Raw genomic sequence first — 45,329 nt, forward strand, 5'->3', positions numbered from 1 at the left:
AGACCTTGATGAAGCCATCCGTTTATTTTTATACATGGGTGATAGCGCGGCTAACCAAGTGGCCAAAGCCATTCACGCTCTGATCGATAAAGACGAAACACTGGCGCAAGAAGTCATCGATATGGACTTCGATATCAATCGAATGGAGGTCGAACTCGACGAGCACATTTTATTATTGGTCGCCAAACGCCAGCCAGCTGCCAGTGATTTGCGTTTAGTCATGTCGATTAGTAAAGGTGTGGTTGATTTGGAACGTATCGGTGATGAAGCGGTAAAAATTGCGCGAATGGCCAGTAAAATAGCGGCAGAAGGCAAATCAGCATACGGCTATGCTGAGGTTCAGCACTTGAGCAATCAAGTTCGTCTGATGCTAAACAACTCGCTAGAAGCTTTTAGTCAATCGAATGCGGAACAAGCGTTTGAAGTGATGCGTAATGATAGCGTGGTCAATACCGAATATCAGTCAGCCATTCGTGCCTTAATGACCTATATTATGGAAGACTCGCGCCATGTATCAAAAGTCATCAATATCATGTGGATATTACGATCGCTTGAGCGTATCGGTGACCATGCACAAAATGTCGCAGAGCTAGTCATTAACTATATCAGTGGACAAGACGTGCGTCATTCAGACTATGCCATGGTCGAAAAAGCGGTGCAAGAAGCCAATGACCGCTTAGCTGCTCGTCAAGTTAGTACATTGTCAGCCAATGAGCTCGAAACGTCAGATAGTGATGAAGGCTGATAAGAAAGACTGTGATTTTCACCTTATAATAAAAAACGCGCTATAGTAAGCGCGTTTTTTTATGATTATTAGATATTGCTACTAGGAGGCAAGTAAGTACTAGCTTTCAGGTGTCCAGCCTTGTGCGCGCTCATAGTCTTCATTGTCTAAGAACTTATCACGCTGCTCTGTTAAGAACTTTTTAGCAGCAGGATCCATCATGCTTAGATGATTCTCATTAATAAGCATAGTTTGATGCTCAAGCCATTCTTTCCACGCTTTTTCAGATACGGTCTCTTGCAGCTCTTGGCCTTTCTTATTAGGGAAGGGTGGATGCGGCATCTTTGGTAAATCTTGCTTATATTTACGGCAAAACACAGTATTTGCTTGAGGGTTAAAAGTCTCAGTCATAAGGCATTCCTTATTCATTATCTTAAGTGGTTAAATCAAATATCATATGATTCTATGATAACGGTCTTGGTAGATTTAGCAAAGGGTACTAATGTATATCGTCAAGCCTCTATCCATTTTTTATAAAGTCTTTGGTAGCTGGTGTATGACAAACACTAACTACGTTTGACTTTTTTATTGAAATTTCCAAAGCTATTGATATTTTGAAAATGACATTGGCCAAACCAGTAGAGGTCATAGGACAAATAAAAACACCCGCATAAGTAGCGGGTGTTAAGTTTAAATTAGCAAGTTGGCTATTATTTGCAAATTAATGATTAAGCAAAGGCTTTTAAGCGAGCACGGCCATTGACCACCGCTTGCTTGACTTGGTTTGGCGCAGTGCCACCTAAATGGTCACGAGCTGCTAATGAGCCTTCTAGCGTTAGATAGTCGAAGACATCTTCACCGATAGCATCGCTAAATTGCTGTAGCTGTGCCAATGACAAATCACTTAGATCAACACCCTCTTTGATGCCTAAAGCAACAGCGTTACCAACGACTTCGTGAGCGTCACGGAATGCCACACCTTGACGTACTAGGTAATCTGCCAAGTCAGTCGCAGTCGCATAGCCTTTCATCGTAGCGGCACGCATACTTTCTTTGTTTGGCGTGATATTTGGTAGCATATCAGCAAACGCTAATAGTGAACCTGTCAACGTATCAACGCAATCAAACAAAGGCTCTTTGTCTTCTTGATTGTCTTTGTTGTAGGCGAGTGGCTGGCTTTTCATCAAGCTAAGCAAAGTCATCAACTGACCAAAGACGCGTGCCGCTTTACCGCGTACCAACTCAGGTACGTCAGGATTTTTCTTTTGCGGCATGATCGATGAGCCCGTACAGAAGCGATCTGGTATCTGCACAAAATTAAATTGTGCTGACATCCAAAGAATAATCTCTTCGCTCATGCGTGACATGTGCATCATTAGAATAGAAGCTGCTGAGGTAAACTCAATGGCAAAGTCTCGGTCTGAAACCGCATCGAGTGAGTTTTGACAAATACCTTCAAAACCTAGCAGTTTGGCCGTAATCTTACGGTCGATGGGGAAGGTCGTACCCGCAAGGGCGGCGCTACCGAGCGGCATTTGATTGATACGGCGACGCGCGTCAACGAGGCGCTCGGTATCACGATACAACATCTCAAACCATGCCATCACGTGATGCCCAAAGCTAACAGGCTGTGCTGTTTGCAAATGAGTAAAGCCTGGCATGATAGTGTCAGTATGTTGCTCAGCCAAATCAAGTAAACCACTTTGTAAACGTACTAATAACTCAATAATATTATCAGTCTCTTCGCGCAACCATAGGCGAATGTCTGTGGCTACCTGATCGTTACGGCTACGACCAGTGTGTAGCTTTTTACCAACGGCACCTACAATGTCAGTCAGACGTGACTCTACGTTCATATGCACGTCTTCAAGGGCGATCGACCAGTTAAACTCACCTGCTTCAATCTCGCGCAATACTTGCTGCAAGCCGTCAATAATGGTGGCAACTTCATCGGCAGTTAAAATGTCACATTCTTTTAGCATCGTTGCATGCGCAATCGAGCCTTGAATATCGTGACGAGCAAAGCGCTGGTCAAAGCCCACAGAGGCAGTAAAGGCAGCAACGAAGCTATCTGTCGCTTCACTGAAGCGCCCGCCCCACATTTGTTGGCCTTGGCTACTAGCAGGCGTAGTCTGCGTTGTGGTACTTGTTATCGGAGCATCTGTGCTAAAATCAGAGTCAGATGAACTTTTACTTGATTCAGGATTACTAGGTTTTGAAGAATTGGCGTTCATATCGGTACAAGACAAGTCAAGAGAATAAGAACTCGAGTATAGCAAATGATGAGGTTGCCTTACTAGCTACACGCTTAGAGTTTTTTATTCCTAAACTCATGGAGATCATGAGGCCTTGGCAGTGGCTGACATATATCTTTTTTTGGTCATTGTTCCTAACGGTAATGGAGCGCCATAGTCTAGCCACTTGGTCAGACGTCATGATTCAGTTTGTACGTAGCTTCACTCAAAACACTCTGACAGTTATCCCATCACTTTATCTAGTTGACTACCTACGTCCTGCATTTAAAAATACCAGTATTCTTAACGTAAGTATGCGGATTGTACTGTTACTGATGTTTGCTGCTGCAGTTTCGATGGCGTTAGTCACATTATCTATGATTAATTTCGGTTGGCTAACATATGATAGTCGCACGTTTGTATTAAATATCGTGCTCAATACAGTATTGGCGGGTGGTTTTACGACTGTATTTTTATTATATTTTTTGCGTAGCTACCGTGAGCTTAATGCGCTTAAGTTGTCCTTTGAATATAAATTGACTGCGCAAAATGATCTAATAAAAGCCCGTACGGTCCCGCACTTTTTCTTTAATACTATCAATACACTTGTATCTCTGATTGAATCGAACCCGCCCAAAGCCGCTGACTTATTACAGCACGTCTCTGCATTGTTCCGTGCTAGTTTTAGTGGTACACGCGAGATTAGCTTTGAAGAAGAGGTTGATCTTTGTGAGCATTATTTGGCAATCGAATCTAGTCGTTTAGCAGACAAGCTCGAAGTCAATTGGAAGTTACCTGAAGAAGATATCATGTACGACATGGTAATCACTGCGCTAACGCTACAAAGCGTGCTAGAGAAAATACTGCTCAATGTGGTAGAGATGACCACAGAAACTATCTGCATTAATATCGAAGTCACGTGGGAACAACACAGAGTTAAAATCATGATTGATGTTGCGCTTCCCAAAAAGACACTAATTATCAATCATGATTTGCGCCAGCATATGAATTTCTATATTCAAGCTGATCGTTTGCGTACCCATTTTGGTCAAAGTGCTGACATTCAAAGCTCGGTAGCCAGCACTCAAATTATCACCATCATCGACTATCCTCTACAAGACGTCGGTTTATAACCTACTGTTCTTTATTAGCTTTCTCCATTTTTTCAACTCTTAAAAGACTATGTGGCATACTTATTGCATCGCCATGTATAGACGTCATAATTTATGTTTGATAAATAATGATTACGAATAAGTAATATCATAACTACCGTGAAACACAATTACACCATATAAAATCTACCGATAGCAGGAGTATATTGTCCGCTATAAAAACTGGTAGTTTTTGTCAGAATTTTATTAAATAATTTAGATTTTATACTCTAAGTGATTGATAATGAGTGCTAATATAGCCGTAATACTATTGAAAAAAATATTAAGTATGTCCTTGGATGGGAGTTTGCATGCGTATCGTAGTTTGTGATGATGAGCCCCTAGCGCGTGAGCGCTTGGTGAGAATTGTACAGGAGTCAGGCCATGAAGTCGTTGCTCAGGCCACAACAGGTGCAGAAGCCATCGTCGCTGTAAAAACCCAGCAGCCAGATATTATATTATTAGATATCCGAATGCCTGAAATGGACGGCGTACGCTGTGCCCAAGAGTTGGACAAACTTGAGCATCCACCAGCGATTATATTTGTGACGGCATACGACCATTATGCGATCGCAGCGTTAAAAGCCAATGCAATTGGCTATTTGTTGAAACCTGCGAACAAAGATGAGCTACTAGAGGCATTAAACAAAGCAAAGAACCTAAATGCTGCTCAACTGAACGAAATTCGCAAGCTTGAAGACCCGACAGCACGTCCGATACGTGAACATATCGCTGCTCGTACGCATCGCGGTGTTGAACTGATTAAACTAAAAGATATCTACTATTTTGCAGCAGATCAAAAATACGTCAAAGTGCGTCACAAAGATGGCATGGTATTGATTGATGAAACGCTAAAAGAGTTAGAGCAAGAATTTGATGATCGTCTGTTCCGAGTACATCGCAATGCCATTATCAATCTTAGTTATTTGGACTTTTTAGAAACTCTAGATGCAGGCCAGTATCAGATACGTTTTAAAGGTATTGATGAGACGCTAGCGGTCAGTCGTCGTCACTTACCTGCCTTACGTGATAAAATCCAAAGCATGTAATAGGCTGTCCTGATAGCGACCAATCATTCCATATCATCAAACCCTTATTTATGCTTAAATAGGGGTATTTTTTTGCGTCAGCATCTACTATTAATCATTTGAGTTGCCTATTCTTTGGCAAATTTACCCTATCGAGTAATATCGATATTATTCAGTATAAAGATGAACAGTACTGACATAGGGACTATAGCCATTATAGTATTAGTATCGAACTTATTGAGGCCCTTTATGAGCAATCCGCAGCAACCTGTTTTGACTACTTTAAATATCGCCACACGTCAAAGTCCTTTAGCCTTATGGCAGGCTGAGCATATTCGCGATCGTTTATTGGCGTTGTATCCTAATCTGACGATTAATTTACTGAAAATTGTCACTAAGGGTGACAAGATTTTGGACACACCTTTGGCCAAAATCGGTGGCAAAGGATTGTTTGTAAAAGAGCTTGAACAAGCGCTGTATGATAAACAAGCCGATATTGCAGTGCACTCGCTAAAAGATGTACCCATGCAGCTTCCCGAAGGCCTCACATTAGGCGTCTACTGTAAACGCGCCTCACCAACAGATGCCTTTGTCTCTAATACTTATAATAGTATTGATGAGCTACCACAAGGCGCAGTCGTTGGGACATCGAGTTTACGTCGTCAATGCCAGATCAAAGCCTATCGTCCTGACCTGCAAATCAAAACGTTGCGCGGCAATGTCGGCACTCGTTTGGGCAAGCTGGATGCAGGTGAATATGATGCCATTATTCTGGCAACGAGCGGCTTGCAACGTATTGAGTTGGACGAGAGAATACGCGGTGAGCTTGACATTGCAGCTTGCCTACCTGCAGTTGGGCAAGGTGCCTTAGCAATCGAATGCCGTGAAGGCGATGAGGAAGTCCTTAAATTGCTTGCACCACTCAATGATGATAAAGCTCGTATTCGACTTATCGCTGAGCGTGCTCTGAACCGTCATTTAGAGGGCGGCTGCCAAGTACCGATCGCCGCTTATGCAGTTCTGCAGACAGCTGAAGAAACCAGTGTTAATAATGATAACAATGGTGATAATGGCAATAACGACAGCGGGAATGTGCTGTGGCTACGCGGTCGAGTGGGTCAGGCTGATGGTAGTGAATTGTTGAAGGCGGACAAACGAGCTACGTTGGTTGGGACACAAGCCGAGCAAGAAGCCCAAGCCAACCAATTGGGTATCGATGTCGCAGAAATGCTACTTGCTGATGGCGCAGGAGATATTTTGTCAGCCATTTATAAGCCTGAGTAGTACAAGTACAGTTGCTATAGGTTTGATTAATCGCAGGATAGACTGATCTAAGCATCAGCCATTTTTGTATACTTAAGCCTTTTTCATTCGTTTTTTGTCATGGTATACCTATGTCATCAATGCCAAATCAATCTACATACACAACTTCTCATAAAAATTATGCTAATGAGAAGTTAAAAGTCGTGCCGCAAATTGTCATTAATACTCGCCCAGTAGAGCGAGCAGCACCGTTGACGCAGCATTTGCAAGCGGCAGGATTGACAGTGATTGAGATGCCAATGTTGACGCTACGACCACGTCCAACAACTGATCTAGATATTACATTAATGCGTCAGTGGATGGCGGGGGAGTACAAAGCGCTTGTTATCGTCAGTCCAACTGCGGCAGCTTCAGGGCTAGTCGCTTGGCAATCACTTGAACATGAATTTAAAGAGTGCGAATACAAAACGACAGACAGTTATGCGCAGAGATTGTCAGAAGGTTTATCATTACCTAGTCCTCTGGTTGCGGTTGGTGAAGCAACGGCGGCAGAGTTCAGTCAGGTGCGTATAAATACAACAGACTATCAAATACTTCAGCCTGAGACTGCCAATAACGAAGGCATGCTAGCAATGCCTGAAATTGATAACTTACAAGCAGGCGATAAATTGCTGATATGGCGCGGGCTTGGTGGACGACGATTATTGGTTGATACATTGCAGGCGCGCGGTGTACATATCGATAGTATTGCTTGGTACGAGCGTACAATGCCTATCGATGCAATGGCTGAATATCAGCAGTGGCAACAAGCATTTCTTACTCATAGTACTACGTCAGATATTGCCCTACCAAAGCAGCCAAAGCCAATTGTCGTAATCAGCAGTGCGGCGGCTTTTGAGCATTGGTCAAATATCGTAAATGATGGCCAATCAAAGATAATAAACAAAGAGCAAAATTCTGATGCAGTGACTGATACAACACAGCGTCTATCGCTTACTCTAAAAGATTTTTCTTACGTTGTCTTAGGGGAGCGTCTTGCCAATATGGTTGCCGCACAGCAGTTGAGCTACTGGCGAGTAGAGGATTTATCGCCAGCTACGATTCTCTCAGCCATTAATTCCAAAATATAATACCTTAAACTCCTCATTTGCTTTAAACATGTTTATCTATACCAATAACGGTACTGCCTTATGTCAATGAATTCTGAGTCCTTATCTAAGAATCCTTCTACTGTTCAGCAGCGCCGGCAAGCAAATATTTTGCTGCTACGGATGCAATGGCTGGTTATCTTATTACTGATCGCTGCATTATTGTGGCTATATATTAGTCAGCAGCGCTTTCAGCATAGTGTCAACGATCGTTTGCAGAGTAATGAGCAAGTAATCAGTCGATTAAACGAAATGGACGATCGTCTATTTGCCATGAGTCAGCAGACGCTGCCAGAGCCTAGAGTTAAGGCTAGTAGCCAAGCTCAGAATCAGTTGGACCTATTGCGTATCCAAATCAAAGCGGCTGATAGACTGTTGGCAGATAGTAATGACAGTGCGGCGATTGAGTTATTGCGAGGTCTACATTGGCAGTTGTCGCAAAGCAGTAATGAGATTGCGCCTGCGTTAACCATCGTTATTAAGCAAAGTTTGCTCAAAGATATTGAGCGTCTGCAGGCCCAAAGCTCGCAGCCAAGCCCGTGGCAAATACAAAATCTGGCGATTCAAAATATTCAGGAATTTTTGCACAGTCATGAGCGTCTTGGTAGCTACGAAGGTACGGATCTACAGCGTCGAGAGCTAGTAGATGCAGCTACTGAAAATAAACAGCAGCTCAAAGCAACTGATACTTCAGCGACTAGTGATACAAATTTAACGCGTCGTCAGCTCACTATCCATGAAGTCATCATGACACTGAATCTAGCAAGCCAAGCCAGCAATATGCGTAAGCAAGATCAACTTGTCAGCTATTTGACGCAAGCACGCAGACAGTTAAAAACGTTGGTGCCTCAGGCTTCAACTAGCGATAATAAAAAGTCAGCACAAGCTGGCGCGATTGGCATTGTACAAGCTGATAAAAAACCAATCGATGGTCAAAGTAATCTTGAGACAATGAAAGCACCGAGTGACATACCAGAAGTAATTGTATGGCTAAATCAGTTGATCGCTCATGCACCAAAACCAACGCCATTATTGACGACAGAAATCTTAGACAAGCCGCAACGTTAATGAGAGCTAGTCACAATAGTTAATACAGAAAATATAAAACGTAAGGTAAGCAATGACCCATTTTAATGAAAAGTCAGCATCTATGTCTGATGCAACAAACGAACACCGCCCTGAATTATTAGCTCATTATCCTGTTATTCATTATCAACCTATACAGTGGGGAGAGATGGATGCCTTTAATCACCTGAATAATGTGGTTTACTATCGTTACGCTGAGTCAGCACGCATTAGTTATTTGCATGCGCTAGGTATGTTTGATGGCAGTATGGTCACTGTTTTAGCCCAATCTAGCTGTCAGTATTTACGACCAGTTACCTATCCTGATACGTTATTATTAGGAGTTCGTTGTAAGCGTTTGGGCAATACAAGTATGGCGATGGAATATAGTTATTATAGTACCGCACAAGAAACAATCGTTGCTACGGCAGAGGCAGTGGTAGTGCGTCTGGATAGTGGTGGAAAAGGCAAATTGCCGTGGACGGCGGCAGAGCGTCAACAGCTGCTAGAACTGGAAGCCAAGTTTGGTCATACGCCTGAGCTTTAGATTGGTTTCTATATAAATCGATGATTCATTTCTTCAAAAAAACTATTCTATATTGAAAGTTGAAAACAAAAAAGGCACGCTAACATAATGTCAGCGTGCCTTTTTTATCACTCATTCTGCAACTATTTTCTTAAACAGTCGTTAGTCTTGCTGCGGTGCATGAACAAAATCAACCACGTTTAGATCAAAACCTGATAAAGCAAAAAACTTCATTGGCGATGATAATAAGCGCATATCACGGACACCTAAGTGACGTAATATCTGTGCACCAACACCGATACTACGATAAGGTTGCTGCGTGATGGTTGATTGCGACTCGTTGACCGCGGCTTTATCCAGCGCATCTCCCAAATCAACTGGCTGATTGCTACCAATCCATACCAGCACACCGCGATCTGAAGCACTGATTTCTTCTAGTGCTGACTGTACGCTCCAGCCACTACGGCCAGTCATATCATTTTTAGCTGCAAACAAATCGCGTAATGGGTGGAAACCGTGTACACGTACAGTGCTGACGCCTTCGCTGACATCACCTTTTACCAAGGCTAAATGTGTTTCTTCAGCGCCAAACTCACGGAAGCGATGTAGCGTAAAAGTACCGTGTTCAGTTTCAAACGGATGTGACTCAATCTCTTCTACCGTTTGCTCATTCGCGATACGATAATTGATAAGGTCAGCAATCGTGCCTATCTTGATGTCATGCTCTTTTGCAAATATTTCAAGGTCGTCACGGCGCGCCATCGTACCATCTGCATTGATAATCTCTACAATCACCGCTGCAGGCTCTAGACCTGCTAAACGTGCTAAATCACAACCCGCTTCTGTATGGCCTGCACGGTGAAGAACACCGCCGTTTTGTGCCATAATTGGAAAAATATGTCCAGGCTGAACGATGTCTTCAGGCTTTGCTGACGAAGATACCGCTGCCTGAATAGTACGTGCACGATCACCAGCAGAAATACCCGTAGTGACGCCTTCAGCCGCTTCAATCGAGACAGTAAAATTGGTGCTAAATTTAGCCTCGTTACGATCTGACATCAGTGGCAGTGCCAATTGCTGGCAACGCGCTTGTGATAAGGTCAAACAAACTAGACCACGCGCGTGAGTAATCATAAAGTTAATATCTTCAGGGCGCACATGGGTCGCTGCCATGATGATATCACCTTCGTTTTCGCGGTCTTCATCATCCATCAAGATGACCATTTTTCCAGCACGAATGTCTTCGATAATCTCAGGGATTGCATTTAAACTCATAGTAAATCTCAATATTTTATTATTTATAAATAGGTGTCATTTGGAATATAGGGCTCTATCTGCTTATTGTAGCAGTAGATAATACAAAGCGCTGTTACGGTCAAGCAAAGCGCTACTACGGTCAAGTAAATCGCGCTATAAGCAATATCATTTGATATAAAAGTAATTCGCTTCACTGCTTGTATATATCATTATGAGGTTATTTTAACGCTTTTCAGCGTCACGTGCTGCGTCATCTTCCCACTATATCGTTCAGTATGTCAAAAATAGCCATAAATATTATCAATGACCATTAAAACTGACTCATAAATCTTTGCGTTAACTTTTTTATTAATCTATATCACAGTTAGTCATTACTCGCTGCTTGGCTTTTTAGCCAATCCATAAATTGCTTACTGTGCTGCTCACGTTGATTATCTGCAAACTCATAGAAACTGGTACCAACCAAATTATCTGGTAAGTAGCTTTGAGGATAGTAATGGTTAGGATAATCGTGCGGATAAGCATAACCTTGACCATAGCCTTGACTACGCATTAGTTTGGTCACGCCATTGCGCAAATGTAGCGGTACAGGTGAGGCATCTTTTTCAGCCAACGCCATCGCAGCATTGATTGCTTTATAAGTGCTATTGCTTTTGGCACTGGTCGCTAGATACACCACAACTTGACCTAAAATAATACGCGCTTCTGGCATACCGATAGATTGCACACTACGCAATGCCGCATCAGCTAGGAGTAAAGCATTAGGATTGGCATTACCAATATCTTCACTGGCCAAAATCACTAAGCGCCGCGCAATAAAATCAGCAGGTTCGCCGCCTACGAGCATACGTGCCATCCAATACAATGCCGCATCCGGATCTGAGCCACGGACTGACTTTATCATCGCTGAGATAATATCGTAATGCTGCTCACCATCTTTGTCATATCTTACCAAAGCAGTCTGTGCCACTCGGCTGACCAACTCATCATCGATAATCACTGGCGACTGCTTGGCATCAGCTGTTTGAATGGCTAACTCTAATAAATTTAGCGCTTTTCTAGCATCACCGTGGGCCAATTGACTAATGGTATCTTTTGCTTGTAAATCGACGGTCAACCTTTTGAGTATATTATCTTCTGAAAGCGCTCGTTGTAGCACGGCACTTATCTGCTCAGGTGTTAACGGCTCTAAACGATATACTTGGCAACGTGATAGTAGAGCGTTGTTGACACTGAACGATGGGTTTTCAGTGGTAGCACCAATCAAAGTAATGTCACCAGACTCTACCGCTCCCAATAGCGCATCTTGCTGTGCTTTATTAAAGCGATGAATCTCGTCAATGAAGACCACAGGTGACTCAAATGCCAATGAATCTTTACTATCTAAGACTTCGCGTAACTGTTTGACCCCAGTATTTAACGCGGAGAGCGCATGAAAAGGTCGATTGATGGCATCGGCTAACAACATTGCAATGGTTGTTTTGCCAATACCTGCTTCACCGTGCAGGATAATAGATGGCAGATGCCCTTGCTCTACTAAACTTCGTAACGGTGCGCCAGCTGCCAGCAAATGCTCTTGACCAATGATATCAGTAAGAGAAGTAGGGCGCATACGCTGAGCAAGTGGGGTATCGGCATGGAAGTTAGGTGGCATAAGACTCTCTATCGGAAAATAAAAAAACTATCTACTATCTGCAATGGTAGTAACAGCAAAGCCTCTATAGTTAAATTCAAAAAACAGCATACTAGGCTACCTTTATGATTTTCATTGGGTTTCGACACTCATATACGTTTGGCACGATTTTCGCAGCAATTTTATAATAGTAATGAGTATTAGACATCAGCAGTAGAAGTAGGCTAGTTTATAAGGATAGTACTTGTTACAAGTCATACGCGCTAGGTTAACGCAAAAATATGTTAATGAAAGCTAACTAAGCGTATAGCTTGTGTCCGGAGTACTTTAGTTTTCGTCATTCATCTATATTAACGGCTCTACTATTAACAGTTCTACCGTATCGATGGGAAAAGCTGGCCAATCGCGACCATTAACTATTAGAAGTAGCTTACCAAAGATGTAGCTTATCAAATATAAGGTATTACATTAACGATGTCTGAACCGATTCTTAAACGCTTATTCAATCGTTACGTGCGTAGTGATACAGGCAAGCAGCAGTCACGTTATCTGACAGCTGGCGAGATAGCGTTGGCGTATTCAGTATTTGGTGACAGCATCAAACTTGATGAAGTGCAGTTGAAGACAGCGTGGTGGGTACTAAAACATTATGCAGTCAGTCCTAATGGCAATATTTACTTTAATTCAGTCGATTGGATTACGGATTTTAGCGAAGCTCCATTGAGTAAACAAAGCTGGCTTGTACATGAGCTAACGCACGTATGGCAGTTACAGCAAGGCTTAAAAGTTGTACGCGGAGCGATTATCAACCGAAAATACGACTACGTGTTAGAAACAGGCAAGTCATTTTTTAAGTATGGTATTGAACAGCAAGCACGCATGGTACAAGACTATTTTGTACGTCGTCAGCGTGGTCAGAACTGCCAAGAGTGGGAAGCTTGTATTCCATTCTTGACGGTGCAGTCTATTGTTAAGGCAGAAAGTACTGATGATGCATCAGTCATCTAGTTTTCAAGAATAAGATTAAGCTTGGCTGTGATAAGTCATAACCGAGCTATAGAACGATACATTAACTGAAATATAGGTCAGTTGGATAAATACTGGATAACTATATTGGACGATTTAACAGTTAGTTGTGTTGCTAAAAACCAAAGAATAATGAACCGTAATTGTAATTTACCCTTTAATAATTTTGCTTTACCAAAGGATATGCACTCTCATGTTTAAATTTTTGTCAGTAAAGCCTAATGTTGATAGCCGCTACCCACCGACTTTGCTTGTAGCCGCACTGTCAGGAGTATTGTTTTTGACAGGCTGTCAGCAGTCTGACACATCGCCTGTAACTGATGACAGTCAAACCAGTGAAAAAACAAGCGTAGAAGACAGTCAGCCTATGCCAAAAAGCGACTCAGCTGCGGCGCGCATAAAACAATTTCAGCCGATATATGTCGCACAGGCGCAAAGTTTACAGAGACGATTGCAAGCAGAATATGAGTCATTGCAAGCGGCAGATGCGTCAGACAGTGAGGAGCTTTTATTACTGAATACTAATAATAGTGAAAATACAGATAGTAATAACGAAGTAGCAATCGATAATATCGCTCCTAACACAAATACTACCGCTACCAGTTCTGAAGAAGTAGTGTCATCGAATAACGATATCGCCTCGATAGACAGCAATCCAAATGTAGATGCAGAGGTTGACGTCAATACTAGCACTGAAGTTGGTGAGCGCGATTTAACGGTTTTAAAACGCATCAGTCTTGAGCCGCGCAAACCTGTTATGTTGACCGAAGACCAAATCATAGAACGCTATCAGCAGACCATGGACGCTTTATATCAACCGGTGACAACACCGCTCAGTGCAGAGGATTCTGATACATTAATCAACGTGGCGACGTTGGTGCCGCAGTTATTTGAGCATGCAGAGATTGCTGGTAGAGTAAGCGCAAAAAGTCCGGCACTTGCTCGTTTAATTATTCAGCATCAGGTATGGGAACAAATAGAAGCTCAGCAAGTGGTTGATATGCAGCAAATGAAACAGAAGCAGCAACAAGAGTTTGAAGCGCTAATGGCTAAATTTAATGAAACCATCGAAGGATACGATGAGCAGATTGCCAAATATGAGCAAACGTTAAAAGAGTTTCAGTAACTGACTATAATTTTACAAACTCACGGTGTAATGGACAAAATTCATGCTAAAAAGTAGAAGGTAGTCGCTAATGGACATAATTCATGCTATTTGAGTGACTTTGACCCTAAAAAGTCTTTAATAAACCGCAACTTACGCTGCTCACTTAGACCGTGATGACTGTGTAATTGTCGCTTTAACTCACTGAATAAGCCTTCAAGAGAATTGGTGGTATTTGGTATATCTAAATGCCCATATTCTTGGTAAGTGAATAACCAATCACTATTGGTCCTGAGGCTGCGATAAGCACTTCTAAGACGTTTGTGAGTGTACCAACTTCTACCAGTATCTTCATTGGTACTACGCTCACTCAGATAGTCTTCATGGGTTAAATACCATTGATCTAAGCATTTTGTGAACGTGGCTTTATCAAGCTTAGTTAAGTCTAAAGTGAGCCGTCTAAGCTCGATACTGGCACTGTTCTTAGGTCGACGAGTGAGATAACGAGTTATTATTTGCACTTGATGAAACTGGCACATCTGGCAAGGGGTGTGGGTGAATAGCGTACGCAGTCCTCGTCTACCATCACAGGTGATGCTTTGTATATCAACGCCTAACGATACTAGATGATCAACACCTTGCTTGTAGGCACTGTTGGTTTCATGACCCACTATCGCGTAATAAAGTACGGCTTTAGTGGTATTGTCCATAAAGACCATTAAACCAAATTTGCGACCAAAGTAAGTGGTGTCCATGATGATATTAGCAGTCTTTGGTTGCTTAATCTGATACTGGGTACTGACTTTATCTAAGCGCCTTTGAATGGTCTTGAGACTACAGTGATATTTATCAGCCAGCTGTTGGTAGGTCTGTTTTCCCTGAGTGTATTCAGTCCAAAGGGTTTGGTTATTGAGTCTTTTTCCACCTAAAAACTGCCGTCTGCAAGCGAGACATTGATACTGCTGTTTGCCAAGCTTGCGTCCATTCTTCTTGGTGTGTTTATCACGACAAAAAGGGCAGTTTTTTGATTCATGGCGTTGATTCCTTGCAAATATAGACAGTATATAGCGTTAGACCATACGCCAGCATGAAAAATGTCCATTACACCAAACTCACTTAGTTAGTCATTTCTCATAAAACAATCAATATCAAATAACGAGAGTTAAGACAATAAAAAATCCCGCACGATGGCGGGATTTTTTATTGGGTAACGATTATTTTTGCTTACTTGCGATCTTCAACTTTTACAAAATCACGGCGCGTTTCACCGGTGTATAACTGACGTGGACGACCGATTTTGAACGGAGCGCTGTGCATCTCTAACCAATGGCTGATCCAACCTGAAGTACGAGCCAATGCAAAGATTACAGTAAACATTGACGTTGGGATACCGATAGCTTTCAAGATGATACCAGAGTAGAAATCAACGTTTGGATATAGGTTACGCTCGATGAAGAACGGGTCTTCTAGCGCAATTTTCTCTAGTGCCATTGCCAATTCAAGCTTAGGATCGTTGATACCTAGTGCTTCTAGTACTTCATCACAAGTCTCTTTCATTACTTGAGCGCGTGGATCGAAGTTTTTGTAAACACGGTGACCAAAGCCCATTAGCTTCACTTCACGGCTCTTCACTTTTTCCATGAACTCAGGCACGTTCTCAACAGTACCGATTTCATCTAGCATCTCAAGAACAGCTTCGTTCGCGCCGCCATGTGATGGTCCCCATAGGGCTGCGATACCAGCAGCGATACACGCATAAGGGTTTGCGCCAGTAGAACCAGCTAAACGTACCGTTGACGTAGAAGCGTTTTGCTCATGGTCAGCGTGCAAGGTAAAGATTTTGTCCATCGCGCGAGTGATAACGTCGTTTTTCTCATAGTCTACGTCAGCAGGCGTTGCAAACATCATGTATAAGAAGTTTTCTGCGTAGTTAAAGTCGTTACGCGGATACATGAACGGTTCGCCTTGTGAGTATTTATAACTCATCGCAGCAAGCGTAGGCATCTTAGCAATCAGACGAATAGCTGTGATTTCGCGATGTTCTTCATTGCTCACGTCTAGGTCTTCATGATAGAACGCTGATAAAGCACCAACGACACCAACCATGATAGCCATTGGATGCGCGTCGCGGCGGAAGCCTTCAAAGAACTTACGCAATTGATCATGAACAGGAGTATGCTCGCGGATTTTTTCAAAAAATTCTGCTTTTTGTTCAGCAGTAGGTAGGTCACCATGTAAAAGTGCATAAGCAACTTCTAGGTATTCAGCGTTGTTCGCTAGCTCGTCGATAGGGTAGCCGCGGTGTAATAACTCGCCTTTGCCACCATCAATATAAGTAATCTTTGATTCAACAGGAGCAGTTACTTTAAAACCAGGGTCATAAGACCAAAATCCTGATTCTTGTAAAGCAGCAATATCGATAACTGGGCGCCCTAAAGTACCTTTAATAATAGGAAGTTCGTATTCTTCACCATTCACGGTTAGTTTGGCATTAGTATCAGCCATAAATTGCTCTCCATTGGTTTGACTTGTTAGAATAAATTACTACAGACGCATACCCTCGCGTCATTGTCGGTTGAACGGTAAAAGTGCATTCAACTCATTTAGTACGCAGGGTATATTAGCAGCAATTCTTGATGATTTGAAAAAACTTTTATGGACCATGTGTCCAATTGGCGCGGTGTGGCGGTAGTTATTCGCTGTAATTTTTGTATCAAAATATGTCTGTCAGGTTATTTTGCTTAAAATTCCTCTGTTTTGGAGCAAGTTTATAGCAGCATTATCGAGCCAATATTTTGGGTTTCTGAATATATTTTAGAGAAAAAACTCATAAATAATGACACTAAAAACTGGCAGACTATGCCTAGTAAGCGGATTAAAGTTTGTCATAATAATCACTGTTAAAACTAGCATTATTCTTATCTATTCATTTATTGATTAAATATGTATATATTCTTACTGAATGGATAAATTTGTAATTATTGCTCAGGCATTTTATAATTGTAGGAATTAACTGGCACTAGCTTTGCGCGAATTAATAAATGACCATGTTATAGTGTCGTTCAGAGCGTCTTCTATTCATGCTTATTTATGATTGTCTGGTGTTATGATAGACCAAACCGCATTCTATGGTTTGAATTTTCTTCTTAACCAATCTTTTTTATTTGTTTGGCACAAGATTTCAAGTGCCTAATACAAGGTCTGCTCTGATATAGAAGACATAGTAACGTTGTCTTACTATTCATACGACCTCTAAAATAGACTGGTTAGTCGATGTTACTCATGTTTATTATCTTTGTTGTATAATAGATAGGTTGTTTGATAGGCCTGTCGATTCGACAAGCGACATTGAACAGTCTATCAATACCTTTATATACATGATCCTTTCTTCATATTTAGCGCAAACTAAACGAAGTCAGCTAGCTCTTCCTTACTTTATTCGTCTCGTGTGTTGCTCAATGCTCAATTGGCACTATTTATGTCAGGCGTTGATAGCAGATACAGGAGTATAACCGCAAAAGGATGCCCGCTGTGAAAAGCAACCGACCTATTGATCTGCCTTTAAGCCAAGTGATTAGCGTTAATCGCTCACCGATCGCGATCGCCTCTATCTTGCATCGTATCTCTGGCATTATTTTATTTTTATTGATTCCTGTCATGTTATGGATACTACAGAACTCACTGGCATCGCCTGAGAGTTTTGCGACCGTATTTGACAATGTACTTGTGCGCTTTTTGGCGTGGATATTTGTTGCCGCCATTGCATATCATTTTGTAATGGGTATCAAACATTTATTTGCTGATATGGGCATGAACGAAGAGCTAAAATCTGGCCGCACTGCCTCTATGGTCAGTTTTGTGATTGCAGCGATTTTAGTTGTCGCGTCATTTGTATGGGTGATGTTCTAATGATAAAAAATGATTCAGGAATCAAAAGTGCTACTGGTCTGACAGGTTCAGGCTCACGTGATTGGATTATTCAGCGTATTAGTGCTGTTGTTTTAGCCGTTTATAGTGTGGTATTGCTGGGCTTCTTTTTGACCCATGGCGATGTCACTTTTGTTGAATGGTCATCATTTATGACCAGCCTACCAATGCGTCTATTCAGCTTGGTTGCAGTACTTGCACTAGCTGGTCATGCTTGGGTTGGGATGTGGACAGTATTTACTGACTATATTACAACAGGCAAACTGGGCTCAAGCGCAGCAGGTTTACGTTTAGTACTACAGTCATTGATGATTATCGCTATTTTAGTATTTCTATTTTGGGGCATCATGATTTTTTGGGGTAACGGTTTCGGTATCGCTGCCGTTTAACCATCTCATAAAAAGCTCTGATATCTATATATAACGACGGATGCATCCAACTGATACATTAGTTGGCAAAGTATTTTAGAGTCATCCGTTGATAGCCAAGAATAGTCATAGCATTGGACTAGCATTACTGATCAGCTAATCTGATTATAGTTGAGTAGGCTTAGTTCAGTATAACGATAGATATGCAAATTAAGTGGTTAACGACTATTAATACTCTTTATTTTATAAGCTTAGAAATGGCCAAATAGTAAGCCTTTATAGCTGTAATAGAGATGTCTCAAAAAGTCTTTGATTTACTTTTACGCATTAACAGGCATTAGGAAAACCGTAATGGCAACTAGACAAGACAATACCATTAGTAATATCAAGACCCTAAACTACGATGCAGTTATCGTTGGTGGCGGCGGCTCAGGTATGCGTGCTTCATTGCATTTAGCGGAAGCGGGCATGAAGGTTGCAGTCCTAACCAAAGTATTCCCAACGCGTTCGCACACGGTTGCCGCTCAGGGTGGTATCGGTGCAAGTTTGGGTAACATGAGCAATGATAACTGGCACTTCCACTTCTATGATACCGTTAAAGGATCAGATTGGTTGGGTGACCAAGACGCTATCGAATATATGTGTCGTGAGGCGCCAAAAGTAGTCTATGAGCTTGAGCACATGGGCATGCCGTTTGACCGTAACGAAGATGGTACGATCTATCAGCGTCCGTTCGGTGGTCATACGTCTAACTATGGTGAAAAAGCAGTACAACGTGCTTGTGCCGCTGCTGACCGTACAGGTCATGCACTACTACATACGCTATATCAGAAAAACCTAGAGCAGGGCACTGAGTTCTTTATCGAGTGGATCGCCCTTGATTTGATCAAAGACGAAGCTGGTAACATCAACGGTGTCGTCGCGCTTGAGCAAGAGACTGGTACTATCGCTGTATTCCAGTCACCAATTACTGTCCTAGCGACAGGTGGTGCTGGTCGTATTTTCGCCGCTTCTACTAATGCTTATATCAATACTGGTGACGGTATTGGCATGGCAGTACGTGCTGGCATTCCATTGCAAGACATGGAGTTCTGGCAGTTCCATCCAACTGGTGTTCATGGTGCAGGTGTACTATTGACTGAAGGTTGCCGCGGTGAAGGTGCTATCTTGCGTAACAAAGATGGCGAAGCATTCATGGAGCGTTATGCACCAACCGTGAAAGACTTGGCACCGCGTGATCTCGTATCGCGCTCAATGGACCAAGAAATCAAAGAAGGCCGTGGTTGTGGTCCTAATGCTGACCATATCGTAATGGACATGACGCATTTAGGTGTTGAAACCATTATGAAGCGTCTACCATCAGTATTTGAGATTGGTAAAAACTTCGCCAACGTTGACATCACTAAAGAGCCAATTCCAGTAATCCCAACCATCCACTACATGATGGGCGGTATTCCAACCACTATCCATGGTCAAGTGATTGTACCGGATCTAGAAGCAGGTACTGATGAAGACGGCTTATATGCTAAAGGCAATGTGGTCAAAGGTCTTTATGCAATCGGTGAGTGCGCTTGTGTCAGTGTACATGGTGCTAACCGTCTAGGTACGAACTCTCTACTAGATCTATTGGTATTTGGCCGTGCAGCTGGTAAGCATATCGTTGATGAGTTCCATCATGCTGATCATAACTACAAGCCACTTGATCCACGCGTACTTGATTTTACAGTGAAGCGTTTAGACAAGTTGCAACAGTCTACTGAAGGCTACAACGCGCAAGACGTGGCTGATGAGATTCGTGCTACGATGCAAAAGCACGCTAGTGTATTCCGTACGCAAGCGATGATGGACGAAGGCGTTGAGAAGATTTTAGCGCTGGGTGAAAAAATCGACAAGATTCATCTTGGCGATAAATCACAGGTGTTCAACACAGCACGTATTGAAGCATTCGAAGTTGCTAACTTGTATGAAGTAGCAAAAGCGACAATGATATCTGCAGCTAAGCGTCATGAAAGCCGCGGCGCACACAGTGTATCTGACTATGATCGTCCAGAAGATGATGATTACGCACCTAACGGCCGTAATGACCACGATTGGATGAAGCATACTTTATGGTACTCTGAAGGCAATCGCATCATTTATAAGCCAGTACGTAAAGTGCCATTAACCGTTGATTATATCGAACCAAAAGTCCGCGTCTACTAATTCTAGACTGCATACTTTATATATAGTTGATAGATAACAGCAGTGTTAACGTTTTATCCCTTATTAATTTATTAAAAAGGTGACCGCCAGCTACATGCTCATGCCAGCGCTACGACGCTATTAATTGGTATCCGATATTGGTTATCAGTACTGATTAATAGCTAGCGCAAATATGTTGCAATCTTTGTATGCCCGCCATCACCTACGTGTGGAGTTTAGCATTATGAGCCGAGGTACTCGCACCATCGAAATCTATCGCTACGATCCTGATCTGGACGCAGCGCCACGCATGCAAACTTATACGATTGAGCTACTTGATTCAGATCGTATGTTGCTTGACGTACTATTACGCCTAAAGAAAGAAGATGAAACGCTTACTTTCCGTCGCTCTTGCCGTGAAGGTATTTGTGGCTCTGACGGCATGAACATCAATGGTAAGAACGGTTTGGCATGTCTAATCAACATGAACACACTACCAGAAAAAGTAACGGTTCGTCCGCTACCTGGTTTGCCAGTGGTTCGTGATTTGGTTGTTGATATGAACCAGTTCTATGAGCAGTATGAAAAAGTACATCCGTACTTGATCAATGATCAGCCAGCACCGCCAACTGAGCGTCTACAGTCACCTGAACAGCGTGAAAAACTGAACGGTCTATACGAATGTATTCTATGTGCTTGTTGTTCAACCAGCTGCCCATCTTTTTGGTGGAACCCTGATAAGTTCCTAGGTCCATCAGCATTACTGCATGCTTATCGCTTCGTTGCTGATAGCCGTGACGGTGATACTCAAGCACGTTTAGCTCGCTTAGACGATCCGTTTAGCTTGTTCCGTTGCCGCGGTATCATGAACTGTGTATCAGTTTGTCCAAAAGGCTTGAATCCAACCAAAGCGATCGGTCATCTACGTAATATGTTGATTGACCAAGCTGGTTAAGCATAAATAATTGATCTTTATAGTTACTATACGAAAAACACCACCTACATATTAGGTGGTGTTTTTGTTAGTTAAAAAGCTGATACATAGGTTTACTACTGTTTATAGTTGGCTTGTTGTTTAAAAATATGGTGAATTTAGTCTATTGAAAAATAGGTATTAAATGATTTAAGAGTAAAACTGTATGGTCAATACGTTGGTCGTATGTAAGAAGAAATAATATATAGACAATCACCCTATATAATCGAATATAGACATAGTCGAATTTTGGTATAATTGTATTTGGTATTTAATGAGATGGTTAGAGCGTCTTTTTTAGCGCTTAATATGTGCCGTTTGAACACATTATGACATTATCGGGCTAAAATACTATGCGCACAATGATTATGCGTTTATAATTGATGATAGATATTCATTACATAAATACCTAGTATTGAACAAACAAACTATGTCGCAAAAAATGGGCATGATAATCTATACAGCAATGTATGTCTGTCTGAAAAGGCAGGATTTATCAGCAAATTTAGGGTAATTCAGCATCAATAACCAGTTTATAGGTTAGCTGAAAATATAATTATCTATTAATAGCTTATCATTAATGGATTGGTTATGACTCAAAGAAGTATATATAAATTAATGTTGTGAAACGAGCTAGATAAGAAAACTGAGCGTTCACAAATAGTTTTATTTTTAGACGGGTATTGCAATAAGACTTGTTACCACTATTTAGCATCACTTGCTCTTGTAGACAATGACAGCAATATTCTATGGTGATGGCAATACTTAGGGATAAAAGTGTTTTATCGAATAGTATTTAACAGGATATGACACATTGTCTAACTACCTGAGCATACAACGACTGACACAATAATAAGCACGATTCCATTCATTTATCTATCAAATAGACGATTATTATGAATAGTATAACCAAAGAAAAATCTGGCCAAGTACATACTGAACTGGCTGCCGATAACGCCAACTATATAGAAGCTCTCTACGAGCAATACCTAACAGACCCTGATAGTGTTGATACTGACTGGCAAACGTACTTTGAACAGTATAAGTCGCAGAACGATGCTCAGCACAATGCTATCAAAGATCAGTTCTTACTACTTGCTCGTAATCAAACGGCAAATAAGAGTAGCAGTACTGATACCGACTCTAGCAGCTCTGCCAACTGTGACCCTAAGCAGATGGGCGTACAGCAACTAATCTCAGCATACCGTCGTCGCGGTCATCGCCGTGCCAAGCTTGATCCTTTAGATTTGCATCCACGTGCAGAAGTAGAAGATTTGACGCTTGCTTATCATAATTTGTCAGAAGCTGATCTCGATACCGTATTCCCGACCAATGATTTAGTCATCGGTAAAGATGAAGCAACATTGCGCGAAATCATCGAAATCATGGAACGTGTTTACTGTGGCCATATCGGTGTCGAGTATATGCACGTTACCACCAGTACCGAAAAACGCTGGATGGAAGAATACCTAGAGACCAATCTAGGCTATATCAAATTCGATAAAGAAAAACGTTTATCTATTCTTGAGCGCTTGACGGCTGCTGAAGGTCTAGAAAAATACCTTGCTCGTAAATATACGGGTGTTAAGCGTTTTGGTTTGGAAGGCGGCGAGAGCTTCATTCCTGCGATCAATGAAATCATTCAACGTGCTGGCGGATATGGCACAAAAGAAATGGTCATTGGTATGGCTCACCGTGGCCGTCTAAACCTACTAGTCAACATTTTAGGTAAAAACCCTGCAGACTTGTTTGATGAGTTTGATGGTAAGGTACAGCCAGAAAAAGGCTCAGGTGACGTTAAATACCACAATGGTTTTTCATCTAATGTGATGACACCAGGGGGCGAAGCGCATTTGGCTTTAGCATTTAACCCATCGCATCTTGAAATTGTAGCTCCAGTATTACAAGGCTCAGTACGTGCCCGTCAAGTACGTCGTAACGATCAGCCATTACTAGATAATACTGGTGGTAATTCAGTATTACCTATCGTGATTCATGGTGATGCTGCTTTTGCTGGTCAAGGTGTGGTTCAAGAAACTTTCCAAATGTCACAGACCCGTGCTTATACCACTGGCGGTACTGTGCATATCGTGATCAATAACCAAGTTGGCTTTACTACTAGCCGTCAAGAAGATGTTCGTTCAACTGAATATTGTACTGACGTCGCCAAAATGGTTCATGCTCCTATCCTACATGTGAACGGTGATGATCCTGAAGCAGTCGTATTTGCTGCTCAGTTAGCATTAGATTATCGTCATAAGTTTGACAAAGACATTATCATTGATTTGTTCTGTTATCGTCGTAATGGCCATAACGAGGCAGATGAGCCATCTGCAACTCAGCCATTGATGTACGCTGTGATCAAAAAGCTTCCGACTACTCGTACTCTGTATGCGCAAAAGCTTATCGCAGAAGGTATCTTGAATGCCGAAGAAGAGAAACAGTACGAAGATGACTATCGTGAGTCTTTAGACCGTGGTGATTATGTTGTTAGCTCATTGGTTCAAGAGCCTAACGAACAGTTGTTCGTAGATTGGAAACCTTATCTAGGTCATGACTTGGTTGATGACTGGGATACCAGCGTTGATATCGAAAAGCTCAAAGGTTATGGACGCCGTATGGCCGAAATGCCAGAAGGCTACAAGCTACAACGTCAGGTTCAAAAAGTCGTTGAACAGCGTCTAGCGATGCAAACTGGCGAAGAGCCTCTTAACTGGGGTGCAGCTGAGACATTGGCTTATGCATCATTGGTTGATAATGACGGCGTACTAGTACGTATTACTGGTGAAGATGTTGGCCGTGGTACTTTCTCACATCGCCATAGTGAAATATACAATGTCAATGATGGCAGTATGTATGTACCATTATCTCATTTAAGTGAGAACCAAGCACGCTTTGCTACTTACAACTCATTGTTGTCAGAAGAAGCGGTACTAGCCTTTGAATATGGTTACGCGACCACCGTACCGAACGCATTGATCGTTTGGGAAGCACAGTTTGGTGATTTCGTTAACGGTGCTCAGGTTGTGATTGACCAGTTTATCTCAAGCGGCGAAACCAAGTGGCAACGTGTTTGTGGTTTGACGATGTTGTTACCACATGGCTTTGAAGGTCAAGGCCCTGAGCACTCATCTGCACGTCTAGAGCGTTTCTTACAGCTATGTGCTGAAGACAATATGCAGGTCATTACCCCAACGACTCCTGCGCAAATTTATCATGCATTACGTCGTCAGGCAGTACGTCCTATTCGTAAGCCACTGATCGTTATGTCACCAAAGAGCTTATTACGTCATAAGCTAGCGACTTCTAATCTAGAAGAGCTAGCTAATGGTAAGTTTGAGACGGTATTGCCAGAGATGGACGATCATAACGCAGATAAAGTGACTCGTATGGTTCTGTGTGGTGGTAAGGTTTATTATGATTTGTTAGAGCAGCGCCGTGCATTAGGTCTTGATCATGTGGCTATCGTTCGTATTGAACAGTTGTATCCATTGCCAGAGACTCGCTTAATCGCTGAAATCGAAAAATACAGCAACCTAACTGAAATTGTATGGACGCAAGAAGAGCCATTGAACCAAGGCGCTTGGTACTATTTAGCACCGCATATGTTCCGTATTGTCGTACCGCATCCAACCAAAGCAAAAGTCATGGAGCCAGTAGCGCGTCCTCCTAGTGCAGCCCCTGCAACAGGATCACCGAAACTACACGCTCAACAACAGCAAGCACTCATTGCTGGTGGCCTTGGCATAAGTGTTGATGAATTAGCTCAGTAACACCTTGTCTAATCAAAAGATTATAGAAGATAAATGAATCAGGCGATGACAGTCAGTGTTTTTTAATAAAATATACGCAAAGTTATTAGAAAACTACTGACTGCCTATCACGACTTAATAATAAGCATGAATATCCAAATCTAAGGAGTATATCGATGGCTGACATCAAAGCCCCCGTTTTTCCAGAATCGGTTGCCGATGGCACAATCGTTGAGTGGCACGTCACTGAAGGTCAACAAGTTAATCGTGATGACCTATTGGCTGAAATTGAAACTGATAAAGTTGTATTAGAAGTTGTGGCACCTGATGATGGTGTATTGACCAAAATCGTAAAGCAAGTTGACGATACTGTATTGTCTGATGAGCTTATCGCTCAGTTTGAAGCCGGTGCAAGTGCTGGTGCTAGCGCAGAAGAAGCGCCAGCAGTAGATCCAGACCAACCAGCTGCGCCAGTTCAAGCAAAGCAAGCTGCTGATGGTGGCGAGCCTGTTCAAGCAACAGATAAGAAAGGCGAAGCTGATCATAAAGATCAAAGCCCAGCAGTTCGTAAAGCAGCAAAAGAGTCAGGCGTAGACCCTAAAGAAGTTGAAGGTAGTGGTCGCGGTGGTCGTGTAACCAAAACTGATATGGCTAACCCAACATTGAAATCGGACAGTAGCATCAAATCTGATAGCGGTCGTCCTGTTGCTGAATCAATGGGTGAGCGTACTGAAAAACGTGTTCCAATGACTCGTCTTCGTAAGCGTGTTGCTGAGCGTCTATTATCAGCATCACAAGATACAGCGATGTTGACGACGTTTAACGAAGTGAACATGAAGCCATTGATGGACATGCGTGCTAAGTACAAAGAGAAGTTCGAAAAACGTCATGGCGTACGTTTAGGCTTTATGTCGTTATTCGTGAAAGCAGCGACAGAAGCGCTAAAACGCTTCCCAGCAGTAAACGCTTCACTAGATGGTGATGACATTGTTTATCATGGTTTTTATGATATCGGTGTAGCGGTATCTTCAGATCGTGGCTTGGTTGTTCCAGTATTACGTGATACTGATCGCATGAGCATGGCTGACGTTGAAAGCACAATCCGTGAATTTGGCGGTAAAGCACAACAAGGTAAACTTGGTCTAGAAGACATGACTGGCGGTACGTTCACTATCTCTAACGGTGGTGTATTTGGTTCATTGATGTCAACACCTATCTTGAACCCACCACAGACTGCTATCCTAGGTATGCATGCTATCAATGACCGCCCAATGGCTGTCGATGGCAAAGTTGAAATCTTACCAATGATGTACCTAGCATTATCTTATGACCATCGTATGATTGATGGTAAAGAAGCAGTACAGTTCTTGGTAACTATCAAAGAATTGGTCGAAGACCCTGCAATGCTACTACTAGACCTGTAAGCTTTTAAGCTTGTATTGGCAACCGCTGATACAAGCTTTTTAACTTTGGTATAGATAATGATTTTTATGAATCAGCGATCGCTTGATGCGCTGATAACTGTATTCAAATGAATTTAATAATGGTGACTTGCTATTGATAAGTGAGTCTATCTCATTGACATAGTGTATTAACTGTTCAGTGTAGATAACGCTGATCTATCAGCAAGATAACAACCAGTCTAAATGACACATACAATTAAAAATAGGAACGTACTATGAAAGACAATTATGATTTAGTCGTCATCGGCGGCGGTCCTGGTGGTTACGAAGCAGCTATTCGTGCAGGCCAGCTCGGTATGAGTGTTGCTTGTATCGAAAAGCGCGTTTATAAAGGCGAGCCAGCACTTGGCGGTACTTGCTTAAACGTTGGTTGTATCCCATCAAAAGCCCTACTTGACAGCTCACATCGTTACGAAGCTACTAAGCATGACCTTGACGAGCACGGTATCAGTACTGGTGACGTTACTATCAATATCGAAAAAATGATAGAGCGTAAAGAAGGTATTGTTAAGCAGTTGACTGGCGGTGTTGCCGCGTTGCTAAAAGGCAATGGTGTTGATTGGCTACAGGGCTGGGGTACTTTAGTTGACGGCACGGGCGCTGACAAAAAAGTTAAATTTACTGCTCTAGAAGATGAAAGCGAAACGACGATCACTGCTAAGAATGTTATTCTTGCGGCGGGTTCTGTGCCTATCGAGATTCCTGTTGCCAAAACTGACGGTGACCGTATTGTTGATTCAACTGGCGCACTTGATTTTACCGAAGTACCTAAGCGTCTAGGCGTTATCGGTGCTGGTGTTATTGGTCTTGAGCTTGGTTCAGTATGGCGTCGTCTAGGTGCTGAAGTAGTTGTGTATGAAGCACTTCCTAGCTTCTTAGCTGCTGCTGACAAAGACATCTCAAAAGAAGCTGGCAAAATGCTGAAGAAGCAAGGTCTTGATATCCGTGTCGATACCAAAGTAACCAATGCTGAAGTCCAAGGTGACCAAGTTGTGGTTACTAGCGAAAATAAAGGCGAATCTTCTGAAGAAAGCTTCGACAAGCTAATCGTTTGTGTCGGTCGTCGCGCTTATTCTGAAAAATTGCTTGGCGATGATAGTGGCATCACGTTGACTGAACGTGGTCTTATCGATGTCAATGACCAGTGCAAAACCAATCTTGATGGCGTTTATGCTATCGGTGATTTGGTCCGTGGTCCTATGCTTGCGCACAAAGCAATGGAAGAGGGCATGATGGCTGTTGAGCGTATTCATGGCGAAAAACCTCAAGTTAACTATGACACTATCATCAATGTCATTTATACTCACCCAGAAATCGCATGGGTAGGTTTGACTGAGCAAGAAGCTGAAGAAGCTGGCTATGAAGTTAAAACAGGTTCTTTCAACTTAGCTGCTAACGGTCGTGCATTAGCGCAAAGCGAAGCGCAAGGTTCTGTGAAAGTAGTTGCTGATGCGAAAACAGATCGTCTATTAGGTATGCATGCTATCGCTGCTGGTGCTGGTGATATCGTCCATCAAGGTATGATCGCGATGGAATTTGTGTCTAGTATCGAAGACTTGCAGTTGATGACATTTGCTCATCCAACTATTTCAGAAGCAGTGCATGAAGCTGCTCTATCTGCAGATGGCCGTGCTATCCACGCTATCCAGCGCAAAAAACGTAAGAAATAAGTAGTTGCTCGTTTAGTTATTATCGATTTACAACCTGATTGGGGTATCGCTATTTTGGTGATGCCACAATCATGAGTGCGTCAGACGTATGATTAATATGTATATGCGCGCACTTGATTTCACTTTTTATTAATTGTAAAAAATAAAGGATACAATCAATGAATTTACATGAGTATCAAGCAAAAGAGCTATTAAAAAGCTACGGTTTGCCAATTCAAGAAGGCATCATCGCTCATAACGGCGAAGAAGCTGCTGCAGCTTTTGATAAAACCCCAACTGACATTGCGGTCATTAAAGCGCAAGTACATGCTGGTGGTCGCGGTAAAGCTGGTGGTGTAAAGCTAGTTAAAACTCGTGAAGAAGCTAAGCAAGTTGCTGAAGAGCTGATCGGTACTAACTTAGTAACGTTCCAGACTGATGCTGATGGTCAGCCAGTAAACTTCGTATTGGTTGCAGAAGATATGTATCCAGTACAAACTGAGCTATATCTTGGCGCAGTCGTTGATCGTGCAACTCGTCGTGTAACTTTCATGGCATCTACCGAAGGTGGTGTAGATATCGAAGAAGTAGCACACAGCACTCCAGAAAAAATCTTCAAAGTAAATGTTGATCCTTTAGTTGGTTTAATGCCTTTCCAAGCGCGCGACGTTGCGTTCAAACTTGGTCTAGAAGGTAAGCAAATCAACCAGTTCGTTAAATTGATGACTGGCGCTTATAAGGCATTCGTTGAAAACGACTTTGCTCTAATGGAAATCAACCCATTAGCTGTTCGTGAAAATGGCGAAATCGTTTGTGTTGATGGCAAAATCGGTATTGACTCAAACGCACTGTATCGTTTGCCAAAAATCGCAGCGCTACAAGACAAGACTCAAGAAAATGAGCGTGAGCTTAAAGCCGCTGAATTTGACCTAAACTATGTTGCTCTAGAAGGTAACATCGGTTGTATGGTTAACGGTGCTGGTCTTGCAATGGCGACCATGGACATCATCAAATTGTATGGCGGCAAGCCTGCTAACTTCTTGGACGTTGGCGGCGGCGCAACTAAAGATCGCGTTGTTGAAGCGTTCAAAATTATCCTAGAAGACAGCAGTGTTGAAGGCGTTCTAATCAACATCTTCGGCGGTATCGTACGTTGTGACATGATTGCAGAAGCTATTATCGCTGCTATCAAAGAAGTTGACGTACAAGTACCAGTTGTTGTTCGTTTAGAAGGTAACAACGCTGAGCTAGGCGCACAAATCCTAGAAGAGTCTGGTCTGAAATTGATTTCAGCTCAAGGTTTATCTGACGCGGCTCAAAAAATTGTCGATGCTGTTAAAGCGTAAGTCTTTAAACATAAGTGTTTAGAGATAAATGCTTAAGCATAGTAGTCAAATCGTAGTAGTGGTTTTATAGCAAAGATTGGTTATCAAAATTTGATAAGACTAGTTATAAAGGCCACTGTTACAAGACAACCGAATACAAGGAAAATATAATGAGTGTATTAATCGATAAAGATACCAAAGTATTGGTACAAGGTTTTACTGGTAAAAATGGTACGTTCCATTCTGAACAAGCCATCGAATATGGCACAAAAGTTGTTGGTGGTGTTACTCCAGGTAAAGGCGGCCAAACGCACCTAGGCCTACCAGTATTTAACACTATGGCGGAAGCCATGGAAGCGACTCAAGCTGACGCTTCTGTTATCTACGTACCAGCACCATTTGTACTAGATTCTATCGTTGAAGCAATCGATGCTGGCGTTAAGTTGATCGTTGTGATCACTGAAGGCGTACCGACTATCGATATGCTAAAAGCAAAACGCTATCTTGAAGAAGCTGGCGACGTACGTTTGGTTGGTCCTAACTGCCCAGGCGTTATCACTCCAGGTCAGTGCAAAATCGGTATCATGCCAGGCCATATCCATCAGCCAGGTAAAGTAGGTATCATCTCACGTTCTGGTACATTGACTTATGAAGCCGTAGCTCAGACGACTAAGCTTGGTTTTGGTCAGTCAACTTGTATCGGTATCGGTGGTGATCCTATCCCTGGTATGAACCAGATTGACGCATTGAAGCTATTTGAAGCTGATCCACAGACTGAAGCTATCATCTTAATCGGTGAGATCGGCGGTACTGCTGAAGAAGAAGCTGCTGCTTACATCAAAGACCATGTGACTAAGCCAGTTGTTGGCTATATTGCTGGTGTTACTGCTCCAGAAGGCAAGCGTATGGGCCATGCTGGCGCTATCATCTCTGGTGGTCAAGGTACTGCTGAAGAGAAATTCAAAGCGTTTGAAGATGCTGGTATCGCGTACACACGTGACCCATCTAAGCTAGGCGATAAGCTAAAAGAAGTTACTGGTTGGTAAGATAGGCATTAGTCTACTAACTACCAAAACTCTATTGAATTACTGATAAGACACCCCTACAATGGGGTGTCTTTTTTATATCTGAATCCCTTATGAAAAACAAGATACTAGTTACGGGCGGTGCTGGATATATCGGTTCCCATACCTGTATAGCATTGCATGAAGCAGGCTATGAGGTTGTCGTATATGATAACTTATCTAATAGTAGTCGTGAAGCGATTAACCGTGTCTCTACGCTTATTGGACAGACAATTGAGTTTATCGAAGGTGATATACGAGATGCTGAGTCACTTAAAAAAGTGTTTGCTGCATATCATTTTTTTGGTGTGATTCACTTTGCTGGGTTAAAAGCAGTTGGGGAGTCAGTAGCAAAGCCACTCATGTATTATAATAATAATGTCAGTGGAACCATCACTTTATTAGAAATGATGTCAGAGTATGATGTCAAAAATTTAGTTTTTTCATCATCTGCCACTATTTATGGTGATCCTGAATCCTTACCTATCGATGAGAGCTCGAAGCGTTCTTGTACCAATCCTTATGGACAAAGTAAGCTTGCTGTCGAATACATATTAGAAGACTTAGCTGTGTCTGATGGCAGCTGGAACCTGATTGCTCTTAGATACTTTAATCCAGTAGGCGCGCATCCATCAGGACAAATTGGCGAAGACCCTAATGACATTCCTAACAACTTGATGCCTTATATTTCTCAAGTAGCCGTCGGCAAACTTGATAAGCTCAGTATCTTTGGCAATGACTATCCTACTGTCGATGGAACAGGTGTCCGTGACTTTATTCATGTTACTGATTTGGCTCAAGGTCATGTGGCTGCGCTAAATTATTTAGAGAAACAAATTAGACTAAACGAAAGTGGTACGACACAACAATATTCAGTAGGCTTTTTACCTATTAACTTAGGTACTGGCAAAGGTGCGTCTGTATTAGAATTGGTATCTGTATTTTCTGACGTATCTGGCCAGACTATTCCTTATCAGTTTATAGATCGTCGAGCAGGTGATATCGCGAGTTGTTATGCCCGTGCCGATAAAGCGAAAACGTTGTTAGGGTGGCAAGCTGAATTATCGATTATTGATATGTGTCAAGATACATGGCATTGGCAGAGCATGAACCCGAATGGTTATGAGTAGATTTTTTCTATTTTTTGCAGTTGAGTGACATTTTTTTCTAGAGTAAAAATATAAAAATAAGGAGTTTTCCATAACTTTAGCTGAAAATTAAATTACGAGTCAGTTATAATATGAGAGTAAACAATTATTTAAAAGCACAATCACCTAATTAACATAGGTGATTTCCATTTAGACATATACAAATATCTGAGGTTAAGAAGAAATGTTAAGTAATTCAACGATTTTGGTGACAGGTGGTACAGGTTCGTTCGGACATAAATTTATACCTATGACCCTTGAAAAATATAATCCTAAAAAAATCATCATTTTTTCAAGGGATGAAATGAAACAATGGGAAATGGCTAAATTGTTTCAAGATGACCCACGTGTGCGCTTTTTTATTGGCGATGTAAGAGATAAAGAAAGGCTATATCGTGCTTTAGATGGAGTTGATTATGTCGTGCATGCTGCTGCTACTAAAATTGTTCCAACAGCAGAATACAATCCTTTTGAATGTGTAAAAACAAATGTACATGGGGCAATGAACCTAATTGACGCATGCATAGATAAAGGTGTTAAGGGTGTAGTTGCGTTATCAACCGATAAAGCAAGTAGTCCTATAAATCTATACGGTGCTACTAAACTCACTTCTGATAAATTATTTGTAGCAGGAAATGCTTATAGTGGACAGCATGTGACCAAATTTTCTGTCGTAAGATATGGTAATGTGATGGGATCACGTGGATCAGTAATCCCTTTCTTTTTATCAATTAAAGAAAGAGGTGAGCTACCTATTACTGATGATCGTATGACACGTTTTATGATTACCTTGGAAGAAGGCGTTGAGCTTGTATGGCATGCTTTTGAAGATATGGAAGGTGGTGAGATTTACGTTAAAAAAATTCCATCAATGAATATTATGGATGTAGCAAAAGCTGTGGCGCCAGAAGCTACCACTAAGGTAGTTGGTATTAGACCTGGTGAGAAACTACATGAGCAAATGATTGGTGCTGAAGATTCTTATTATACTTATGAGTACCCTGAACACTTCAAAATCTTACCTACTATTAACAACTGGGGTCATTCACCTGAAAGAGTGAAAGATGGTAAATTAGTTCCAGAAGGTTTTGTTTATTCAAGTGATAATAATACTGAATGGATGCCAAGAGAAGAGCTCGAATCTTGGATACAAGAAAACAAAGATAATATTGGTAAAATCTAATGAATTTTATTCCCTACGGTCGCCAAAATATTACAGAGGAGGACATTGACGCAGTCGTCAATGTCCTCAAGTCTGATTATTTAACGCAAGGCCCTAAAGTGCCAGAGTTCGAAGATACAATCAAAAAACATTGTAATGTTGAATATGCTCTGGCAATGAACAGTGCTACTTCAGCCCTCCACGTTGCGTGTTTGGCTTTGGATGTGGGCAAAGGTGACATTGTTTGGACGACACCTATTACATTTGTAGCATCTGCAAACTGTGCTTTGTATTGTGGTGCTACAGTTGATTTCGTAGATATTGATCCAAGGACCTATAATTTATCTACTCAGTCTCTAGAACATAAGCTTAAAGCTGCTAAAGAGCAAGGTAAATTACCGAAGGTAGTGATTCCTGTGCATTTATGTGGTCAACCTTGTGATATGGAGAGGATATATCAACTTTCTAAAAAGTATGGCTTTTATATTATCGAAGATGCTTCACATGCTATAGGTGGTAATTATAAAAACCAGCCAATAGGTAACTGCCAATATTCGGATATTACAATTTTTAGCTTTCATCCAGTGAAAATAATTACGACTGCTGAAGGCGGCGTAGCGACCACGAAAAGCAAAAAGCTAGCACAAGAGATGGAGTTGTTACGTAGTCATGGTATTACTCGTGATTCTGATCTAATGACTCATGAGCCAGATGGCTCTTGGTACTATCAACAAATTACGCTTGGTTTTAATTATCGAATGACTGAAATGCAGGCTGCGTTAGGTGTTTCTCAAATTAAACGTCTTAATACTATTACTGATAGACGCCACCAACTTGCTAAAACATACGACAGCTTATTGGCTGATCTACCTGTAATAACTCCTTATCAACATTCAGATGGATATTCAGGACTACACCTTTACGTGATACGTATTGAAACTAAACAGGTGCAAAGAACCCAAAAAGAAATATTTGATGATTTACGGGCTGCGAATATTGGTGTCAATCTTCATTATATCCCTGTACACCTCCAACCTTACTATCAACAAAACTTAGGGTTTACGTTAGGGGACTTTCCTGAAGCAGAGTTATACTATGCACAGGCAATTAGCTTGCCTATGTATCCTGAACTTTCAGAACAAGAGCAGGAGTATGTAGTAAAAACGCTAAGGAGTATTCTAATATGAGTAGTGTAGCTTTGATTCCTGCTCGTGGTGGAAGTAAGCGTATTCCTAGAAAAAATATAAAGAACTTTTGTGGAAAGCCAATTATTGCCTATTCTATCGAATCAGCCCTAGAAAGTGGTTGCTTTGATAAGGTAGTTGTATCAACAGACGACCAAGAAATTGCAACTGTAGCTGAAAAATATGGTGCCGAAGTTCCTTTCTTGAGGCCTGAATACATCAGTAATGACTTTGCAACAACGAAGGATGTAATTAATCATTTTCTAGAGTATTTAAAAGAAACTGATGATGACTATGACTATCTTTGTACTATTTATGCTACAGCGCCACTTCTTCAAAAAAAATATCTTGTCGAAGGTCATAACAAGCTACAGAATTCTAATGTAGTAAATGTATTTAGCTGTACAACGATGCCATTTCCTATACAAAGAACTTTCAAGTTAGGGCATGATGATCGATGCGAAATGTTTTGGCCAGAAAACTTCAGTAGTCGTAGCCAAGATTTGGAAGAGGCTTATCAAGATGCAGGTCAGTTCTACTGGAGAAATCTAAAAACCATCTCTACAAAAAACATGTTTGGCTCTGATAGTGCCGGGATAGTTATACCAAGACATTTCGTACAAGATATTGATACATTAGAAGATTGGGAAAGAGCCGAATATATGTATCAGCTAATCAATAGATAGGATAAATAATGAATAATACAATATTAATTCTGGGTACAAACTCAGGGCAACTTGATTTAATCAAAACAATGAAAGAGTTGGGTTGGTATGTTATTGGTTGTTCAAATAGATCTGATGAAGTTGGCGTTAAATACACAGACAAATTCTATGAAGTTGACATTCGTGATATTGAAGCAGTATCAAAGATAGCAGTAGATAATGATGTTAACTTAGTATATTCAGTATCATCAGATACAGCGATTAAATCAGTAGTACAGGTCTCTAGCAAACTCAACTTGCCTACTTTTTATTCAGAAGAGCTAATCCGATTACTTGATAATAAGCAAGATTTAAGAAGTTTTTTGAATAACATTGAGCTTAGTATTGTTAACTATGTAGAAGTTGATGCCATTGATGACAGTAACAAATGGAATACGTTCCCATGTATCGTAAAGCCATCTAATGCACAAGGTCAGCGAGGTGTAAAAAAAGTTGATAATGCTTATGAGCTAAAGAACTCAGTTATAAATGCTAAACAATTTTCGTCAAACAACACTGCAGTGATTGAAGACTTTCTAGATGGAGTGGAGATATCGTGTAATGTGCTAGTTTCAGAAGGCCAAATTGTATTTGACATACTATCTGAACGTTTAACTTATAACGATGAATATTTTGGTATACCAAAAGGACATCTAATTCCTTGTGTAAACATTGACGAAGATACTAAGAAAAAAGCTGTTGAGTTGGTTTCTAATGTAGTAAAAGCATTAGAAATTGAAAACGGACCTTTATATTTTCAAATGAAAGCGACTACGAACGGAGTCAAAATTATCGAAATCGCTCCGAGATTGGATGGCTGTCACATGTGGAGACTTATTCAGCATGCCACAAATAGAAGCTTTCTAGTTGAAACAATTGAGGTGTTATTAAATAAGCATCAAAGTATGCAGCGTGTGAAGCTGAAAGATAATAAATACTACGAATTGATTTTTCAACATTCACAACCGAGTCAAACATTTGAAGAAGAACGTTTCCCTATTCCAGTAGATGCTCTATATCATGAATATAGATACTCTAATGGAGAAGCGATTAATATCATCAATGGCAAAAAGGAAGTAGTAGGTTACTACGTTGCTGAATTTCCAAAAGATAAGTGGGAAGATGAATGAGACTCATAGTCACAGGTGCGACAGGTTTTATTGGTAGGCATTTAGTTGAGTCCGCTCAGCAGAATTTTGAAATTATCTGCTTAACGAGAAGTAACGAGAAAAATGGTGAGAATCAAAGCGTAAGTTTTGTTCAGACAGACTATGAGCTAAATAGTCTAGAAAATATTTTTCGAGAAGGTGATGTGTTGGTTCACTTAGCTGGTCAAAGATTAACTAGAAGTGAAGAAAAACCTAAGCTAAGTGGCTTTATTGATTCCAATATAAAGATGACCGAAAACTTGCTTTTAGCAGCATGTGAGGCAAAAATCAGGCAAGTTGTTCTGACTTCTACCATTGGAATATATTCCGAAATGGATAGAACGCCATATTTAGAAGATGCGGTTACACATCCCAATACTATATATGGATTGTCAAAGTTAATGGGGGAGCAGCTAGTCACCTATTACTGTCAAAAAAACAATGTCAAAAGTACTATTTTTAGACTGTCTCAGTGTTTTGGTGTAGGAGAAAAGGACTCTCCAGTCTTAATGAGGTTTGTAAAGTTAGCTAGAAACAAAGAAAAGCTTACCGCCCAAGATAACGAGTTTTATTTGGATGAGGTGTATGTTAAGGATGTTGTTGAAGCAATAATTTTATCCATTACTAAAGAAGTAGCAGGTACTTTTAATGTTGGCGGTGGTAAAGCATACTCTATTTTAGAAATGGCAGAAACAGTTAATGAAGTTTTTGATAATACTGATAACATTGAAATCATCTCAAATATAAAAATTAGAAACGTAGATAATTTTCTATCAACTCAGAAAATAGAGAATCAATTAAATTGGACACCTAAGTTTAATTTAAAAGAGGCTTTAGTTGATATGAGAAATACTTATAATGCAAATAAGGAGTTGAAATGAATACATTGAAGGAAGTTCTATATAAAGGTGATGCTAAAGCAAATGATCCAACTCCGTTTATCATTGCAGAAATGTCAGGGAACCACGGAGCCTCATTAGAACAAGCACTAAAGATTGTCGATCACGCTTCACAAACAGGTGTAGACGCTCTAAAGTTGCAGACCTTTACACCAGAATCGATGACCTTAAATTTAGATCACGACCACTTCAAAGTGACTAACAAAAAGTCATTATGGTATGGCAGAAGACTTTACGACTTATACGAAGAAGCCCAAACAAAGTATGAGTGGCACAAGGCTATATTTGATAGAGCACGTGAAAAAAATGTTTTATGTTTTAGCACTCCTTTCGATGAAGAGGCAGTAGACCTTCTAGAGTCGTTAGAGGTTCCAGCTTATAAAATTGCTTCTTTTGAATGTGTTGATATTCCTTTGATTAGATATGTTGCTCAAACAAAGAAACCAATGATTATCTCTACTGGAATGGCATCTATTTCTGAAATCGACCTGGCTGTGAATACAGCTCTAAAAAATGGCTGCTCTCAGCTGACGCTTTTACAGTGTACTAGTAGTTATCCAGCTCCTGCATCAGAAGCAAATTTAAGAACCATTCCTCATATGAGAGAGTTGTTTGGTTGTCAGGTGGGTTTGTCTGACCACACGCTAGGCATAGGTGCTGCAATAGCTGCTACAACGCTAGGTGCAACTGTTATTGAAAAACATTTTAAGCTAGAAGATGATGAGGGTAGCATCGATGCAGCATTCTCTTTGACACCGAGCCAGTTTAAACAGCTTGTGACTGAATGCAAAACTGCTGCTGAGGCTATGGGTTGTGTATCTTACGGAGTAAGTGATGCTGATACACTAGCAAGAAAAAATAGAAGATCTATTTATGTTGTTAGTGATATCAAAGCTGGTGAATTGATTACAAGTGAAAATATTAGAAGAATAAGACCGGGACATGGTTTAGCACCGAAATATTTTGATGAAGTAATTGGTAAAAGGGCTGCATCAGATATGAGTATAGGCACACCGTTAGATTGGAATAAATTAGAGAATTGATTATGACTCATTACTGGCTCAAAAAAGCAAAAAAAAGTCTTTTAAAATCTAAAGAGTTTTCTAAGGCGAAAGAAATCTTGGAGACGAATAATTTTTTAGAGAAGAAGGAGTTTGCAAAAGTAAAAGAACTCTTAGATTCTAAAGAGTTCTCGAAAGCAAAAGAGTTCTTAAAAGCTAAAGAATTAGAGTTTTTCAAGGCCAAAGATTTCTTAATCACTAAAGTGAATCAAAGTCCTAGTCATGATATAGAAGAAACATTGCAAGAGTTGGTAAGTAATGAGCAGCTACGGGTTACTTCTCAAAGAAAATATGGTTTGCATCTTGAAAAGCTATTGAACTCAGAAGAAGGCTTAAAAGACTTAGGCGCAGTTGCTGAAAGACTGATAGGCAATAACCCTGATAGTATTCTACTGATATATTTGTCAGTTATCTCTCTAGCTAAGCAAGAGAGATTTGAAGAAGCGTCTGATTTAATTTCAAGTAAAGTTGTAGAGCTGAAGTTAAATAAAACTAAAAATATTAAGGTCAGAGATAAACAATTAGTGGCCTTGCTAAAGGTTTGGAGAGTTCTCGATCTTGTAGCAAGAGAAAATATGAAGTGGGCAGATGGTGATAATTTAAAGAACAAAAATTACGATGAGTTAGAGTTCTTGTTATCTGATCATGACTTAGAAGATCCTGAGTTGACCTCTGATCTTATTCTATTTTATGCTGAGCCATATTTGCAGGGTAAGCTTCATCATGATTATTTGAATATATGTCAATTAGCATTTGATAAAGCAAAGACTTTAGATAAAAAGCTCAAAGTTATTTATGCTTCTAGACGAGAAGGTATTAGGCGTCTTCCTAGCTATCATAAAAACTATGAGTTGGCGATAGCTTTATATGTGTCATTAGAGGATGAAATTAAAGAGTTTGTTGACCAATCTTTGTTAGACAGAACCTTAAAGAATGTAAAAACTCTAAGAACAATAATGAATGTAGGAAGGTCTTTGGGGCAGGGTGCTATATATAGACCGGCTAAAGAGGCAATTATTCAAATCGCAATGTCAGATACAGGTCAGTCAACAGTATGGACTGCCGCCTTTGCACTTATGGAAGATGGTAAAGACAATTATGAAATATCCAAAAAAATACTGAATTTAAATGATAAAAAACCTCAGCATGCATCCGATATTCAGCATTTTCTGGATTGGGCTATATTATCAGAAGAGTATCAATTAGCTTATGAATTCTTTTCAAAGCAGCCAAGAAAAGTAAAGGAGTCAAAGAGTGCTCTTTCTTATGTAAAAATTCTTCATAGACTTAAAAAGTTTGAAGAAGCAGAAGATATAACTAGAGGAGTTCACATTTCTCTTTTATCTCGGAGCCATAATTTATGTCCGTATACTAGTTGGTCATTGGTCAAACGGTCAGGCGAGCTTAAATTTTTAAAGGATACGGCCGTACTGTATCAAAGTATTCCACAGCCCAAAAATCCACAGGGAGTAATTTTTATTACTCCAAGATCTATAGAGCAGTTGAGAAAAACGCCTATCGTTCTTCTCATGGAGCTTAAAAGATTGGGTTGGGCCGTCATACCTTTATCAGAAGGTCTTTTGCCGACAGAAAAAACGAACAATGTATATATCAATGAGTTCATTGATGTCATAACGATGAATCGAGAAATAAAGAGGGACTCTAAGCTTGAACTTGATACAGAATTCGATATCAGTTTGAGTCAAGGTAAAATGCAGTGGAAAGATATTGATCTATCTCATGTTTTGTGGGAAGAGTCAGCTATCAACAAACGTATCTATGACGTAGATTACACTTGCCCGGCATTAAACAACTACTTAAAAAATATTTATACTACAACAAAGTCGGCAGCGACTGTTTTAGACAATATTCATAAGCTAAAAGACGATATTGGATTAAGAATCGGTTTTATCGTACAGTTTAATGCAAGATTACCAGATGCGCTCTATCGTTTTTATTGCGAGGAATACGGAGATCCTAAAGATTTCTTTTGCATACATTCTGCAAATGGATATCAAAACTACTTTTCTAACTTCTCTACTAATATATCTTCTAAGTGTGTTGTTAGAAATATGACGAAGTACCCTCATACACGGTCTGCTAGCTTCCCATTACCAGAGGAGTTTGAAGTTTTCTACCAAGAAAACAAATATCGTGCTGAAGAGATTTTAGAAACGGTAAGTGGCGTTACAAATGTAAAGAGATCCGTCTCTTATGATGACGACTCTGTTGAGAAGAGAGCTGCTATTCAATACATTAATAGTTGGAGAGCAGCTGGCAAAAAAGTAGTTTGTGCATTTGGCAAGGTTGTCTATGATTCAGGAGTTCCATTTGATGGAGGTGCTGCACATTCAGACATGAAGGACTGGATCAATCATTCTATTGAAACGGTTAATGGTACAGATACATTACTACTTATCAAGCCTCATCCACATGAATTAAATCAGCAAATTTCAACATTTGGGAATGCCGTATTTAGAGATATTATTCAGGAAGAAAACCAGAATGTAATATTTCTAGACCATAATTGGTTCAAAATGTATGACTTGAAAGATTTGATAGACTTTGCAATCGTTTATAACGGTACGTCTAGTATTGAGCTAGGTGTAATGGATATACCCGCTATTCTATGTGGACATTTCGGAACGGTCGACTACCCGGTCGGGCACCCTTCGCCAAACGATAGATTGCATTTCGAACAAATGTTAAAAGGTGAAGTCGGACTTGAATGTGACGATGAGTTGAGATACAAATCAGCATTATGGCTTTTTTATATGGGGAGTAGTCTGTTTACGACGGACTACAGATATCACTCAAGGCCTGTCACCAATAAAGTTCTTTATCCTCCATACTGGTTTAATAAAGATGTAAATCGTTATTTGACTAAGGGTGATCAGAACGTGAGAAAGCTTGCATTAGAAATTATTGAATAGGATTATAAATTGGATATAGTCGTTATAAGATGTTTAGCAAGTACTAACGTTGGATTTGGCCATTTGGTCAGATGCAGAGTGCTTGCTACGGAGCTATGCAAAAGAGGATATGGCGTGATTATGATTGGCCCACCTCTTAGCTTAAAAGATAAAACTGACGAAACCAATTTTTTCGAATGGATTCCCAGAGAGAATTGGTTAAGCTCTGAAAGTGAAGCTGACTTTCATCTTAGTGTTTTGAAAAAATACAATTCAAAGCATATGATTATCGATGATTATCGATCTGATGGAGAACATCAGAAAAGATTGCGCGAAGAAAATGTAAGGATCGTTCAGCAATATGATGCTAGTAAAAAGCAAAATTTTGCGGCCAATCTGGTAGTAAATGGTAGTCCACATGAAAGAGCGGAATTTTATAAAAAAGATGTTTTATATAATGATGTAGAGTTTTTATTAGGTCCTAAATATTGCATACTGCGACCAATATTCTTTAATGATGAGCTCAAAGAATGCCATAAGCAAAAAAGAATCTTGATGACTTTTGGTGGCGGTAGTGATAGAGGTGCAATTCTCTACATTTTAAAAAACTTCTATCAAATTATTGCAGACAATAATTGGAAATTAACTATAGTAGTTAGTGATAAGAATGAAAATATTGGAGACATATCTAATTGGATAAACTCAAAGGGCTCTAAAGATATTGAGCTTATGATCAGTCCTGAAAATATGGCAGAAATAATGTCTACCTGTAGTTTTGCAGTCTTAGGTGGTGGAACTACTATATTTGAAGCTGCCTATCTAGGTATTCCGGCACTATTGATACCTATTGCTGATAACCAAACAAATCAATGTATAGGTTGGGATAAGTTGGGCGGTATGACATATGTTTCAAACTTTAATGAACTTGATGATGCTAAGTTTGCAGAGAATCTAAGAAGTTTCTTGAGTGAGCCTAGCTTAATTGAATCACATAGACAAAATCTAAAGACTATTATTGATGAGCATGGCTATGAAAGAATACTCGATAAGCTGTTGAACGATGAGTAATAGTGAATTTCCAACACCTTTGAAAGGTGATAATCATTCTATATTTGTCAGACCAAGTTCGTCAAAGTTAGTTATTTTCTTTGCTGCAATTAATATGAAAGAAAATCAATTTAATTTTTGGCAACTAGGCAGAGAAATTGATGAGAATGTCATTTTTGTAAACGATCCTTCTAATCAATGGTATCTAAATGGTATTCCAAGCTTAGGAGCAAGTTTGGATCAGACAATACTATGTCTCAAAAAATGGATAAATCATTTAGAGGTGAAAGATGTGTATGCTGTTGGAACTAGCATGGGTGGTCATGCATCCATTCACTATGGGATAGAATTAGATGCCAATATACTATCATTTCCAGCTGAGATTATATTGGGAGAGCCGTATTCTAGAAGCATTCAAAACTTGGAGCAGGATATAGTAAAGAAAAATTTTCTATTAGAAAAAATAGCCAGTTTTGATAGAACGATACATATGATAATCGGTGAATCTACACCTAAAGACCTGATTAATGCAGGTTATATAAGGGGTTTTGAAAACGTTAAAGTTTACTCATTATTAGGAACGGATCATTACGTACCTTCTGTGATTTCACGTTCTAGTAAGCTATACACATTGTTGATGAATTTTGTCTCTACGGGTATGGTTCAAAAGGAGCTGTTTTCGAACTCAGGAAATTTCAATCTATACGATGATGAGTTGTTTGCCGATCTTGCTGAAGCATATCAGAACTTCAGAGCTGCTAATTTCGAAAAGGCCATCTTTTATGCCAAAAGAATACTCACTAGGTTTCCCGCTTTCGAAAGTGCGTTGTATATAATTGGAGACAGTTATTTTCAGAAGGAAGAGTATCAGTTAGCAACGAATTATCTGGCAAGTGCCGCCATAGTAGCTCCCAATAATGCAGACTATTTATTTAAGTATTCACATGCTATTAGAATGCTAGGTGATAAAAATACTAGTCTACATATTTTAGATACTTTGATTCAAAAATTTCCAAACTATGCTAAAGCTTATTATGCTAGAGGTAATATGCAAGTAGAAGAGGGTAATGAGTTGCAGGCTCTAGAGTCGTTCAAGTTAGCGTTCTCTTTAGATAATAGAAATAAAAAATTTGAGAGTAGATATTTGAAGTTACGTAATAAACCCTTCATATAAGTTGTTGTTAGTTCTTATATATTCATCAGTGGAAGTCAATCAATTAGTGCTTTCACGAGAGAATTAATAAACTCTACTTTTCTTAGGTTGATTATGGTGAAACACATTCTTAAGAAACATTAAAATTATTAATGCTGCTATATGCTGAAATAAACGTACATCATCAAAATCAATTAAAATTTAAGAAATTAGGTAGTTTTACGGAGTATTAAGAATGAGTCATGATAAGAATATCATAGCGAAAAAACAAGACAGTGTACCTACTTCTTACGATATAAAAGACGACGAAAATATTTATTTCAATGAGGTTGATGAAGGCCTAACATGTAAAGTTGAACCGTCTTATAAATTATTACTTTCTCTTGCACAAGAGTTAAAGTCAAAAAAACAATACCAAGATGCTAAAAAAATATTTCAACAAATCTTCGAAAAATATCCTGAAAAACCTCAAGGTTTACGAGGGTTGATTCAAATTTCTCAGCAGACTAATGACTGGCAACAAGTAATCAAACTAACAAGTCTACTTATTAATAAATTTCCTGAAATATGTCAAGGTTATTGGGCTAAAGGTAATGCCTATTTGAAACTTAAAAAACATACTCAGGCAAAAAATCAGTTTGAACAATTACAAGCACTTTTCCCAAATGAAATATTAGGTACAGTTGGATTAATAAAATTAGCAAAAGAACATAATGACTTGCAGCTATTGGTTAAGTTGATAGAAAATTTTATCGATACTTTCCCAAGTATTTGGAATAGTTACTGGTATGATTCAGATATGAAGAGTAAAATGCATATTGATTATATAAGTGCATTACTAGATACAGGGAAAGTTAATAAGGCAGAAAGTATAGCCTGTCATTTCCAAACTATTTACCCTGAAAGTATTTCAATACATCATGCCTTGATTTTAGTATATCAAAAAAAACAAGAATATAACAAATCATTCAATAATTTTGAATTATCTTTAAAGCTAACTGACAATAGCCTTATCAAGAAAGATATAATTATATTATCTAAAGTTACCTTTATGAAACTAAGGTTTTTTAGTGAATATGAAGTCCTAATTAATGAGCTGATGGAGAGCTTCCCTAATCGAGTAGATGTACTAACAGCTTGGTTAGAACTACCTGTCCTAGGTCTGCCTTTAATACGGTCTTGGGAAATTGATATTAAGAAGCTTGATGAGATATTAGATAGAAAGCCAAATCATATAAAATTTTCAGATGAACGTGCAAGTTTACTACTTTCTACTGGTAGACTGAATGCGGCTGAAATATTCTTACGTGAGCAGATTCAAAAACGTCCACGCCATTTAGGTCTCAATAGAAAATACTGTATTTGCGCTCATCATAGAAAAGACTGGAAAGAAGCAGAAAATAGATTTGATAATTTTTACAAGATTTTTCCGAATGATAAATCTGATGTGTTCTTTTATTATATACATGTTTTGTACAAACTTAGTAAATTTGATAAGCTGCAAGCTGAGTACAAAAAGTTTAATTCAAAAAGATTTAAGAATTTTGATAATTTTGATGCACTAGATGAGCTGCAAAGCAATTTACTGCTAGGTAACTATGAGAAGGTGGAAGACCTAGATGATTACAACCACTATAAAGTAAAAAACAAGTTTGAACACCTTTATAAGGAAGAAAATCTATCTATAAAGAAAGTTATAAATAACCCAAAAAATGAGGTTTTATTTGTATGCCTTGGAGGCATACATGAAAATGCACCAAAACAATATGCGCTAAACAAGTTCGAGAATACAAATTATTTTGATAAAACTATTAGTATAAAAAAAGACAACCATTCATTTCAAGGGCTGGCAGATAAGACAACGCAATTTAATTACTTACTAATAAATGATTTTAGTAGCAGCTACTGTTTAATAAAAAAAGATAAATTTTTGGAGAAAATTGAAAATAGTATTAAATCTATAGATCACAAATAGACCTCTTGCAAAAGTCATAATTTAAGCTCGGAATTAATGATACCAGCAAACAGCTTCATTCTAAGATCATAGCG

The 45,329-nt window shown here is 40.0% G+C and carries 35 protein-coding genes (1 of these 35 only partly in view); 29 read left to right on the forward strand and 6 right to left on the reverse strand.

The features are described from left to right. Nucleotides 1-745: the 3' portion of a phosphate signaling complex protein PhoU gene (phoU, locus tag QO187_RS08375; RefSeq protein ID WP_102078266.1), read on the forward strand. It extends 38 nt beyond the left edge of the window; the window shows 745 of its 783 coding nt (coding positions 39-783); its start codon lies off the left edge, out of view; it ends in the stop codon at nt 743-745. Between the two features lie 99 nt (nt 746-844). Here phoU and QO187_RS08380 read toward each other — a convergent pair whose 3' ends face one another. Both QO187_RS08380 and argH read right to left on the reverse strand, forming a co-directional pair. Further along, nucleotides 845-1,135, reverse strand: coding sequence for an oxidative damage protection protein (locus QO187_RS08380; RefSeq protein WP_057757820.1), 291 nt, complete (start codon nt 1,133-1,135; stop codon nt 845-847). 317 nt (nt 1,136-1,452) lie between these two features. Next, the gene (argH, locus tag QO187_RS08385; protein WP_371548013.1) at nt 1,453-2,826 is read right to left on the reverse strand and encodes an argininosuccinate lyase; all 1,374 of its coding nucleotides are present in this window, start codon (nt 2,824-2,826) and stop codon (nt 1,453-1,455) included. 239 nt (nt 2,827-3,065) lie between these two features. Here argH and QO187_RS08390 point away from each other — a divergent pair, with 239 nt between their 5' ends. The 6 genes from QO187_RS08390 (at nt 3,066) to QO187_RS08415 (ending at nt 9,160) form a co-directional block, all read left to right on the forward strand. After that, nucleotides 3,066-4,091: a histidine kinase gene (locus QO187_RS08390; protein ID WP_371547979.1), complete on the forward strand. Its 1,026-nt coding sequence runs from the start codon at nt 3,066-3,068 to the stop codon at nt 4,089-4,091. Between the two features lie 329 nt (nt 4,092-4,420). Continuing rightward, entirely contained in the window at nt 4,421-5,158 is a 738-nt protein-coding gene (locus QO187_RS08395) for a LytR/AlgR family response regulator transcription factor (RefSeq protein ID WP_371547981.1), read from the forward strand. 228 nt (nt 5,159-5,386) lie between these two features. After that, a complete protein-coding gene (hemC, locus tag QO187_RS08400; protein WP_371547982.1) occupies nt 5,387-6,421 on the forward strand; it encodes a hydroxymethylbilane synthase in 1,035 nt (344 codons plus the stop codon). 110 nt (nt 6,422-6,531) lie between these two features. Next, on the forward strand, nt 6,532-7,530 hold the full coding sequence (locus QO187_RS08405) for a uroporphyrinogen-III synthase (protein WP_371547984.1): 999 nt from the start codon (nt 6,532-6,534) through the stop codon (nt 7,528-7,530). 60 nt (nt 7,531-7,590) lie between these two features. Continuing rightward, nucleotides 7,591-8,616: a hypothetical protein gene (locus QO187_RS08410; protein WP_371547986.1), complete on the forward strand. Its 1,026-nt coding sequence runs from the start codon at nt 7,591-7,593 to the stop codon at nt 8,614-8,616. Between the two features lie 82 nt (nt 8,617-8,698). After that, entirely contained in the window at nt 8,699-9,160 is a 462-nt protein-coding gene (locus tag QO187_RS08415; protein WP_371547987.1) for an acyl-CoA thioesterase, read from the forward strand. Between the two features lie 141 nt (nt 9,161-9,301). On the opposite strand, the gene ribBA is transcribed toward QO187_RS08415, so the two are convergent. Both ribBA and QO187_RS08425 read right to left on the reverse strand, forming a co-directional pair. After that, nucleotides 9,302-10,414, reverse strand: a complete 1,113-nt coding sequence (gene ribBA, locus QO187_RS08420) for a bifunctional 3,4-dihydroxy-2-butanone-4-phosphate synthase/GTP cyclohydrolase II (protein WP_201568166.1) — start codon at nt 10,412-10,414, stop codon at nt 9,302-9,304. Between the two features lie 346 nt (nt 10,415-10,760). Continuing rightward, nucleotides 10,761-12,050, reverse strand: a complete 1,290-nt coding sequence (locus QO187_RS08425) for a replication-associated recombination protein A (protein ID WP_371547989.1) — start codon at nt 12,048-12,050, stop codon at nt 10,761-10,763. A 453-nt stretch (nt 12,051-12,503) separates the two neighbouring features. Between QO187_RS08425 and QO187_RS08430 the strand changes: the two genes are divergently transcribed. Continuing rightward, the gene (locus tag QO187_RS08430) at nt 12,504-13,037 is read left to right on the forward strand and encodes a type IV secretion protein Rhs (protein ID WP_371547991.1); all 534 of its coding nucleotides are present in this window, start codon (nt 12,504-12,506) and stop codon (nt 13,035-13,037) included. A gap of 211 nt (nt 13,038-13,248) precedes the next feature. Continuing rightward, nucleotides 13,249-14,181 (forward strand): hypothetical protein, encoded by a 933-nt coding sequence (locus QO187_RS08435; protein ID WP_371547992.1) that lies wholly within the window; start codon nt 13,249-13,251, stop codon nt 14,179-14,181. Between the two features lie 86 nt (nt 14,182-14,267). On the opposite strand, the gene QO187_RS08440 is transcribed toward QO187_RS08435, so the two are convergent. Further along, the gene (locus tag QO187_RS08440) at nt 14,268-14,915 is read right to left on the reverse strand and encodes a hypothetical protein (protein ID WP_371547994.1); all 648 of its coding nucleotides are present in this window, start codon (nt 14,913-14,915) and stop codon (nt 14,268-14,270) included. A 469-nt stretch (nt 14,916-15,384) separates the two neighbouring features. Beyond that, nucleotides 15,385-16,665 carry a citrate synthase gene (gene gltA / locus QO187_RS08445; RefSeq protein ID WP_057757851.1) on the reverse strand — a complete coding sequence of 427 codons (1,281 nt, stop codon included), beginning with the start codon at nt 16,663-16,665 and terminating at the stop codon, nt 15,385-15,387. 1,017 nt (nt 16,666-17,682) lie between these two features. Here gltA and sdhC point away from each other — a divergent pair. The 20 genes from sdhC (at nt 17,683) to QO187_RS08545 (ending at nt 45,255) form a co-directional block, all read left to right on the forward strand. Next, nucleotides 17,683-18,069 (forward strand): succinate dehydrogenase, cytochrome b556 subunit, encoded by a 387-nt coding sequence (gene sdhC / locus QO187_RS08450; protein ID WP_082624524.1) that lies wholly within the window; start codon nt 17,683-17,685, stop codon nt 18,067-18,069. A 2-nt stretch (nt 18,070-18,071) separates the two neighbouring features. Further along, nucleotides 18,072-18,476, forward strand: coding sequence for a succinate dehydrogenase, hydrophobic membrane anchor protein (gene sdhD / locus QO187_RS08455; protein ID WP_057762261.1), 405 nt, complete (start codon nt 18,072-18,074; stop codon nt 18,474-18,476). A 330-nt stretch (nt 18,477-18,806) separates the two neighbouring features. Next, nucleotides 18,807-20,657 (forward strand): succinate dehydrogenase flavoprotein subunit, encoded by a 1,851-nt coding sequence (gene sdhA / locus QO187_RS08460; RefSeq protein WP_057757857.1) that lies wholly within the window; start codon nt 18,807-18,809, stop codon nt 20,655-20,657. 223 nt (nt 20,658-20,880) lie between these two features. Then, on the forward strand, nt 20,881-21,591 hold the full coding sequence (locus QO187_RS08465) for a succinate dehydrogenase iron-sulfur subunit (protein ID WP_055123743.1): 711 nt from the start codon (nt 20,881-20,883) through the stop codon (nt 21,589-21,591). Nucleotides 21,592-22,505: 914 nt separating this feature from the next. Next, nucleotides 22,506-25,382, forward strand: a complete 2,877-nt coding sequence (locus QO187_RS08470) for a 2-oxoglutarate dehydrogenase E1 component (RefSeq protein ID WP_102092685.1) — start codon at nt 22,506-22,508, stop codon at nt 25,380-25,382. 155 nt (nt 25,383-25,537) lie between these two features. After that, the gene (gene odhB / locus QO187_RS08475) at nt 25,538-26,785 is read left to right on the forward strand and encodes a 2-oxoglutarate dehydrogenase complex dihydrolipoyllysine-residue succinyltransferase (RefSeq protein ID WP_101204629.1); all 1,248 of its coding nucleotides are present in this window, start codon (nt 25,538-25,540) and stop codon (nt 26,783-26,785) included. A gap of 254 nt (nt 26,786-27,039) precedes the next feature. Further along, nucleotides 27,040-28,494 (forward strand): dihydrolipoyl dehydrogenase, encoded by a 1,455-nt coding sequence (gene lpdA, locus QO187_RS08480; protein ID WP_371547997.1) that lies wholly within the window; start codon nt 27,040-27,042, stop codon nt 28,492-28,494. A gap of 158 nt (nt 28,495-28,652) precedes the next feature. Further along, nucleotides 28,653-29,819 (forward strand): ADP-forming succinate--CoA ligase subunit beta, encoded by a 1,167-nt coding sequence (sucC, locus tag QO187_RS08485; protein WP_057757869.1) that lies wholly within the window; start codon nt 28,653-28,655, stop codon nt 29,817-29,819. Between the two features lie 149 nt (nt 29,820-29,968). Further along, nucleotides 29,969-30,844, forward strand: coding sequence for a succinate--CoA ligase subunit alpha (gene sucD, locus QO187_RS08490; RefSeq protein WP_101204626.1), 876 nt, complete (start codon nt 29,969-29,971; stop codon nt 30,842-30,844). Between the two features lie 92 nt (nt 30,845-30,936). Next, nucleotides 30,937-31,992, forward strand: coding sequence for a UDP-glucose 4-epimerase GalE (gene galE, locus QO187_RS08495; RefSeq protein WP_371547999.1), 1,056 nt, complete (start codon nt 30,937-30,939; stop codon nt 31,990-31,992). A 202-nt stretch (nt 31,993-32,194) separates the two neighbouring features. After that, complete coding sequence (pseB, locus tag QO187_RS08500; RefSeq protein ID WP_102078642.1) at nt 32,195-33,193, forward strand: UDP-N-acetylglucosamine 4,6-dehydratase (inverting); 999 nt, start codon at nt 32,195-32,197, stop codon at nt 33,191-33,193. Then, nucleotides 33,193-34,359, forward strand: coding sequence for a UDP-4-amino-4,6-dideoxy-N-acetyl-beta-L-altrosamine transaminase (gene pseC, locus QO187_RS08505; RefSeq protein WP_371548000.1), 1,167 nt, complete (start codon nt 33,193-33,195; stop codon nt 34,357-34,359). Before pseB ends, pseC begins: the two co-directional genes overlap by 1 nt. Continuing rightward, nucleotides 34,356-35,042: a pseudaminic acid cytidylyltransferase gene (pseF, locus tag QO187_RS08510; protein WP_371548002.1), complete on the forward strand. Its 687-nt coding sequence runs from the start codon at nt 34,356-34,358 to the stop codon at nt 35,040-35,042. Before pseC ends, pseF begins: the two co-directional genes overlap by 4 nt. Before the next feature lie 8 nt (nt 35,043-35,050). Continuing rightward, nucleotides 35,051-36,190 (forward strand): acetyl-CoA carboxylase biotin carboxylase subunit family protein, encoded by a 1,140-nt coding sequence (locus QO187_RS08515; RefSeq protein ID WP_371548003.1) that lies wholly within the window; start codon nt 35,051-35,053, stop codon nt 36,188-36,190. Next, complete coding sequence (locus tag QO187_RS08520) at nt 36,187-37,089, forward strand: NAD(P)-dependent oxidoreductase (RefSeq protein ID WP_102078638.1); 903 nt, start codon at nt 36,187-36,189, stop codon at nt 37,087-37,089. Before QO187_RS08515 ends, QO187_RS08520 begins: the two co-directional genes overlap by 4 nt. Next, nucleotides 37,086-38,150, forward strand: a complete 1,065-nt coding sequence (pseI, locus tag QO187_RS08525; protein WP_102078637.1) for a pseudaminic acid synthase — start codon at nt 37,086-37,088, stop codon at nt 38,148-38,150. Before QO187_RS08520 ends, pseI begins: the two co-directional genes overlap by 4 nt. A 2-nt stretch (nt 38,151-38,152) precedes the next feature. Next, a complete protein-coding gene (locus tag QO187_RS08530; protein ID WP_371548006.1) occupies nt 38,153-41,101 on the forward strand; it encodes a hypothetical protein in 2,949 nt (982 codons plus the stop codon). A 120-nt stretch (nt 41,102-41,221) separates the two neighbouring features. Beyond that, a complete protein-coding gene (locus QO187_RS08535) occupies nt 41,222-42,148 on the forward strand; it encodes a hypothetical protein (protein WP_371548008.1) in 927 nt (308 codons plus the stop codon). Continuing rightward, a complete protein-coding gene (locus QO187_RS08540; protein WP_371548010.1) occupies nt 42,141-43,301 on the forward strand; it encodes a tetratricopeptide repeat protein in 1,161 nt (386 codons plus the stop codon). The genes QO187_RS08535 and QO187_RS08540 overlap by 8 nt, the downstream gene beginning before the upstream one ends. 214 nt (nt 43,302-43,515) lie before the next feature. Continuing rightward, nucleotides 43,516-45,255, forward strand: a complete 1,740-nt coding sequence (locus QO187_RS08545) for a tetratricopeptide repeat protein (RefSeq protein ID WP_371548012.1) — start codon at nt 43,516-43,518, stop codon at nt 45,253-45,255. Nucleotides 45,256-45,329: the final 74 nt, after the last annotated feature.

This window comes from Psychrobacter sp. Arc9 (assembly GCF_041431295.1).
GTDB lineage: Bacteria > Pseudomonadota > Gammaproteobacteria > Pseudomonadales > Moraxellaceae > Psychrobacter.

Bases quoted from the DNA above. Each gene is read 5' to 3' on its own strand.
- QO187_RS08395 (WP_371547981.1), top strand. From the start codon at position 4,421: ATGCGTATCGTAGTTTGTGATGATGAGCCCCTAGCGCGTGAGCGCTTG.
- sucC (WP_057757869.1), top strand. From the start codon at position 28,653: ATGAATTTACATGAGTATCAAGCAAAAGAGCTATTAAAAAGCTACGGT.
- QO187_RS08545 (WP_371548012.1), top strand. From the start codon at position 43,516: ATGAGTCATGATAAGAATATCATAGCGAAAAAACAAGACAGTGTACCT.
- argH (WP_371548013.1), bottom strand. From the start codon at position 2,826: ATGTGGGGCGGGCGCTTCAGTGAAGCGACAGATAGCTTCGTTGCTGCC.
- QO187_RS08540 (WP_371548010.1), top strand. From the start codon at position 42,141: ATGAGTAATAGTGAATTTCCAACACCTTTGAAAGGTGATAATCATTCT.
- pseF (WP_371548002.1), top strand. From the start codon at position 34,356: ATGAGTAGTGTAGCTTTGATTCCTGCTCGTGGTGGAAGTAAGCGTATT.
- sdhC (WP_082624524.1), top strand. From the start codon at position 17,683: ATGCCCGCTGTGAAAAGCAACCGACCTATTGATCTGCCTTTAAGCCAA.
- sucD (WP_101204626.1), top strand. From the start codon at position 29,969: ATGAGTGTATTAATCGATAAAGATACCAAAGTATTGGTACAAGGTTTT.
- lpdA (WP_371547997.1), top strand. From the start codon at position 27,040: ATGAAAGACAATTATGATTTAGTCGTCATCGGCGGCGGTCCTGGTGGT.
- QO187_RS08515 (WP_371548003.1), top strand. From the start codon at position 35,051: ATGAATAATACAATATTAATTCTGGGTACAAACTCAGGGCAACTTGAT.
- pseI (WP_102078637.1), top strand. From the start codon at position 37,086: ATGAATACATTGAAGGAAGTTCTATATAAAGGTGATGCTAAAGCAAAT.
- QO187_RS08380 (WP_057757820.1), bottom strand. From the start codon at position 1,135: ATGACTGAGACTTTTAACCCTCAAGCAAATACTGTGTTTTGCCGTAAA.
- pseC (WP_371548000.1), top strand. From the start codon at position 33,193: ATGAATTTTATTCCCTACGGTCGCCAAAATATTACAGAGGAGGACATT.
- QO187_RS08530 (WP_371548006.1), top strand. From the start codon at position 38,153: ATGACTCATTACTGGCTCAAAAAAGCAAAAAAAAGTCTTTTAAAATCT.
- QO187_RS08430 (WP_371547991.1), top strand. From the start codon at position 12,504: ATGTCTGAACCGATTCTTAAACGCTTATTCAATCGTTACGTGCGTAGT.
- gltA (WP_057757851.1), bottom strand. From the start codon at position 16,665: ATGGCTGATACTAATGCCAAACTAACCGTGAATGGTGAAGAATACGAA.
- sdhA (WP_057757857.1), top strand. From the start codon at position 18,807: ATGGCAACTAGACAAGACAATACCATTAGTAATATCAAGACCCTAAAC.
- ribBA (WP_201568166.1), bottom strand. From the start codon at position 10,414: ATGAGTTTAAATGCAATCCCTGAGATTATCGAAGACATTCGTGCTGGA.
- QO187_RS08535 (WP_371548008.1), top strand. From the start codon at position 41,222: ATGATTGGCCCACCTCTTAGCTTAAAAGATAAAACTGACGAAACCAAT.
- QO187_RS08470 (WP_102092685.1), top strand. From the start codon at position 22,506: ATGAATAGTATAACCAAAGAAAAATCTGGCCAAGTACATACTGAACTG.
- QO187_RS08415 (WP_371547987.1), top strand. From the start codon at position 8,699: ATGTCTGATGCAACAAACGAACACCGCCCTGAATTATTAGCTCATTAT.
- hemC (WP_371547982.1), top strand. From the start codon at position 5,387: ATGAGCAATCCGCAGCAACCTGTTTTGACTACTTTAAATATCGCCACA.
- QO187_RS08410 (WP_371547986.1), top strand. From the start codon at position 7,591: ATGTCAATGAATTCTGAGTCCTTATCTAAGAATCCTTCTACTGTTCAG.
- odhB (WP_101204629.1), top strand. From the start codon at position 25,538: ATGGCTGACATCAAAGCCCCCGTTTTTCCAGAATCGGTTGCCGATGGC.
- QO187_RS08520 (WP_102078638.1), top strand. From the start codon at position 36,187: ATGAGACTCATAGTCACAGGTGCGACAGGTTTTATTGGTAGGCATTTA.
- QO187_RS08435 (WP_371547992.1), top strand. From the start codon at position 13,249: ATGTTTAAATTTTTGTCAGTAAAGCCTAATGTTGATAGCCGCTACCCA.
- QO187_RS08425 (WP_371547989.1), bottom strand. From the start codon at position 12,050: ATGCCACCTAACTTCCATGCCGATACCCCACTTGCTCAGCGTATGCGC.
- QO187_RS08440 (WP_371547994.1), bottom strand. From the start codon at position 14,915: ATGGACACCACTTACTTTGGTCGCAAATTTGGTTTAATGGTCTTTATG.
- QO187_RS08390 (WP_371547979.1), top strand. From the start codon at position 3,066: ATGAGGCCTTGGCAGTGGCTGACATATATCTTTTTTTGGTCATTGTTC.
- QO187_RS08405 (WP_371547984.1), top strand. From the start codon at position 6,532: ATGTCATCAATGCCAAATCAATCTACATACACAACTTCTCATAAAAAT.
- galE (WP_371547999.1), top strand. From the start codon at position 30,937: ATGAAAAACAAGATACTAGTTACGGGCGGTGCTGGATATATCGGTTCC.
- pseB (WP_102078642.1), top strand. From the start codon at position 32,195: ATGTTAAGTAATTCAACGATTTTGGTGACAGGTGGTACAGGTTCGTTC.
- QO187_RS08465 (WP_055123743.1), top strand. From the start codon at position 20,881: ATGAGCCGAGGTACTCGCACCATCGAAATCTATCGCTACGATCCTGAT.